The organism is Kitasatospora sp. NPDC096077 (assembly GCF_040303245.1).
In the GTDB taxonomy this organism is placed as follows: Bacteria; Actinomycetota; Actinomycetes; order Streptomycetales; family Streptomycetaceae; genus Kitasatospora.
Window position 1 is genome coordinate 8,995 of sequence record NZ_JBEOSV010000057.1, and the last position, 46,838, is coordinate 55,832.

Here is a 46,838-nt window from a genome sequence, read left to right on the forward strand (position 1 = left end):
AGTGGGAAGTCGGCCGGGCCGACTTCCCACTCCGAAGCTCCCGAGGACGAGCGGTGGCGGCCTCAGCCGCCCTTGCCGACGGTCTGGGTGAGCCAGGTGAACACGGACGGCACCAGCGGCTGCCAGGTGGAGGTCAGGTGCGGGCCGTTGACCTCCACCGGGGTGACGGTGGTCGGCGCCTTGGCGTTCTTCTGCAGCGCGAGCGCGTCCTCGTAGCCGTCGCCCTTCTTGCCGGTGGCGTACAGCGCGACGTTCGGCGGCGTCTGGGCGTGCTGGAGCAGGTAGACCGGGTTGGAGACCTCGCGCAGGTGCGGGTCCTTGGCGGTGAGCGAATCGGACTCGCCCATCGGGTCGTTGTACCCGGAGAGGCTGACCCCCGCGTGGTACCGGTTGGGGTGCCCCAGCGCCAGCCGCACCGCGCAGTGCGCGCCCGCCGAGTAGCCGGCCACCGCCCACCGCTCCGGACCGGGCTCGGCCCGGAAGTTGTCCAGCACCATCTGCGGCACGTCGCGGGCCAGCCAGGTCTCGGCGTTGACCTTGCCCGGCACGTCCGCGCAGCCGGTGTCGGTGTGCCCGCCGAGCAGCACGACCCGCGGCGAGACCAGGATGAACGGCGCGACCTGACCGGACTTCATCAGCGGCGCCAACTGCTTGGAGACGTTCATGCTGCCGAACCAGGCGCTGGACGAGCCGGGGAAGCCCGCGAGCAGCTCGACCACCGGGAACTTCTTGTCCTTGTAGGCCGGGTCGTCGTACTGCGGCGGCGTCCAGACCAGCACCTCGCCGTCCACGCCGGAGACCCGCCCCTTCAGCTGGGTCGTCTTCACGTCCTTCGGTACCGCGCTGTCGTCCACCGGCCCGAACTGCTGCGTCACCTTGGGCTGTTCGGGCCCGTTCGCGGCCGCCGTCGCATCCGCCGGGGGCGGGACGGGCACGGCACGGACGTGGCTGCCGGTGCCGAGCAGGTCGTCCCAACCGCTGTACAGCTGGTTGTCGTTGTTGACCACGACGAACACCAGCGTCACCGCCGTGACCTGCGCGAAGAGCACCATCAGGAGCCGGGAGCCGAAGCGCAGGGCCTGTGGCCCGCGCACCCGGTTCCAGAGGTACATCAGCAGGGCCACGGAGAGCGGGAGGAGGAGCAGCGAGAGGACGAAGAACGGGGTGCCGGTCAGCTTCACACCAGCTGAAACGGGTGTGCACGGGTGTTCGGTTGCACTCGGGGCGGGACGAGTGGGGCACAGGAAGTCGGACGGGCCGACTTCCCGCGTCGCGAGCCCGTCAATGCCCGGGGGACGCGCCCTCGGGCGGGCGACGCTCGGCGGTGCGTGGACGCACAGCCGGTATCTGTTGGCGCATGATCACCTCACGTGGGTGGCTCCGTGCCGCCACCGCCGCCCTGAGCGCCGCCGCCGTCCTCACCCCCGCCGCCGCACCCGCCGCCGCGGCGGGCCGGGCGCCCGCCGACTTCGGCAACTGCGGCATCGAGACCGGGTACGTCTGGGCCGACCACACCCCCGTCAACGGCCTGCTGGCCGAGGGCGGTTGCCTCGCTCCGGGCGGCCAGGTCCTCAACGAGGACGGCTGGACCGCCAACCTGAAGTACCAGTCGGACGGCAACCTGGTGCTCTACCGCTGGGACGGGCAGGCCCTGTGGGCCAGCAACACCGCCGGCCAGCCCGCCTTCCGCGCGAGCATGCAGAACGACGGCAACTTCGTGCTCTACCACCCGGACGGTTCGCCGTACTGGGCCACCGGTACGGACCGCTGCCGGGCGTCGTACGAGATCAACCAGCTGCACGTGCAGAGCGACTGGAACGTGGTGATCTACCGCTACGAGCGCGGCACGGACAACCACCAGGCCATCTGGGACATCCGGGGCTCCGCGCACTGCTAGGCGGCGCCTTCGGTCGTGATCAAGCGGTGAATACGCGTCCTAGCGGGTCGGGAAGGGCGTCGGGGTCCCGGTCGGACCGGACCCGCCGAACGTCATCGGGGTCGCCGTCGGGCCGGAGGTCGGAGCGGCGGCGGCCGTCGGGCCGGAGGTCGGGGCCGTCGTCGGGTCGTAGCCGGAAACCGACGTCGGCGCAGAGGTCGGGGCGGTCGTCGGGCCGGACGTCGCCGTCGGAGCGGACGTGCCGGACGGACCGGACGGACCGGACGTGCCGTTGTGCGTCGGCGTGGTCGGCGCGCCTGATCCGCCGGGGGTCCCCGAAGCCCCCGGAGTCCCCGGCGTCCCCGGCCAGGCCCCGGGGGTGCCGCCGGACGTCGGGACGTCCGTGGGGAAGTCCGTCGGTCCCCCCGTCGGACCGGACGTGGGACCGGAGCTGGGCGTGGACGTGGGGGTGGAGGCCGGGCGGTTGCCGTGGTGCTCCTGGGCGGCGAGGGCGACGGGCAGCCCCACGCAGACCCCCGCGAGCAGCAGGAGCGAGCCGCCGGCCATCAGCGCCGCCCGGGCCCGGCGCCGGGCCCGCAGCAGGGCCTGCAGGCGCTCGTGGTGGTGGGGGCCGAAGGGGACGTGTTCCTGGGTGTCGCGCATCATGCGGGCCAGCTCCTGTTCGAAATCATCCATGGGTTCCTCCCTCACCTCGCCGACTCGCTGGCCTCGGTCAGAGCCTCCCGCAGCTTCGCCACCCCGCGCGACGTCAGGGAGCGGGCGGTGCCCACCGGGCAGCCCATCACCTCGGCGACCTGCCCCTCCGGCAGGTCCTGGTAGTAGCGCAGGACGACCGCGGCCCGCTGGCGGGCCGGCAGGAGCGCGAGCGCGGCCTCCAGCCGGGTGCGTTCCTCCACGACGGCGGCCAGGTCCTGGCTGCCGGGCGTCTCGGGCAGCTCCTCGGTGGGACGCTCGCCCCACCAGCGCCGGCGGGCCGAGCGGGCCGCCGCACGGACCAGAATCTGCCGCAGGTAGGCCTCGGGGGCCTGGCCCGCGACCTTCGGCCAGGCGGACCACAGCTTGAGGAGCCCCTCCTGCAGCAAGTCCTCGGCCCGGTGCCGGTCCCCGCCGGTGAGCAGGCGCGCGAGGTGGAACAGCGCCGACCAGCGGGCCTCGACGAACTCATCGAAACCGTCCGCTCGCGACTGCCTCATCCAGCACCACCTTTCCGTCCTCCGAACGCCTGCACCTGTGGAAAGACGTTGGAGCCCGGCCCGCTATGCACCTCCGACCTGTGAACTGGGTCACGGCGCGGTCGCCGAGCGGTGGCGACGGGCCCGGCACGGACGGTCGGACGTGACGGGCGGGGTGCTCTTTCCGCGAGCCGGAGGTCGTTCTGCGGGCCCATGTCGATGCCTGGCTCGGCCGACTGAGCGGCCTGGACCTCGCGGACCACGACGGCTGGGCGGCCTACCTCTCGGCGGCGCTGTACTTCCTCGGCCATGCGGAGGCCCTCGCCGGCATGGGCCTGATGATCGACAGCCCGAGCGCCTGCTGCCGAGTGGCGCCCCGGCTCTCGCTGCCACCGCCGGCCGGTGGTGCCGGGCCCGGCACCACGAGGTCAGCCCGAGGAGCCGATCCGTTCGGCCAGGGCGACGATGATCCCCGCGGGGCCACGGAGGTTGCAGAGCCGGTAGGCGTCCCCGTACCGCGCCACCCCGCCGAGGAGTTCGGCCCCGTGGCGGCGCAGGCGGGCGATCGTGTCGTCGATGTCGTCGACGGCGAACATCACCCGGTGCAGGCCCAGGGTGTTGGGCGGCGGGTCGGCCGGGGCAGGGGTGATTGCCTCGGGGGCCTGGAACTCGCTCAGCTCCAGCTTGCCGTGGCCGTCCGGGGTGCGCAGCATCGCGATCGCGCTGCGGGCCCCGTCGAGGCCGATCATCTCGTCCACCCAGGGGCCCTCGACCTGCGTCTCGCCCTCCAGCTCCATGCCGAGCTCGGTGAAGAAGGCGACGGCGGCCGCCAGGTCGTCGACGACGATGCCTACGTTGTCCATCCGCTGGATCGCCATGGGGGGCTCCTTCTGCGTCGCGGTCCGATCCGGTTACTGCTACACCCGGGACGGAGCCGGCGCCGGGTTCTCGACGTCCGGGAGTGTCAGGGCCGCCGGTCAGTCGTAGAAGAACTGGCGGAGGTCCTCGACCGAGCCGGGGCCGAAGAGGAAGGCCTCCGCCTTGACGACCTCGGCGACCGGCGGCGGTCCGGCCGTGGGGAGGGCGTCGCGCCAGAGCTCGCCCTGCTCGCCGACCGCGTAGATGCCGGAGAGCAGAACCGCCATCCCGGCGGGCCGGGGCGGGGCCGCGCCGGTGACGGGCGTCAGCTCCCAGCCGCCGGCCCGGGCGGCGAGCCGCAGCACCGCGGCCCAGCGGACGATCCGGGCGAGCCGGGCCCGCCAGGGGAGTTCACCGGGCGAGGGCGGGCAGCCGACGGTCGCGGCGGCGATGTCGTCGATCGTCCGGCGCTCGGCGTCGGTGCGGATCCACCGGCCTTCCTGGGAATCCTCGATGGCCGCGTCCCACCACTCCCAGGCACTGTCGAGGCGGCGGGTGAACTCGTCCATGGGGCGAGGGTTTCACACCGGCGAGCGCAGGTGGAGGCGGGTGGCGGGCCAGGGGGCGTTGCGGCCGGCGGCCTCGCGGTAGGCGATGCGCTGGACGGAGAAGAGGAGGCGGTGGAGGTCGAGGGCGGCGTCGGAGCTGTCGGCGGCGAAGCCCAGGCGGAAGAGGAAGGCTTCGAGTTCGGGCCAGTCGAAGTCGTCGGGGACGGGCGGGGTGACGGGGGTGGGGGTGAGGGAGTTGAAGGCGGCGGCCACCGCGTACTGGGTGGCCGCGAGGGCGTTCTTGAGGGCGGGGTCGAGCATCTCAGGGCTCCTTGTCGTCGGCCTTTGCAACGTTGAGCGCGGTGATGACGCCCAGGGCGACGGTGGCGAACGCCAGGGCGAGGAGGACGAGGAAGGCGACGGCGATCAGGAACCGCACGGGTGCTCGCGGTCTCGGTCGGCGTCAAGGAGGAGGGTCAGGAGGTTCAACAAGGTCGAGGCCGGAGCCGTGTTGAAGCGGACCAGGACGCGGCCGTCGAGGGTCTTGTCGGTGGTGGCGGAGGGGAAGATCAGGCCGAACTTGCGTCCGCGCTCGTGGAGTTCGGCGAGGAGGGTGCGGATGTGCTCGTCGGTGTAGGCCCGGACCCGGGGGTCGGTGGGCTGCATGGGCTGGCGGTGGGGACGGTTCACGCGTGGGGCTCCATCTCGAACCAGACGACCTTGCCGTGCTTGCGGGGGTCGACGCCGAAGCGGTGGGTCAGGGCGCGGACGAGGTGGAGGCCCCGGCCGGAGGTGGCGAACGGGTCGGCGGGGAGGCGGGGTTCTGGCGGGAACACGGGACTGTCGTCGCAGACCAGGACGCGGAGGCGGGCTGGGGAGAGGGAGAAGGTGCAGAGCGGCGCCGGGCTGGCGGCGTGCTCCCAGGCGTTGACGACGAGTTCGTGGAGGGCGAAGTCGGCGTCGGAGATGAGGGAGGGCGGCCACCCGGCGGAGGCAAGGAGGTCGGAGAGCTCGGAACGAGCGGGGGACCAGTCGGGAGGGGTGAAGGCACACATGAGAAACCCCAGTTGGGAGAAGAGGAGGGGATTCGGCGAAGGCGCAGACACTGACGCCCCGTCGTGTGATCGGTGCAACACTGAGAGTAAGGCAGGCAGTTTCAAACCTGCAACACTCTCGCCGAGCATCACCCATGTGGGTGGCTCCTCGCGGTCTCGGGGAGAGAGACTGCGCACAACACGGAGGGAAGAGGATCCTTGGCACTCAGGACCGAAATCAGCGAGCGGCAGCGCCGCTTCGGCGTCGAGCTGAGGCGCCTGCGCGAGGCTGCCGGCTTCGCCCTCAAGGATGCCGGCGCTCTCATCGACATGGGAGCGCCGCAGCTGAGCCACATCGAGGCCAGCCGAACAGGCTTGGATCCTGCGCGCCTCACCAGCCTGCTGACTCACTACGGCTGTACGGATGAGACCTACATGGCCGAACTGCACGAGCTCGGCGCCAGCGACGGCAAAGGCTGGTGGACCACCTTCAAGGGTCAGATCACGCCCAGGGCCCTCGATCTGGCCGAAACCGAAGCGCGAGCAGCCGCTCTGGACAACTATGAAACCTTCTACATCCCCGGCTATCTGCAGCTGCCTGCCTACACCGAGGCGATGTTTGAGGACGCATATCAGGAGCGGAGCCAAGCGACAGAGGCTGCGGTTCAGTTCCGCGCCGAGCGTCAGAGAATCCTGACCGACGAGTGCCAGAGGCAGTTCCGGTTCGTCATCCATGAGGCTGCCCTACTCATGCACTTTCCTGGCAAGGCAGTGATGCGAGCCCAACTGAAGCACCTGCTTGCCGCTTCGGAGCTTCCCAACGTCACTATCCAGGTACTGCCGTTCACGGTGCCGAAGAAGCCACCTCGCGCGAACTCATTTCTGGTCTGCGCTCCTGGCTCAGCTGCGCTCTCGACGGTCATCCTGGATGGACCAACTCACGCCGAGTACCTCGTTGATCAGCCGTCGATCGCCAGCTACCGCGATCGCTTCGAGCAGTTGAGTGAGATTGCTCTACCCGCCATCACCGGCGATAGGTCGATGCAGGATGATTCACGGGACTCATGGGGGTTGATCCAACACCTTCTGTACCTACTGCAGGATTGAAAGGCGCACGATGTCCGAACTCCGCTGGCATAAGTCGTCGTTCAGCGACACGGACGATGGCAGCCACTGTGTAGAACTGGCTCTCGGTGCAGGCGATCTCCGCCACATCCGCGAATCCGACGACCCAACCCTCATCATCACCACCTCAGCCACTAAACTCCGCGGCTTCCTCCTCGGCGCCAAGGCCGGCGAGTTCGACCACCTCGCCTGAACCAGCCTTCCCCTCCCGCCCGCTCGTTGGCCCCCAACGAGCGGGCGGGGTCACTTCACCTACCCCCGCGACGCCCCCCTTGCGCCCATCAGCCGCCAGCGCGATAGTCGTGCAACTGAGAGCAATCAGCCCGGCACAGGGAGAGGTCATGAGGCTTCGTTTCCTGGGGATCATCCCGAACACTCCCGTTGACGACTCGCCGACGATCTGGCTGGACGAGGACAGCGGGGATCTGCTGATCCAGTCCTACACAGCCACAGAGGAGGAAGTGAAGGCGTGCCAGGCGCTCGGGTCGATCCCCGGCCACAGCACGGACGTCCCCGATCACGAGACGATCATCCGGCTCCCCGCCGTGATGCGGCGGTTCCTTCCCCAACTGGAGGACGAAACCGGTGAAGTACCCCGTACGTGAGGGCCTGGCCAACGCTCGCCACTCCGCTGTGCACCTGGAGATGCGCGACAGCTACACGCCGGACGATCCGGAGTTCGCCCGCTGGTGCGCCGGCCACCGGTACGCCGGCGACCCGGCCAAACTGCCCGACTGGTGGGGCACCTGGGCCGACCTGGTCGCCGAGACCACCGGGCGCGGCGTGGTCATGCGACGGGCCCGGATCGTCTCGGAGCCGGTGACGGACTACATCCGGTACGAGCACGACCTCACTTTCGCCAACGTCGCCGCAGGCGAACTGGTCCGATGGCTGCCCCGGCGGCGCGCTGCCGACATCGCGCTGCCGGGAACGGATCTCTGGATGTTCGACGGATCGGCCGTGCTGTTCACGTACTTCTCCGGCGTGGGCGAGGTCGTGGACAGGGAGTTGCGCACCGACCAGGCCGCCGTGGACCTGGTCGGCTCCGCTTTCGAGACCGTCTGGGAACGGGCCACGCCGCACGAGGACTACAAGCTGACCTGACCCCTGATGTCCGTCTCGGGATCGTCCCACGTCCAGGCCGCCCGGCGCGTCCTCGCAGATCGCCTTCGGGAGATGTGCAAGGACGCCGGGCTGGACGGCAAGCAGCTTGCGGCGTTGTGCGGCTGGCATCCGTCCAAGGTGTCCCGGATCGCCGGAGCCAAGACCTCGCCGTCCACCGACGACCTGCGCGCATGGTGCCGCGCGTGCGGCAGAGAAGACCAGGAAGCCGACCTGGTGGCCTCCCTTCGAGCTGTGGAAGGCATGTGGGTCGAGTGGCGCCGCATGGAACGCGCGGGGCTGCGAAGGGCGCAGGAAGCCGTACTGCCCCTGTTCGAGCGGACGCGCTGGTTCCGGGCCTACTCGTCGTGGCTCGTTCCCGGGCTCCTCCAGACTCACGGCTACACCGAGGACGTGCTGCGCGCCGTCCAGCTCCGGCGAGTACCGGTCGATGACGTGGCCGATGCCGTGGCCGTCCGGATGGAACGGCAACGCGTGCTCCGCGAGGGGCACCGGCGCTTCGCGTTCCTCCTGGAGGAGTCGGTCCTTCGCAACGGGCTCGGCGACGCCGACACCCAGACCGAGCAGCTCGAGCGGCTGATCACGGCGAGCGCTCTGCCGAACGTCAGCGTCGGGATCGTCCCCACCCGGCTGCACCGCGCACGGATGCCCGTGGAAGGGTTCTGGATCTTCGACACGACCCAGGTGAACGTGGAGCTGGTCTCCGGGCACCTCACCCTGACACAGCCGACCGAAGTGGCGATGTACGCCGACACGTTCGCCGTACTGGCCGACCTGGCGGTGTACGGCTCCAAGGCTCGCGGGTTGATCGCGGCCGCGATTGCTTCGATCGGGTGATGCCGTGCAATCCCGCAGAATCGCCTGGATCCCAACTCACTTTCCTCCCTAGCGTGTTGCCATCGATTCCAGCGACTCCGAGGGAGTGGCCGACCATGGGCAAGCACGGTGATGGCAAGAGCGGCGAATCCGGGGACAAGAAGCAGTCCCCGAAGGAGTCGGACGGCCAGTGGACCAAGCCCGTTACCAACCCGCCCAAGAAGTGAGCCCGAACTGATGGACCAGTACCCGCAGTTGCTCGCGACTCTCACCGAGTCCGGCGCGCTGGGCACGGAGTGGCGGGGCGCCTTCGAGCGCGCCCCGCGCTCTGCCTTCGTGCCGGACGACATCTGGGTCGAAGACAGCGAGGCCCCCAACGGGTACCGCTTGCTCAGCAAGAACACTGACCCGGTCGGCTGGTGGGCGGAGGTCGACTCCGGCCGACAGGTCGTCACCCAGCTCGACGACGGCCGGACGGACGGGCCCGGCATCGCCACCTCGTCCGGGTCCATGCCGTCCCTGGTCGCGTCCATGCTCCGCCACCTGACCGTCGCGGACGGCAACACAGTGCTCGACATCGGCACCGGTACCGGCTGGACAAGTGCCCTGCTGTGCAGCCGACTCGGCGACGACGCCGTGACCACGATCGAGGTCGACCCGACAGTGGCCGCCGCTGCCGGGGAGCGCCTCGCAGAACTCGGCCTGGCACCCCGCCGGGTCGTCGGAGACGGCCTGCTCGGCCATCCGGCCGGTGGGCCCTACGACCGCATCCACTCGACGGCGGCCGTTCAGCGGGTGCCGCTCGCGTGGGTCGAACAGACCCGCCCGGGCGGCATCATCGTGACCCCCTGGGGCACCCCGTACGCCAACGCCGGGCTGCTGCGGCTGGAGGTCGGCGAGCCGGGGCAGGAATCACACGGGCGATTCGTGGGCGACGTCTCGTTCATGTGGATGCGGGCCCAGCGCCCCCATCCGGTCGCGACTCCGGACCAACCGCCGGACCACCGGGGCCCGTCCGCGCTCGACCCCGACCTGGCGGAGGAGAACGTCCACGCGGCGTTCGCCATCGGCCTGCGGGTGCCGGGCGTCCGGACCCTGCACAGCTGGCAGGCGGCCGACCCGCCCGGCACCCACCGCTTCCACCTCTCGGACGACGCAGGCTCCTGGGCCTCCGCACGCTTCCATGACTGGGACGGCGCCGACGCCGTCCACCAGACCGGCCCGCGCCGCCTGTGGGACGAGGTGGTGGCCGCGCACCGGACCTGGCTGGAGGACGGCAGGCCGGAACTGACCCGCTTCGGGCTGACCGTCACGGCCTCCGGCGATCAGCTCGTCTGGCTCGACGAACCCGGACACCGCGGCTTCCCCCTCGGGGCCAAGGCCGGCGAGTTCGACCACCTCGCCTGAAACCCCGTCCGGGTCGTTGGCCCGCCGACGACCCGGACGGCCTCGAATCCGCTGGCAGGCCCCCGACACCTCCGCTTGGCTGGCGCTTCCAACAGACCGTCACACCAGGGGGATTCACCATGCGCAAGATGCTGATCGCCGCCGCCGGCGGCCTCGCGCTCGCCGCGACGCTGCTTTTCGCCACCGCGCCGGGCAACGCCGCCCCGGCGCCCACCACCGTGCCGCACACCCAGATCGCCGGGGGCACCGGCGGCGGCTGCTGCTGACGCACCACCCCGAAGCCCAGCCCGCTCGTCAACCTCCGACGAGCGGGCCCGGCTGTCGCCTCAACGTCTTGTTTATCGCTCTCCGCCAGGATCATCCCCGTCACCGGGCGCCCGACCACACTCACGGGCGCCCCCACTTGCGAGAGAGGCAGCACGGGGAACATGAAGACGACGAAGACGATGCGGCACATGGCCATGACGGCGACAGCCGGCATCCTGGCGCTGACCGGGACGATGACGGCGGCGGGGACGGCACAGGCCGACTCGCTCGACCCCGAGCAGCAGCCCCGGATCACCGTGAACGACCCGTTCGTGCTCTACCAGGGCCAGTCCCTCGACACCGGCAAGACCCGGCTGATCCTGCAGAGCGACGGCGACCTCGTCCTCTACCGGACCGACAACCGGTACGAGTGGAAGTGGTCGATGGACACCAAGGGCTGCGGCAACCGGGCGATCCTGCAGGGCGACGGCAACTTCGTCGTCTACGGCAACTACAACAACAACGTCTGCAAGGCCACCAACACCTACAAGGACTCCCCCAACGACCGGGCCACCCTGGAGGTCTGGGGCTACGGCGGCCTCCGGATCAAGTACACCTCCCGGTTCGAGAGCAGCGGGGGCACGGTCGAGCTCAAGAGCACCGACCCGTACTAAACCGCCTCGACCGCCGACGACTCGGGCGGACCGGAATCCATTGACAGTCCTCCGCCACCTCCGCTTAGGTGAGCCCCGAACCGACCACTCACCAGGGGGACTTCACCATGCGCAAGATGCTGATCGCCGCCGTCGGCGGCCTCGCGCTCACCGCCACGCTCCTGTTCGCCACCACGTCCGGCAACGCCACCCCGGCGCCCGCCCCCGTGCCGCACACCCAGATCGCCGGGGGCACCGGCGGCGGCTGCTGCTGACGCGCGACCCGCTCGAACCCGCGACCCCGCCCGCTCGTCGGTCTCCGACGAGCGGGCGGGGTTCGTCGGTTGTGGCGGCCCCACCTGGCGCCTCAACGTCACGTTTATCGCCTGCCTACCACCCTCCGCGATGGTCATCCCCGCCACAGGGCGCCCGAGCACCCGCACGGGCGCGAACGCATGCAAGAAAGGCAGTACGGGGACATGAAGGCGAAGAGGACCATGCGGCACATGGCCATGACGGCAGCGGCCGGACTCCTGGCGCTGACCGGGACGGTGGCGGCGGCGGGGACCGCACAGGCCGACGACGTCCACTCCGGCGACGGCTGGCCCAGGATCAGCCTCGGCGAGGGCGGGTCGCTCTACCGAGGACAGCACCTGGACACCGGCTACACCACGCTGATCCTCCAGACCGACGGCAACCTTGTCGTCTACCGGACCGACCGGAACCCCTCGGAGGTGAAGTTCGCCCAGGGCTTGGGCTGCGGCTACCGGGCGACCATGCAGAGCGATGGGAACTTCGTCCTCTACGGCAGCGACAACCGCATCTGCTGGGCCAGCAACACCTTCAAGTCCTCGGCCTTCCAGCAGGCCACCCTGGTGGTCTACGGCCGGGGCGGAATGGCCGTCAGCTTCACCGGCGGCTTCGAGAGCAGCCAGACCGGCTGGAACACGATCCAGAGCACCGACCCGTACTAGACGCCGAAGAGGGCGGGACGGCCCCCACGGCCGTCTCGCCCGCACTCCCAGCTCGCCGGGGTCACCGGCGGCGGCTGCTGCTGACGTACCACCCGCCGACGCAGAGCCTCCGCCCGGAACGGCGGGGGCGCGCGCTCGATGCACGAGCTTCGTCCGGACCTCACCCGCAGGGGGACATCGGGTATGCGGCCCGAGGCTGCGGGTAGAGCCGCTTCGTCCAGCCGCTTCACCGGAAGGAACAGCCGTGCGCCGTATCGCCGCACTCGCCCTCGGCACCTGCGCCCTGCTCGGGATGCTGACCGTGCCCGCCGCCGCCACTCCGTCCGCTCCGTCCGCCCGCGACGGGGGCGTGGGCTTCTGCACCTCGTGGCAGATCCTGACCGGAACGTGTCCTTACACGAACGGCTAGGACGTCCACCCGCCGACGCCCGGATGAGACCGGGCGTTCAGCAGGGCTCGGCGGTGCGCCCGTTCTTCGTCGACCAGACCGGCCTCCAGTTGTTGTCGCCGGCCGCGTGCCCCGTGTAGAGCACGAAGTCGCCGCCGGTCTGCAGGCGGCCCCCGCACCCCGCCGTCACGTCCATCGCCCGTCTACCGTCCTCCGCCACGATCGTCCCCACCACAGGGCGTCCGTCACTTCCACGGGCGCGAGCACGGGCGAGAGAGGCAGCACGGGGAACATGAAGACGAAGAAGACCCTCCGACACATGGCCATGACGGCGGCGGCCGGACTCCTGGCGCTGACCGGGACGGTGACGGCCGCGGGGACCGCGCACGCGGACATCACCCCGCCCGACCAGGCTCCGCAGATGTCCGTGGACGCCCCCTTCACCCTCCTCCAGAACCAGTACATCGAGACCGGCTCCACCCGGCTGATCCTCCAGAGCGACGGCAACTTCGTCACCTACAAGACCAACAACGGCCAGTACACGGCGGTCTGGGCCGCGCCGAAGACCTGGGGCTGCGGCGTCAAGGCGATCCTGCAGCCCGACGGCAACCTCGTCGTCTACGGCAACAACGCCTACGTCTGCTGGTCCAGCGAGACCAAGCAGTTCAACAACGGGGTCTCCATGAAGCTCTGGGGCTACGGCGGACTCACCCTCTACTTCAGCTCGCCGGCGCGCGGCCTGTCCTGGGCGAAGATCGCCAGCACCGACCCGTACTAACCGACCCGTACGGGACCGCCCCGTACGAAACAGCCCCGTACGAGACCGCTCCACCGCCCGGCCCCGGTCGTCCACCGACCAGGGCCGGGCGGCGGCCGTCCGGCCGGCCCGCGCCTCAATGCGGTGTTTATCGTTTGTCTACAGCCTCGCGCCATGATCATCCCCATCACAGGGCGCCCGTCACTTTCACGGGCGCGAGCACGGGCGAGAGAGGCAGCACGGGGACATGAAGGCGAAGAAGACGATGCGACGCACGGCCATGGCGGCGGCGGCCGGCGCACTGGCGCTGGCCGGAACGGTGGTCTCCGCGGGGACGGCCCAGGCCGACAGCGCGGTGAGCATGAGGGAGCCCGGGATCCTCTACCAGGGCAGCAGCCTCAACACCGACGACACCCGGCTGATCCTGCAGCTCGACGGCAACCTGGTCATCTACCGGAACTACCAGACGCCGAACCCCGTCGCGGTGTGGTCCGCCGCGGGCACCTGGAGCTGCGGCTACAAGGCGATCATGCAGGGCGACGGGAACTTCGTCGTCTACAACGCCTCCAACAAGGTCTGCTGGGCCAGCAACACCTTCAAGTCCGACCCCAACAGCACGGCCTCCCTCGTCGTCTCCGACCACGGCGGCCTCACGGTCCAGTTCTCCTACCCGCCCCGCGCCAGCACCGCGGCCATCACCGTACGCAGCACGGACCTGTACTGACGCCGACGCCGCCGCCGACGCCGCCGCCGGTGCCCGCCTCAGCCGCGCTCCGCGAACCAGCGGACCAGGTCGGCCACCGACCACTGCGGCCGGGCCGCGAGGCGGGTCGCCGCCGTCCGCAGCAGGACCGGCAGGTACCCGCAGAGCGCGGCCAGCTCCGCCACCGCGTCCGGCTCCCGGCGGATGCGCTCCGCGCCCACGATCCGGGCCAGCAACTCGTAGGCGTCGTGCGACTCCAGCGGTCCCACCGCCAGTCGCACGACGCCGCCGGGCAGCACCCCCGGCTCCGCACCGGCCACCACCGCGGCGCAGCCCGGCACCCCCGGGAGCAGCGGAGCCGGGTCGGCCACCCCGTCCAGCACCACCAGGACCCGCCGCCCGGCGAGCAGCTCGCGGAAGCGCCCACCCAGCCGGTCCGCGCCGGCGTCCGGGGCCGGCCGCTCCCCCAGCGCGCGCAGGAACCCGGCCAGCACCGGCCCGGCCTCACCGCCGGCCGCGTACAACTGGCCGTCCGGGAAGGCGTCCTGCACCGCGTGCGCCACGTGCACGGCGAGCGCCGAGGCCCCGCTGCCGGACGGCCCCGACAGGCCCACCACCGGCGCGGCGCCGGAGCGCAGCACCCGCTCCGCCTCCTGCGCCAGCTCCGCCCGGCCGACCAGGTCCCGGATGTCCGGCGGCAGCTGGCAGGGCCGGGGCAGCGCCCGGACCGGCGCCGCCACCGGCTCCCCGGACCGGATCCGCTCCGCCAACTCGGCGACCGCGGCGCCCGGTTCGAGGCCGAGTTCGCGGTCCAGCCGCTCCCGCAGCTCCTCGTACGCCGCCAGCGCCTGCGCCGTCCGGCCGCAGCGGTGCAGGGCCAGCAGGTGCAGCCGGTGCACCTCCTCGTCCTGCGGATGCCCGGCCGCCAGCACCGCCAGCGGCTCCACCGCCTCCGCGTGCCGCCCCAGCGTCACGTCCAGGTCCAGCAGTGCCTTCACCGCCGCGAAGCGGCCGGCCGCCAACCGTTCCCGGGCCCGCTCGGCGAACGCCCCCGGCACACCGTCCAGCGCCCGGTCGCCCGTCCAGGCGTCCAGCGCGCGCCCCAGCAACTCGCGCGCCCGCGACGGCTCCCGGTGACGCAGCGCGACGGCCTCCGCCACCGCGGCCTCGTAGCAGAAGAGGTCCACCGTGTCCCGAGGCACCGCCAGCCGGTACCCGCCCGCCGCCGCCACCAGCAGCTCGGGGGCGCCCAACGCCCGCCGCAGGCGGTGCACATGGGTGCCGATCTGCCCGACCGGATCCTTCGGCCAGCGGTTGTCGTCCTCCCCCCACAGGCCCTCGACCAGCCGGTCCGTCGGCACCAACTGCCCGGGGGCGAGCAGCAACGCGGCCAGCACCGCCCGCTGCTGCGGACGACCGAGCTCGATCTCACCACCGTCGCACCGGGCGCTCAACGGCCCCAGCACGCGGAATTCGAGCCGCACAGCCCACCCCTCGAACACTCGGAATCCGGTCCCCCCGGTGCACAATCTGTGACAGAGCATATGTCGCCGGAAGACAGGGGCGCCGCTGCCGGGACGGAAGTGGCGGGATACCGGCGCAAGGACGACTTTCAGGACGGGACATGACTGACACGGGGGGCGCCGGGCTGCGCTTCGGACTGCTGGGCCCGCTGCGGGCCTGGTACCGCGAACAGGAACTGGAACTGGGCCGGCCGCAGCAGCGCGCCGTGCTCGCCGTACTGCTGGACGCCGCCGGCCGCACCGCCGCCGTCCCGGTGCTGGTCGAGGGGGTGTGGGGCGGAGCCGCGCCCGCCGACCCCCGCAAGGCCGTCCAACTCGCCGTCTCCCGGCTGCGCACCGCGTTCCGCCCCTACGCCGGGGACGACCCGGAGCGGATGCCGCTGGTCCGGGTCGGCGACGGCTACGCGCTGCGGGTGCCCGGGGCCGAGGTCGACGCCCACGCCTGGCAGGCCCTGCTCACCGAGGCCGAGGAACTGCGCCGGACGGACACGCCCGCGCAGGACGTCCGGGAGGTGCTGCTCCGCGCCCAGCGGCTGTGGACCGGCGAACCCCTCGCCGGACTCCCCGGCCCGCACGCCGAGGCCCTCCGCGCCCGGCTCGCCGAACAGCGGATATCGGCCAAGGAAACCCAGCTCGAACTGGACGCCGAACTCGGCGACCGCACCGACCTGACCGCCGAGGCCGCCGCCCTCGCCCTGGAGCACCCCGGCCGCCCCCGGCTCACCGCCGTCCTGATGCACGCCCTCTACCAGGCCGGCCGCAAGGCCGAGGCGCTCGCCGTCTACGAGGACGCCCGCCCCACCCTGCCCGCCGACCAGCCCGGACCCGCCCGGCTCCAGCTGCGCATCCTGCGCGAGGACGCCACCCTGCTGCCGCCCAGGGCCGAACCCGAACCCGCCGCCGACACCTGGCAGGCCCCCGACCAGCTGCCCGGCGGACTGCCCGACTTCACCGGCCGCACCGAGGAACTCGGCGCCCTCGCCGACCAGCTCGGCGGCGCCGGCGGCCGCGCCGTGGTGGTCTCCGCCCTGGACGGCATGGGCGGCGTCGGCAAGACCACCCTCGCCGTGCACCTCGCCCGGCAGGTCCGCGACCGCTTCCCCGACGGACAGCTCTTCGCCGACCTGCGCGGCGCCGACCGCACCCCGACCGACCCCGGCGCCGTGCTGTCCGGCTTCCTGCGCGCCCTCGGCATCGCCCCCGACGAGATCCCGCCGGACACCGGCGAACGCAGCGCCCTCTACCGCTCCGCCCTCGCCGGACGCCGCGTCCTGGTCGTCCTCGACAACGCCGCCACCCCCGAACACGTCGAACCGCTGCTGCCCGGCGCGGCCGGCTGCGCCGTCCTGATCACCAGCCGGCTGCGGCTCACCGGCCTCTCCGGCGCCCACCACCTGCGACTGGACACCCTGCCGCCCGCCGAGGCCCTGGAACTGCTCACCCGGATCGTCGGCGCCGAACGCGTCGCCGCCGAACCGGAGGCCGCCGACGAGGTCGTCCGGGCCTGCGGACTGCTGCCGCTCGCCGTCCGGATCGCCGCCTCCCGGCTCGCCGCCGACCCCGCGCTCACCCTGGCCGGGCTCGCCGAAGGACTCCGCCACGAACACCGCCTCGCCGAACTCAGCGACGGCGAACGGACCGTGGAGGCCACCTTCGCCCTCTCCTACCACCGCCTCGACCCGGAACTCGCCCGCGCCTTCCGGCTGCTCTCCCTCCCCGAGGCCCCCGACCTGCCACTGCCCTGCGCCGCCGCGCTGCTCGGCCGCACCGAGGACGAGGCCGACCGGCTCCTCGAAACCCTCGTCGACCTCAACCTGGTGCACTCCCCCCGGTTCGGCCGCTACGGCTTCCACGACCTCGTCCGCGACTACGCCCGCGGCCGGCTCGCCGCCGAGGAGCACCCCGCCGAACGCACCGCCGCCGCCGACCGGTTCATCGACTTCTGCCTCGCCACCGCCCGCAACGCCGACCGGGCCGCCCGCAAGGCCGAGGACGCCGAGATCAGCCTGCTCGACGCACCCGTCACCGCCACCGGCCGGCGGATCCCGGACGGCGCCGCGGCGGTCCGCTGGATGCGCGACCAGGCCGAGGCCCACGCCGCCGCCATCGCCCTCAGCTGCGCCGACCCGGACCTGCCGCTCGACCGCGCCGCCGAACTCGCCGACCGGATGGGCGCCGTGCTCGCCGAACGCGACCTGACCGGCGTCATCGTCGACCTGGCCGGCCGGCTCGCCGAGGAGGCCGAGGCCCGCGGCGAACGCGGCCCGCTCGCCCTCGCCCGCTACCTGCGCGGCACCATGCTCTGGCACATCAACCGCTACACCGAGTCCGAGGCGGAGATCCGCCGGGCCGTCGACCTGTGCACCGACCCGCGCACCGAACGGGTGCTCGCCAAGGCCCTGATCAACCTCGGCGGCAACGCCCGGATCAACGGCCGCTACGCCGAGGCCGCCGAACACGCCAGCCGCGCCGCCGAGCTGTTCCACCGCCTCGGCGCCCGACGCGCCGAGGGCAGCGCGCTCGGCGAGTTCGCGTTCAGCGCTGCCCAGACCGGACGGCTCACCGAGGCCCGGGACGCCGCCGAACGCAGCGCCGAGCTGATGACCGACTCCGGACCGGTCTCCGCCGCGATCGGCCGCTACTACCTCGCCCGGGTGCTGCGGCTGTGCGGCGACCCGGAGACCGCCCTCGCCCACGCGCTCGGCGCCCGGGAGGAGTTCGCCACCCTCCAGGTCACCGTGTTCGAGGCCGCCGCCGGGGACCTCGCCGCCCGGATCCACGCCGAGGCACGCCGCTGGCTGCTCGCCGCCGACCTCGCCGAGGCCGTCCTGCCGCAGGCCCGGCGCACCAGCGCCGCCCTGGAGGCCGCCCTGCTGCGCACCCTCGGCACCGCGCTCACCGGCCTCGGCCGCCCGCGCCGGGCCCGGGCGCTGCTCACCGAGGCGCTGGAGGTGTACCGGCGGCTCGGGCTCACCGAGGACGCGACCCAGGTCGAGGGGCAGCTCGCCGAACTCGGCTGACCACCGGCTACGCGCGTCAACCGGCGCCTCGGCCGCACGCGTCAACCGGCGCCTCGGTCGCGCGCGTCAACCGGCGCCTCGGTCGCGCGCGTTGACCGGAGGTCCGGCCGCACGCGTTGACCGGCCGTCTACCGCGCTGCGGCAGCGTTCCTCCCGTCCGGCCCCGGACCGCAGCCCCCGCGGCCCGGGGCCGTCCCCGGACGATCCGGGGCCCGAGAGGAGAAGCGCACCCCATGACCACGCTCATCAGCACCGGCCGGGGGCCGGACGCCCCCGCCACCACCGGCGGTCCGGCCACCGACGTCGACCTCCGCACCGAGATGCTGATCTCCGCCAACTTCCGGCGGGTCCACGCCGGCGCCCGGCCGCTGCACCCGGACGCCCGACTGGACCGGGCCGCCCAACGGCACGCCGCCGACCTCGCCGTCCACGACCTCCTCCAGCAGGACGGCACCGACGGCAGCAGCCCGTGGCGCCGGGTCCGCGCGGCCGGCTTCGCCTTCCGCTTCGCCGCCGAACTCGTCGCCCCGGCCGACAGCGTGCCGCAGGCCATGCAGCAGTGGATGCACAGCGACGCGCACCGCGCCGTCCTGCTCGACGGACGCTTCACCCACCTCGGCCTCGGCTACGCGCCCGCCGGCGGCGGCGCCCCGGGGCGCTGCGTGCTGACCCTCGGCCAGGTCTGACCCGGCGGCCCCCCGCACTCCCGGTCGGCGGCTCGGCACGGAGCCGCCGCCCGGGCCTATCCTCACAACCGTGCCCCTGATCAGCCTGCACGACCGCGCCGCACTCGCCGAACGGTTCCGCACCGACCCGGCCCTGCACCTGTTCGAACTCGGCGACCTCGACGACACCCTGTGGCCCAACACCGCCTGGTACACGGCGGATCCCGACCACGGCCCGGTCGCCCTGCTCTACAGCGGCGGCGACACCCCCGTCCTGCTCGCCTTCGTCCGGGAGGCCGGCCGGGCCGCGCTGGCGGAACTGCTGGACGCGATGCGCCCCTTCCTGCCGCGCCGCTTCACCGCCGGCCTCCCGGACGGCGCCGAGCGGGCCCTCGCCCCCGACTACGCCGTCGAGCGCCGCACCCCGCTGCTGCGGATGATCCTGCCGGACACCGGGCGCCTGCCGACCGAACTCCCGCACCAGGTCGGACCCTTGGACCTCTCCGACCTGGACGCCCTGCGGGCCCTGCTGGCCGCGGGCTACCCCGAGTCCTGGTTCGACCGGCGGCTGCTCGCGGCCGGCGGCTACGTCGGCGTCCGGGAGGCGGGCCGGCTGGTGGCCGTCGCCGGGGTGCACGTGCACTCCCCCGCCCACCGGGTCACGGTGCTCGGCAACGTGGTCACCCACCCCGACGCCCGCGGCCGGGGCCTGGCCCGCAGCTGCGTCACCGCGCTGTGCCGCCGGCTCGGCCCGACCACCGACCACCTGGGCCTGCACGTCCGCACCGACAACGCCCCGGCGATCCGGCTCTACGAGCGGCTCGGCTTCAGCACCGTCCTGACGTACAACGAGCTGGTGCTCCGGGCCGTCTGAGGCCGCCCGGGGCCGTCGGAGCACGGCGCCGCACCGCCCCGGTCCCGGCGAACAGAATCGCACGGCGGCCATCGACCCAGGTGGGAGGCGGTTCGGGTACGTGTGATCACGACTCGGCATCCCTTGTCACGGAGTCGCGTGGGACTCGTCACGGCCCGGTCAAGACGGCATCAAAAATCTGGCGTCCCGGTTTCCCACTGCGCTATGAACGTCCCTCAGGAGGACCGCCGCCACGGTGGTCCCAGCAGACACACCTGACGGGGGACGTCACTTGAAGACCATCCGCACCAGCCGCAGCACCATGGCCGTGGCCGGGCTGGCCGTGATCAGCGCGCTCACCATGACCGCCTGCAACGACGACGCCGCGTCGTCGGACACCGCGAAGACCCCGCCGGCCACCCAGCCGCCGGCCGTGTCCTCGGCCGCGCCGAGCACCCCGGCCTCCTCCATCACGGCGGCCGCGCCGACCTCCGCGGCCGACGGCGGGGCGACGGGCGGGGCGACGGGCGGCACCACCGGCGGGGCCCCGGCCCAGTCCGGTCCGACCGCGGCCCCCGGCAGCACGGTGAAGATCGGCACCGCCGCCACCATCCCGTTCAGCTCGGGCAGCACCAAGGGCACCGTCTCGCTCGCGGTCACCTCGATCGACAAGGGCGACCCGGCCGACCTCACCCCGCTGAAGCTGGGCGACAAGGCCGCGGGCATGGTCCCGTACTACGTCAACTTCAAGGTCACCAACACCGGCGGCACCGACCTGTCCTTCGCCAGCCTGACCCAGGTGAAGGGCCTCCTGCCGGACGGCTCGGAGGCCAGCGAGGTGATGCTGATCGGCACCTTCGACAAGTGCCCGCACCCGTCCTTCCCGAAGGGCTTCACCAACGGCCAGTCGATCACCTCCTGCGTGCTGGCCCTGGCCCCGCAGGCGACCAAGGTGACCGGCGCCGAGTACTGGGGCGAGCCGTACACCCTGGGCAAGGGCGTCAACTGGAAGTGACCCGCGCCGGTCGGCGGGCGGGGCGGCCCGGTGCCGTCCCGCCCGTCCGGCCGCCCCGGTCAGCCCGCGGCGGGCGGGCCGTAGATCTTCAGGAAGGCCTCCACGCCCTCCGCCGCGATCCGCCGGACCTCCTCGCCGGCCACCGGCAGGGCGCCCCAGAAGGAGCGTTCGGCCACGCCGTGGAAGGTCAGCAGGGTGAACTGCTCGGCGGCGAGCTCCGGGTCGGCCGCGGCCAGCCGCCCGCTGCCGGTGAGCGCCGCGAAGCGCTCCGCGAGGTCGCGTTGGGAGGCCACCGGACCGGCCTCCAGCCAGGCCTCCAGGACGTCCGCCGGGATGTTGGCCACCTCGGCGCGGATGGCCCGGCCGAGTGCCCCGTGCTCGCCCGCGGAGAGCACCGCCTCGGCCCGCTCGACCGCGAACCCGGCCAGGTCGCGCCGCAGGTCCACCACCCGGTCCAGGTGCTCGGCCATCAACTCACGGATGCGTTCGGTGAGTTCGGCGGAGTTCTGGAGTGCCACCGACAGGAAGAGGGTCTCCTTGTCGGCGAAGTGGTTGTAGACCGTGCGCTTGGACACCCCGGCCTCGGCCGCGATCGCGTCCATGCTGGCCCGGACGTAGCCCTCCCGCCCGAACACCGTGGTCGCGGCCCGGGTGATCGCCTTGCGCTTCTCCGGCCGTCCCGCTCCGCCCGTGGTCGCCACGACCCTCCTCCTTCTCCGTCGGCGGACCCGCCGACCCTCTCAGAAACTGCCCGGTGTAGTGTATGCAGGCCCCGTTCACAAGCGGACTTGCCACCGAACAGGCGTGCTCTATGCTGCGTACGATCTCTACACCTCTGTAGAGCAAATCCGAAAACGTGCCTGCCCCCGAGCAGTAGCGGGAAACCGAGAACGGGAACCGGCCGGCCGAACACCAGCGTCCCGTACTGGCAGCGCCGTCTCCGCTTTCCCACAGCAGGCCGGCGCAGCGCCGAGGTGGCGCGCCTAGCACGGGAACACCCGGGGGTGAGTGAGTGGCGGGGCAGCGAGGTCGGTCGTCCGACCAGGGTTCACGACGGCGGGCGGCGAGCCGGCCCACCGGCCCCGAACGTCCCTTCTCCGGCGGTCCGGCCCTGCCGGCGGTGGTGGCCGTGGGCCTGCCGCTGGTCGGCGCGGTGATCGACGAGCTCTCCGGGCCGGGCATGGGCCTGGCCTTCGCGCTCTGCGCGGCGCTCGGCACCGGCCTGGCGGCCGCGCTCTGCACCCGCCGCGGCTGGTGGTGGGTGGTCGCCGCCTCGCCGCTGGTGGTGCTCGGTGCGACGGCCGTCGTCGAATTCTCGGCGAACACTGAGAAGTACCAGGGCAGCAAACTGGCGACGGGCTCCGCGAAGTGGGTCGTCCAGGGCTTCCCGGTGATGGCGCAGGCCGCCGCGGCGGCGCTGGTGGTGATCGTGGTCCGGGTGATCCGGGACCGGAGGAGGCAGCAGCATGGCTGACGAGCGTGAGCGGCAGGAGGGTGGCCGGGCTTCCGCCCGCAAGGCCGCGGAGGCCCCGGCGGGCCGCCGCAGCTCCCCGCTGCTGATCGCCGGCCGGGTGGTCGCCACCACGGTCGGCTTCGCGGTGTTCGTCTCCAGTGGTGTGGTCTGGTACGAGTACACCTCGCTCACGGACGGGATGACCACGTCCAACGCGATCGCGGAGACCAAGAAGGACGCCCCCAAGCACCTGGACAACTCGGTCAACCTGCTGCTGATCGGCCTGGACAGCCGCAAGAACATGGACGGCTCCGACCTGCCGCCCGAGTTCGTCCAGGACGAACTGCACGCCGGCCACAGCTCGGACATCGGCGGTTACAACACCAACTCCCTGATCCTGCTGCACATACCGGCCAACGGCGGCAAGGTGCAGGCGGTCTCCATCCCCCGCGACGACTACGTCATGACCTACAACGGGGACGGCTCCCAGCAGGGCATGCACAAGATCAAGGAGGCCTACGGCAACGCCAAGGACGCCTTCAACCGCAGTGCCAAGGCCAAGGGCCTCAAGGGCGCGGACCTGGAGAAGGCCGGCCGCGACGCGGGCCGCGCGGCCACCATCCGCACCGTCCAGACCTTCGTGAACCAGCCGGTCGACCACGTGGCCGAGGTCAACCTGATGGGCTTCTACGACATCGCCAAGGCCGTCGAGCCGATCCAGGTCTGCCTGACCCACGACACCAAGGACCCGGCCATGGAGGGCCAGGGCTCCGGCGCCGACTTCAAGAAGGGCATCAACACCCTCAACGCCTCCCAGGCCCTCGCCTTCGTCCGCCAGCGCCACAACCTGGACGGTCCCGACGGGAACAGCGGCGACTTCGCCCGCACCCACCGCCAGCAGGCCTTCATCTCCTCCGTCACGCACAAGCTCAAGCAGGACGGCATGATCAGCGACCTGGGCAAGCTCAAGGACCTGTTCGGGGTCGTCCAGAAGGACCTGGTGATCGACAACGAGTGGAACGTGCTGGACTTCGCCCAGCAGGCCCCCGCGCTCACCGGCGGCAACGTGGAGTTCAACACCCTCCCCGTCGCCGACCTCAGGAAGGTCAACGGCCAGGACGTCAACATCGTCGACACGGGCCAGGTCCAGAAGATCGTCAAGCAGGTCTTCGGCGGCGCCGACGCGGCCCCCGCCCCCGCCGACCCGGGAAGCAGCGCTCAGCCCTCCACGGCAGCCGAGTCGACCCCGGCCCAGGCGCCGACGACACCTCCCGCCAAGGCCGCCTCACCCGCCACCGTGGACGTCTACAACGCCTCCAAGGTCAACGGTGGCGCCGAGACCGAGGCCAAGGCCCTCGTAGCGATGGGCTTCAAGGAGGGCAAGGTCCTCCCCGCGGCCTCCAGGCCGAAGACCACCACCGTGACCTACGGCAGGGGCGCCAAGGACGCCGCCGACCAGATCGCCGCCCGCTACGGCGTCACCGCCACCGAGTCCGTCTCGGCCGGTGCCGACCACGTGGTGGTCACGCTCGGCACCTCCTTCACCGGCTCCACCGGCGACAAGCCCACCACCCCGGCGGCCGGCGCCTCGCAGGCCCCGACCGACCCGACCGCCAACATCGCCAAGCAGGGCCCGAGCGTCGACGCCACCTCCGACGGCGGCATCCCCTGCGTCTACTGACGAGACCCGCACCACACGTGAGGGAGGTCCCCACCGGGGGCCTCCCTCAAGTCTTTCCCAAACTTCCGTCCGCGGCCGACCCGTGCCGACCCCTGGCGAGTTTCTCCGTACTATGTATAGTGTACTTCGTACGGAATAACTGTCCGCAGTGCGCCCCCGCATGTCCGCAGCCGTGTCCGCCGTGCCGAGAGGACCCCTCCATGCAGATCACCAGCACCGCCGTCGCCCTGACCGTCGAGTCCACCGAGGCCTCCGCCGCCTTCCTCCAGCGGCACTTCGGCTACACCGAGCGGATGTCCGCCGACGGCTTCGTCTCGCTCGGCCACCCCGGCGGCGGGGTCGACGTCGTCTACCTGCGGCGCGGACTGGAGGTGCTGCCCGAGGAGCAGCGGGACCGCGTCGCGGACGGGGTGATCCTGGCCTTCACCGTCGAGGACGCGGCCGCCGAGCAGCAGCGGCTGCGCGCCGAGGGGGTCGCGATCACCCTGCCGCTGCGCGAGGAGCCGTGGGGCGAGCGGCTGTTCCAGGTCACCGACCCGAACGGGGTCCTGGTCGAGCTGGTCGAGTGGGTGCAGCAGTAGCTCCCGCGGACGCGGAGGCGCCCCCGTCCGGTGAGCGGACGGGGGCGCCTCGGCGCGCGGCCGGAACGGTCAGCCCACCGTCCAGGTGTCGTTGCCCGCCAGCAGCGTCGCCAGGTCGCCCGGCCCGCGGTGGGCGGCCGCGGTGGCCAACTGGCTCTCCATCAACTCGTCGTAGACCGCCCGCCGGACGTCGCGCAGCACCCCGATCGGGGTGTGGTGCAGGGTGTCCGCGTCGGCGATCCGGGTCAGCGCGAAGGCCGTGGCCGGGCTGTCCGCATGGGCGTCGTGGACCAGCAGCCGCGCCTCGTTCTCCGCGGTGACCGGGGCGGTGAACAGCTCGCCGGCCGGGCCGCGGAAGACCCCGCCGGCCGCGTCCGCGCCGAAGCGGATCGGCCTGCCGTGCTCCAGCCGGATCAGCGCCTCGTCCCGGGTGCCGGCGTCCTTGAGCACCTCGAAGGCGCCGTCGTTGAAGATGTTGCAGTTCTGGTAGATCTCCACCAGCGCGGTGCCCTCGTGCTCGGCCGCCGCCCGCAGCACCGACTGGAGGTGCTGGCGGTCCGAGTCGATGGTGCGGGCCACGAAGGAGGCCTCGGCGCCGATCGCCAGCGACAGCGGGTTGAACGGCGCGTCCAGCGAGCCCATCGGGGTGGACTTGGTGATCTTGCCGAGCTCGCTGGTCGGCGAGTACTGGCCCTTGGTGAGGCCGTAGATCCGGTTGTTGAACAGCAGGATCTTCAGATTGACGTTCCGCCGCAGCGCGTGGATCAGGTGGTTGCCGCCGATCGACAGCGCGTCGCCGTCCCCGGTCACCACCCAGACGCTCAGGTCCCGCCGGGAGGAGGCCAGCCCGGTCGCGATGGCCGGCGCCCGGCCGTGGATCGAGTGCACCCCGTAGGTGTTCATGTAGTACGGGAAGCGCGAGGAGCAGCCGATGCCGGAGACGAACACCGTGTTCTCGCGCCGGATGCCGAGCTCCGGCATGAAGGACTGCACCGCCGCCAGGATCGCGTAGTCCCCGCAGCCGGGGCACCAGCGCACCTCCTGGTCGGTCTTGAAGTCCCGGGCGCTCTGCGGCCCTTCGGCCTTCGGCACCAGCTTCAGGGACGGGAAGCCGCGCCCCGCGGAGTCGACGTCGCTCATCGGTGGTCCTCCTCGTCCAGGCTGCCGATCGCCGCCGACAGCACGTCCGCCAACTGCGCCGCCTTGAACGGCAGTCCGCGCACCTGGTTGTAGGACTCCGCGTCCACCAGGTACTTCGCCCGCAGCAGCAGCGCGAGCTGCCCCAGGTTCATCTCCGGCACGATGACCTTCTCGTAACTGCGCAGCACCGCGCCCAGGTTGGCCGGGAACGGGTTGAGGTTGCGCAGGTGCGCCTGGGCGACCTCGCCGCCGTCCGCGCGCACCCGGCGCACCGCCGCGGTGATCGGGCCGTAGGTCGAGCCCCAGCCGAGCACCAGCACCCGGGCGTCGCCGGTCGGGTCGTCCACCTCGACCGGCCGGACCGTGATGCCGTCCACCTTCGCCTGCCGGGTGCGCACCATCAGGTCGTGGTTGGCCGGGTCGTAGGAGATGTTCCCGGTGCCGTCCTGCTTCTCGATGCCGCCGATCCGGTGCTCCAGGCCCGCCGTGCCGGGCACCGCCCAGGGCCGGGCCAGGGTGTGCGGGTCCCGCAGGTACGGCCAGAAGGCACCGTCCTCCCAGTTCGGGCCGGTCGCGAACTTCGGGTCGATCAGCGGCAGTTCACCGACCTCCGGGATCCGCCAGGGCTCCGAGCCGTTCGCCAGGTAGCCGTCCGAGAGCAGGAACACCGGGGTGCGGTAGGTGACCGCGATCCGGGCCGCCTCCAGCGCGGCGTCGAAGCACTCGGCGGGCGTGGCCGGGGCCACGATCGGCACCGGGGCCTCGCCGTTGCGGCCGAACATCGCCTGCAGCAGGTCCGCCTGCTCGGTCTTGGTCGGCAGGCCGGTGGACGGGCCGCCGCGCTGGATGTCCACCACCAGCAGCGGCAGTTCCAGCGAGACCGCCAGGCCGATCGTCTCCGACTTCAGCGCCACGCCCGGACCGGAGGTGGTGGTCACCCCCAGCGCCCCGCCGAAGGCCGCACCGAGCGCCGCGCCGATGCCGGCGATCTCGTCCTCGGCCTGGAAGGTGCGCACCCCGAAGTTCTTGTGCCGGGACAGCTCGTGCAGGATGTCCGAGGCCGGGGTGATCGGGTACGAGCCCAGGTACAGCGGCAGTCCGGAGCGCTCGGCGGCGGCGATCAGCCCGTAGGACAGCGCCAGGTTGCCGGAGATGTTGCGGTAGCGGCCGGGCGGCAGCGCGGCCGGCGCCACCTCGTAGGAGACCGCGAAGGTCTCGGTGGTCTCGCCGAAGTTCCAGCCCGCCCGGAAGGCGCTGATGTTCGCCTCGGCGATCTGCGGCTTCTTGGCGAACTTGCTCCGCAGGAAGGCCTCGGTGCCCTGGGTCGGCCGGTGGTACATCCAGGACAGCAGCCCCAGCGCGAACATGTTCTTCGCCCGCTCGGCGTCCTTGCGGGCCAGCCCGCTCTCCTTGAGCGCCTCCAGGGTCAGCGTGGTCAGCGGCACCCGGTGCAGGTGGAAGCCGTCCAGCGAGCCGTCACCCAGCGGGTCCGCCGGGTAACCGACCTTGGCCAGCGCCCGCTTGGTGAACTCGTCGGTGTTGACGATGATCTCCGCGCCGCGCGGCAGGTCCGGCAGGTTCGCCTTCAGGGCGGCCGGGTTCATCGCCACCAGCACGTTCGGGGCGTCGCCCGGGGTGAGGATGTCGTGGTCGGCGAAGTGCAGTTGGAAGGACGACACCCCGGGCAGCGTGCCGGCGGGGGCCCGGATCTCGGCCGGGAAGTTCGGCAGGGTGGAGAGGTCGTTGCCGAACGCGGCCGTCTCCGAGGTGAACCGGTCACCGGTGAGCTGCATGCCGTCACCGGAGTCGCCCGCGAAGCGGATGATCACCCGGTCGAGTCTGCGAACGGGCTTGTCCCGCCGCTGCGGTGGGCCGCCCGGGGCGAGCGGACCGGCGGGGTCGGCCGCTCCGGGGCGTCCCGCACCGCTGCCGGTACGACCCTCGTCGTCGCCCGACCCGTCCACTGCCTCTGACTGATCGACCTGACTGGTCACTGCCGCGGACCTCCTCGTGGGCACACCACCGCGGGCGCGGCCCCGTGCCCCGTCCGCCTGGTGCACCGGTGGCATCCTATGCGCGCGAACTCGGGCCCGCCGGGAACTCCGACGGGAACCACGGCCGGAATTTCACCCGCCCACGCGGGTACCCCACACCATCACAACGCGCCCGCGCCGGAGATCATTCCGGCCCTCGCGGCGGTGGGACGGCTGTCAGGAGTTGAGGTAGGTGAGCACCGCGAGCACCCTGCGGTGGTCCTCCGGGCTCTGGGCCAGCCCGAGCTTGAGGAAGATGTTGCTGACGTGCTTCTCCACCGCGCCGTCGGAGACCACCAGCTGCTTGGCCACCGCCGCGTTGGTGCGCCCCTCCGCCATCAGCCCGAGCACCTCGCGCTCGCGCGGCGTGAGATTGGCCAGAACGTCGCCCTTGCGGCTGCGGCTGAGCAACTGCTGCACCACCTCCGGGTCCAGCGCGGTGCCGCCCTCGGCGACCCGCACCACCGCGTCGGCGAACTCGCGCACCTCGGCGACCCGGTCCTTCAACAGGTAGCCGACGCCCCGGGTGGAGCCGGCCAGCAGCTCGGAGGCGTACCGCTCCTCGACGAACTGCGACAGCACCAGCACGCCCAGCTGCGGGTAGCGGGCGCGCAGCTCCACGCAGGCCCGCAGGCCCTCGTCGGTGTGGCTCGGGGGCATCCGCACGTCCGAGACCACCACGTCCGGCAGGGCGTCGGCGGCCGCCAGGTCGTGGATCGTCTTCACCAGGGCGTCGCCGTCCCCGACGCCCGCCACGACCTCCAGCCCGCGGTCGGTGAGCAGCCGGGTCAGACCCTCCCGCAGCAGTACGGAGTCCTCGGCGATGACGACGCGGCGCATGGCGACCTTCCGGGCAGGCGTGAGCTGACGGGAGTCAGTCTCCCCCATCCCGGCCGGGCGCCGCGGGCCGAACCCGGGATCACCACCGGACGGTGGCCGACCGGCTCTTCGCCGCCGCCGGACGGTGGCCGACCGGTTCCGCGCCGCCCGGCGGGCGCGGTCACATGGTGCGGATCGCCACCGCGTCGCACAGCCCGTCCAGGGCCGCCTTCGCCGCGCAGTCCGGCAGCGGGGCCAGCAGCGCCCGGGCCTCCTCGGCGTGCCGCAGGGTCTCCCGGCGGGCCCGCTCCAGGGCGGGGTGGGCGCGCAGCAGGCGCAGCGCCTCGGCGTGCAGGTCGTCGTCCGAGAGGTCCTGGGCGAGCAGTTCGCGCAGCCGGACGTCGTCCGGGTCGGACGGGTCGACCGGGGTCTGCTCCACCAGCAGGGTCGGCAGGGTCGGCACGCCCTCGCGCAGGTCGGTGCCGGGGGTCTTGCCGGACTCGTGGCCGTCGCTGGCCACGTCCAGCACGTCGTCGGCCAGCTGGAAGGCGATGCCGATCCGCTCGCCGAACTCGCCCAGGGTGTCCACCACCCACGGCTCGGCGCCGGCCACCAGCGCTCCTATCCGGCAGGAGACCGCGATCAGCGAGCCGGTCTTGCCCTCCAGCACGTCCAGGTAGTGCAGCAGCGGGTCGCCCTCCGGGCCCGGGCCGCGGGTCTCCAGGATCTGGCCGGTGACCAGCCGCTCGAAGGCCTCGGCCTGCATCCGCACCGCCTCCGGGCCGAGGTCGGCCAGCACCTGGGAGGCGCGGGAGAACAGGAAGTCGCCGGTGAGGATGGCCACCGAGTTGTCCCAGCGGGAGTTGGCGCTCTCCGCGCCGCGGCGGACCGGGGCCTCGTCCATCACGTCGTCGTGGTACAGCGTGGCCAGGTGGGTCAGCTCCACCACCACCGCGGCCGGCACCACCCCGGGCGCCCCCGGGTCGCCGAACTGGGCGGCCAGCAGCAGGAGCAGCGGACGGAAGCGCTTGCCGCCGGCCTCGATCAGGTGGCTGGCGGTGACGGTGATGAACGGGACGTCGCTCTTGACGGCCTCGGAGAGCGCCGCCTCCACCGCGTCCAGTCCGACCTGGACGTCCCGGGTCAGGTCGCGGTCCTGCACGGCGAGCCCGAAGGGTCCCACGACGGTCACGAAGACCACTCCTCTGTCCCTGGTCGATCTAGCGGCCTGGTCCCTGAGTGCCGCCGCTGGCCATACAGGCAGGGTATCCGGTCGGGAGTGGATCACTGCACGGGCGTGCGGATCCCGTCATGCCCGAGCCGGAAGCCCTGGTCAGCACGGGTTCGCGGGCGAAGCGGCGGTGGGGGCGAATTCATCCTGGAATAAAGGCCGGAGGCCGGTCCGGCGGATCCGGACCGGCCTCCGGCGAATCGGCCCGGGCCGATTCAGTACGCGAACAGCGAAGCCTTGGACGCGAGGTCCAGGAAGTACTGCGGCAGCAGGCCCAGGCCCAGCGTGACCAGCACCCCGACGCCGATCGCGGTCGCCGTGAAGGCGCTCGGGATCACCACCGTCGGCCCGCCCGGCTTCGGGTCGGAGAAGAACATCAGCACGATCACCCGGATGTAGAAGAACGCGGCCACCGCCGAACTCAGCACACCGACGATCACCAGCGGGGTCGCCCCGCCGGCCGCCGCCGCCTGGAACACCGCGAACTTCCCGGTGAACCCGGAGGTCAGCGGGATCCCGGCGAAGGCCAGCAGGAACAGCGCGAACACCGCCGCCACCAGCGGCGAGCGCCGCCCCAGCCCGGCCCAGCTGGACAGGTGGGTCGCCTCGCCCTTGGAGTCCCGCACCAGGGTGACCACGGCGAAGGCGCCGAGCGTCACGAAGGAGTACGCCGCCAGGTAGAACAGCACCGAGGACAGGCCCTGCTTGTTGACCGCGATCACCCCGGTCAGGATGAACCCGGCGTGCGCGATCGAGGAGTACGCCAGCAGCCGCTTGACGTCCTGCTGGGTCACCGCCAGCACCGCGCCGACCACCATGGTCAGGATCGCCACGCCCCACAGCACCGGCCGCCAGTCCAGCCGCAGGCCCGGGAAGGCCACGTAGAACAGCCGCAGGAACGCCCCGAACGCGGCGACCTTGGTGGCCGCCGCCATGAAGCCGGTCACCGGCGTCGGCGCGCCCTGGTAGACGTCCGGGGTCCAGGAGTGGAACGGCACCGCACCGACCTTGAACAGCAGGCCCACCGCCAGCATCGCCAGACCGGTCAGCAGCAGCGCGTCGGTCCGGGTGCTGGACAGCTGCGCCGGGGTGGTCATCGCCTTGCCGGCGATGACGTCCGCGATGTCGCCGAGCTTCACGCTGCCCGCGTAGCCGTACAGCAGCGCCGTGCCGAACAGGAAGAACGCCGAGGCGAACGCGCCCAGCAGGAAGTACTTGACCGCCGCCTCCTGGGAGAGCAGCCGGCGGCGCCGGGCCAGCGCGCAGAGCAGGTACAGCGGGAGCGAGAAGACCTCCAGCGCCACGAACATGGTCAGCAGGTCGTTGGCGGCCGGGAAGAGGAGCATCCCGCCGACCGCGAACAGGGTCAGCGGGAACACCTCGGTGGTGGTGAAGCCGGCCCGGACCGCGGCCCGCTCCTGCTCCCCGCCGGGGGTGGCGGACGCCTGGGCGGCGAAGGCGTCGGCGGGCACCCCGCCGGCCTTGGGCTCCAGCCTCCGCTCGGCGTAGGTGAGCACCGCGACGACGGCGACCAGCAGGATCACGCCCTGGAGGAACAGCGCCGGGCCGTCCAGCGCCACCGACTCCATCGCCAGCAGGTCGATCCGGGGCGCGCCGTGGCCCTGCGCGGCCAGCACCACCACCGCGACGAAGGCGCCGACCAGGGCGACCAGCGAGAGCGAGACCTGGGTCCAGTGCCGCAGCCGGCGCGGGACGAACGCCTCGACCAGGATGCCGGCCACGGCGGCGGCGAACACCACCAGCATCGGGGAGAGTTGGCCGTACTCGATGTGCGGGGCCGGGATGCCCGACGTGTTGCCGCCGGCGGCGGCGAGCACTGCGCTGGCACTCACTTCTGCTCACCTCCTGAGGTGGCGGCGACCGGGTGGGCCGGCGCCGGGTCGGTCCGGTGGACCTGCGACAGCGTCGCGTCCACCGAGGGGTTGACCAGGTCGGTGAGCGGCCTGGGGTAGACGCCGAGCAGGATCGTCAGCGCCACCAGCGGTGCCACCACGGCGAGTTCGCGGACCTTGAGGTCGGGCATCGACCGGACCCCGTCCTTCACCGGGCCGGTCATGGTGCGCTGGTACAGCAGCAGGGCGTACAGCGCGGCCAGCACGATGCCGAAGGTGGCGACGATCCCGATCGCCGGGTAGCGGGTGAAGGTGCCCACCAGCACCAGGAACTCGCTGACGAAGGGCGCCAGTCCGGGCAGCGACAGGGTCGCCAGGCTGCCGATCAGGAAGGTCCCGGCGAGCACCGGGGCGACCTTCTGCACACCGCCGTAGTCGGCGATCAGCCGGGAGCCGCGGCGGGAGATCAGGAAGCCGGCCACCAGCATCCACGCGGCGGTGGAGAGCCCGTGGTTGACCATGTAGAGGGTCGCGCCGCTCTGCCCCTGGCTGGTCAGGGCGAAGATGCCCATGATGATGAAGCCGAAGTGCGAGATCGAGGCGTAGGCGACCAGCCGCTTGATGTCCTTCTGGCCGACCGCCAGCAGCGCGCCGTAGACGATCCCGATCAGCGACAGCACCAGGATCGCCGGGGCGAAGGTCTTCGAGGCGTCCGGGAACAGCCCGAGGCAGAAGCGCAGCATCGCGAAGGTGCCGACCTTGTCCACCACGGCGGTGATCAGCACGGCGGTGCCGGCCGTCGCCTCGCCCATCGCGTTCGGCAGCCAGGTGTGCAGCGGCCACAGCGGGGCCTTCACCGCGAAGGCGAAGAAGAAGCCCAGGAACAGCGCGTCCTGGGCGGTGCCGGACAGCTTCAGGCTGCCGTCGGCGATCGCGTTGGTCAGCGTCGGCAGGTCGAAGGTGCCCAGGCCCTGCTCCTGGCCGATCACGTACAGGCCGATCACGGCGGCCAGCATCACCAGGCCGCCGAGCAGGTTGTACAGCAGGAACTTGACGGCCGCGTAGGAGCGCTGGCGCGCCGACTCCGGGCCGCCCGCCCGGTCCCCGAAGCCGCCGATCAGGAAGTACATCGGGATCAGCATGGCTTCGAAGAACACGTAGAACAGGAAGACGTCGGTGGCGTAGAAGGAGACCACCACCATCGCCTCGACCGCCAGGATCAGGGCGAAGAAGGCCTGGGTGCGGCGGCGCCCCTCGAAGGTGTCGGGGTCGGCACCGCCGGCCGGCGCGGCCGGGGCCACGGCGGGGGCCGGGTCGGCGTCGTGCCAGGAGGCCAGCATCACCACCGGCACCAGGACCGCCGTCAGCAGCGCGAGCACCGCGCCGATGCCGTCCACGCCCAGCGAGAAACTGATGCCGAAGGAGCGGATCCAGCTGTACGACTCGGTCAGCTGGTAGCGGGCGCCGTGCGGGTCGAAGCGCACCGCCACCAGGGCGGTCAGCGCCAGGGTGACGGCCGAGACGGCCAGCGCCACGGTCTTGGTGGTGCGGCGCCGGGCCTCGCTCGTCCCGGCGGGCAGGGCGGCGGTCAGCACCGCGCCGGCCGCCGGGACGGCGCAGGTGGCGGTCAACAGCGCACTCATGGCCGGCCTCCCCTTGCGGAATCTGCGCGAGTCATCAGACGGACCTCATCAGGAGAGTCGAGGCGACCAGCACCAGCGTGCCGCCGAACATGGAGAGCGCGTACGTGCGGACGAAGCCGTTCTGGACCCGCCGCAGCCGGCCCGACAGTCCCCCGATGAGGGCGGCCAGGCCGTTGACGAAGCCGTCCAGGCCGCGGCTGTCGAAGTAGACCAGGGTCGCGGTGAGCGCCGAGCCCGGCCGCACCAGCACGGCGTGGTTGAAGTCGTCCTGCAGCAGGTCGCGGCGGGCCGCCCGGGTCAGCGGGGAGCCGACCGGCGGCACCACCGGCACCGGCGAGCGCCCGTACATCGCGTACGACAGGCCGACCCCGACCAGCATGCAGACCGTGGTCAGCGCGGTGACGGTCCAGGAACCGAGCGGGGAGTCGCCCTCGCTGTGCCCGGTGACCGGCTCCAGCCAGTGCAGGAAGGAGGAGTTGAAGGCGAACAGCCCGCCCGCGAACACCGAGCCGAAGGACAGCAGGACCATCGGGACGGTCATGGTCTTCGGCGGATCGTGCGGGTGCGGCAGGTTGCCCGCCCCCGCGGCGGAGCCGCTGATGTCACCGGTCGCCTGCCAGCGCTTCTCGCCGAAGAAGGTCAGCAGCATCACCCGGGTCATGTAGAACGCGGTGACCGCCGCGCCGACCAGCGCGCACAGGCCGAGGATCCAGCCCTCGGTGCCGCCCTTGGCGAACGCCGCCTCGATGATCTTGTCCTTGGAGAAGAAGCCCGACAGGCCCGGGAAGCCGATGATCGCCAGGTAGCCGAGGCCGAAGGTGACGAAGGTGACCGGCATGTACTTCCGCAGGCCGCCGTAGTGACGCATGTTCACCTCGTCGTCCATGCCGTGCATCACCGACCCGGCGCCGAGGAACAGCCCGGCCTTGAAGAAGCCGTGGGTCACCAGGTGCATGATCGCGAAGGCGTAGCCGATCGGCCCCAGCCCGGCCGCCATCACCATGTAGCCGATCTGCGACATGGTCGAGCCGGCCAGCGCCTTCTTGATGTCGTCCTTGGCGCAACCGACGATCGCACCGAACAGCAGCGTCACCGCGCCGACCACCACCACGGCGGTCTGCGCGTCCGGCGCCAGGTCGAAGATCGCCGAGGAGCGGGTGATCAGGTAGACCCCCGCGGTCACCATGGTCGCCGCGTGGATCAGGGCCGAGACCGGGGTCGGGCCCTCCATCGCGTCCCCGAGCCAGGACTGCAGCGGCACCTGCGCCGACTTGCCGCAGGCCGCCAGCAGCAGCATCAGGCCGATCGCGGTCAGCTTGCCCTCGCTCGCCTGCTGCGCCCCGCCGAAGACCGGGGTGAAGGCGAAGGAGCCGAACTCCGCGAACATCAGCATGATCGCGATCGACAATCCCATGTCGCCGACCCGGTTGACGATGAAGGCCTTCTTCGCCGCCGTCGCCGCACTCGGCTTGTGCTGCCAGAAGCCGATCAGCAGGTAGGAGGCCAGCCCCACGCCCTCCCAACCGGCGTACAGCAGCAGGTAGTTGTCCGCCACCACGAGCAGCAGCATGGCGGCCAGGAACAGGTTCAGGTACGCGAAGAAGCGGCGCCGGCGCTCGTCGTGCGCCATGTAGCCCACCGAGTACAGGTGGATCAGCGTGCCCACCCCGGTGATCAGCAGCACGAAGGTCATCGACAACTGGTCGAGCCGGAACGAGACATCGGCCTGGAAGCCGTTCACCGGCACCCAGCTGAACAGGTGCTTCGTCACCGCCCGGTGCTCGGCGTCCCGGCCCAGCATGTCCGAGAACAGCGCCAGGCCGAAGCCGAACGAGAGCGCGGCGAGCGCGGTGGCCAGCCAGTGGCCGAACCGGTCCAGGGCCCGGCCGCCCAGCAGCAGCAGTGCGGCGCCGGCCAGCGGGGCCGCCACCAGCAGCGGAATGAGAGAGTTCACCGAAGGTCCTCCGCCTACAGCTTCATCAGGTTGCTGTCGTCGACCGAAGCGGAGTGCCTGGTCCGGAAGATGGAGACGATGATGGCGAGGCCCACCACGACCTCGGCCGCCGCGACCACCATCGTGAAGAACGCGATCACCTGGCCGTCCAGGGTCCCGTGCAACCGGGAGAACGTCACCAGCGCCAGGTTCGAGGCGTTCAGCATCAGCTCGACGCACATGAACAGCACGATCGCATTGCGCCGGATCAGCACCCCCGACGCGCCGATGGTGAACAACAGGGCTGACAGATACAGGTAGTTGACCGGGTTCACTCCGCGCCCTCCTCGTCGGCCGGGTGGTTCGGGACGGGCTCCAGGGGCTTGCGCGGAGCCGCCACCGCCGGCCGCTCCGACGACGGCCGGCCCAGCCAGTCCGCCGTGCTGTTCTCCAGCTCCGCCATCCGCCGCAGCATGGACTGACTGACGTCCCGGACCTGGCCGCGCTCGCGCAGCGTCGCCATCACCGAGTCCTCCGCGACCGTGCCGTCCGGCAGCAGCCCCGGCACGTCCACCGCGTTGTGCCGCGCGTACACGCCCGGCGCCGGCAGCGGCGGCACCTGGAGGTTGTCCCGCACCCGCTGCTCCGCCAGCTCGCGCTGGGTCTTCGGCGGCTTCACGTGCTCCCGGTGGGTCAGCACCATCGCCCCGACCGCCGCCGTGATCAGCAGCGCACCGGTGACCTCGAAGGCCCACACGTAACGGGTGAAGATCAGCCGGGCCAGACCCGGCACGTTGCCCTCGGCGTTCGCCTCGCCCAGCCCGGTGAAGTGGTCCAGCCTCGCGTTGGCGATCCCCGCGATCAGCAGCACCCCGAAGCCCAGCCCGCACAGCACCGCCGCGAACCGCTGCCCCTTCAACTGCTCCTTCAGAGAGTCCTCGCCGGTCACGCCGACCAGCATCACCACGAACAGGAACAGCATCATGATCGCGCCGGTGTAGACCACGATCTGCACCACGCCCAGGAACACCGCGCCCTGCGCCAGGTAGCAGAGCGCCAGCGCCATCATGGTGGCCGCCAGGCACAACGCGCTGTGCACGGCCTTGCGCATCAGCAGCATGCCCAGCGCGCCGCCCACCGCGATCACCGCGAGCACCCAGAACTGGACGGCCTCACCCGTGGAGGTCGTCCCGGCCGCCGCCGCCAGCTGTCCGATCACGGCCGCACCTCCTTCTCCCGGTCGGTCCGCTCCTGCTGGACCGTCCCCGGCGCCGCCGCGGTGATCTCGCCCCGGTAGTACGCGCCCTCGTCGGTGCCCGGGAAGATCGCGTGCGGGCTGTCCACCATGCCCTCGGACAGCCCCACCAGCAGCTGCTCCTTGGTGAAGATCAGGTCCTTGCGGGAGGAGTCCGCCAGCTCGTACTCGTTGGTCATGGTCAGCGCCCGGGTCGGACAGGCCTCGATGCACAGCCCGCACAGGATGCAGCGGGCGTAGTTGATCTGGTACACCGCGCCGTAGCGCTCACCCGGCGAGTAGCGCTCCTCGTCCCGGTTGTCCGCGCCCTCCACGTAGATCGCGTCGGCCGGGCACGCCCACGCGCACAACTCGCAGCCGACGCACTTCTCCAGACCGTCCGGATGCCGGTTCAGCTGGTGCCGGCCGTGGAAACGCGGCGCGGTCGGCTTCTTCTGCTCCGGGTACTGCTCGGTCAGCCGCTTCTTGAACATGGCCTTGAAGGTCACGCCGAAGCCTGCGGCCGGGCCCAGGACCGACGGCCGGTCGGCCCGCTCGGGCCGGCCCGTCTGCTCGGACTCCATCGCGGATCAGCTCCCTTCGGAATGGTCGGCCCCGTTGAGGGCGTCCTGGAGTTGCTTCGGCGCCCGGCTCGGCCGACGCGGCACCGGCGGCAGCACCTGCCCGGGCAGCGGCGGCACCGGGTACCCGCCCGCCATCGGGTCGAACTCGCCCTTCGGAGGCTGCGGCTCCTCCTCCGGCTGCTTGCGCAGGAAGTCCCGGACCAGCGCCAGCAGCAGGATCGCGCCGACCGGCGCACCCACGTACAGCACCACCTCGCCGAAGCCGTACCCCTCGTTGCGCAGCGCCCGCACGCTCGCGATCAGCACCAGCCACACCAGCGAGACCGGGATCAGCACCTTCCAGCCCAGCTTCATGAACTGGTCGTAGCGCAGCCGGGGCAGCGTGCCGCGCAGCCAGATGAAGAAGAACAGCAGCAGCTGGATCTTCAGCGTGATCCAGAGCATCGGCCACCAGCCGTGGTTGGCGCCCGCCCAGAACTCCGACACCGGCCACGGCGCCCGCCAGCCGCCCAGGAACAGGGTCGAGGCCACCGCCGAGACCGTCACCATGTTGACGTACTCGGCCAGCATGAACATCGCGAACTTCAGCGAGGAGTACTCGGTGTTGAAGCCGCCCACCAGCTCGCCCTCGGCCTCCGGCAGGTCGAACGGCGCCCGGTTGGTCTCCCCGACCATCGCGATGATGTACACGATGAACGACACCGGCAGCAGCACCGCGAACCACTTCGGCTGCTGGTGCGCCACGATCTCCGACGTCGACATCGAACCCGAGTAGATGAACACCGCCGCGAAGGACAGACCCATCGCGATCTCGTAGCTGATCATCTGCGCGGCCGAACGCAACCCGCCCAGCAGCGGGTACGTCGAACCCGAGGACCAGCCCGCCAGCACGATCCCGTAGATCCCGATCGAGGCCGTCGCCAGGACGTACAGCAGCGCGATCGGCAGATCGGTCAACTGCAGCGGCGTCCGGGTGCCGAAGATCGACACCTCGTTCCCGGGCGGACCGAACGGGATCACCGCGAAGGCCATGAACGCCGGGATCGCGCAGACGATCGGCGCGAGGATGTAGACCACCTTGTCCGCGCCCTTGACCACCAGGTCTTCCTTCAGCGCCAGCTTCACACCGTCCGCCAGCGACTGCAGCAGCCCCCACGGCCCGTGCCGGTTCGGCCCGATGCGCAACTGCATCCAGGCCACCACCTTGCGCTCCCAGACGATCGCGATCAGCACCGTCAGCACCAGGAACGCGAAGCAGAACACCCCCTTCAACAGCACCAGCCACCACGGGTCCTGGCCGAAGAAGTGCAGCGTCTCGTACGGCTGCGGAGTCGTCATCGGACCTCCCCTTCGCCCTCGGCCCGCGCCGCCGCCGCGGGCTCCGGCCCGGCCGCGGCGATGGTGACCAGATGGCCCACGGTGGTGCCGAGCGCGCGATGGGCGCCACCCGGTGTGGAGTTGAGCGGGACCCAGACCGTGCGGTCCGGGATCGAATCGGTGACCTCCAACGGCAGGGTCAGCGAACCCGCCGGACCGGTCAGCCGCAGCGACCCCGCCGGATCGGCGCCGATCTCCTGCGCCGTCACCGGCGAGACCCGGGCCACCGCCCGGTGCCGGGTGCCCGCCAGATGCGGATCGCCGTCCTGCAGCGACCCCTCGTCCAGCAACAACCGCCAACCCGCCAGCACCGCCTGCCCGGTGGCCGGCCGCGGCAGCACCCCCGGGTGCGCCGCCGGAACCACCCCGCGGTCACCCCGCCACGGCCCGAACCGGTCCAGCTCCAGCCGGGCCGCCCGCACGTCCGGCAGACCCAACCGGGCGCCCAGCGCGTCCGCCAGCATCGCCAGCACCCGCAGGTCCGACTGGAGATGACGGCCCATCTGCTGATCCGGCTTGAGCGCGACCTCGAACATCCGCACCCGGCCCTCCCAGTCCAGGAAGGTGCCCGCCTTCTCCGCCACCGCCGCCACCGGCAGCACCACGTCCGCGCGCTCCGTCACCGCCGACGGCCGCAGCTCCAGCGACACCACGAACGGCACCGCCGCCAGGGCCTCCGCGGCCAGCGCCGGGTCCGGCAGGTCGTCCGGATCCACCCCGCCCACCAGCAGCGCGTCCAGGTCGCCCCGGGCCGCCGCGGTCAGGATCTGACCGGTGTCCCGGCCCGGACGCGAGGGCAGCTCCGCCACCCCCCACACCGCGGCCGCCTCCGCCCGCGCCGCCTCCGCCGCCACCGGACGGCCGCCCGGCAGCAGGCCCGGCAGCGCGCCCGCCTCCACCGCCCCGCGCTCCCCCGCCCGGCGCGGCACCCAGGCCAGCGCCGCACCCGTCGCGTGCGCCAGCCGCAGCACCGCCGTCAACGCCCCCGGCACCGACGCCAGCCGCTCACCCGCCAGGATCACCGCACCCGGCCGGCGCAGCAGCTCCGCCGCCCGCCCGGCCTCGTCGTTCAACGGCTCGTCCGCCGCCAGCGCCGCGAACCACTCCGGCTCCGTCCCCGGCGCCGCCGGCAGCAGCGCACCGCGCAGCTTCGCCAGCCCCCGGGAGGCGAACGCCGCCACCGAGAACACCTTCAGGTCGCCCGCCCTGGACGCCTTGCGCAGCCGCAGGAAGACGATCGGCGACTCCTCCTCCGGTTCGAGACCCGCCAGCAGCACCGCCGGAGCCTGCTCCAGCCGCTCGTAGGTGGGACCGCCACCGTCCAGGTCGACCCCGCGCCCGGCGACCGCCGCGGCCAGGAAGTCCGCCTCCTCACCGCTGTGCGGACGCGCCCGGAAGTCCACGTCGTTGGTGCCCAGCACCACCCGGGCGAACTTCGCGTACCCGTACGCGTCCTCCACCGTCACCCGGCCGCCCGCCAGCACGCCCGTCCGCGCCCCGCGCAGCCCCTCGGCCGCCCGGGCCAGCGCCTCCGGCCAGGAGACCGGCACCAGCTCGCCGTCCTCCCGCACCAGCGGGGAGGTCAGCCGGTCCCGCTGCTGGGCGTACCGGAACGCGAACCGGCCCTTGTCGCAGTTCCACTCCTCGTTCACCGCCGGGTCCTCGCCCGCCAGCCGGCGCAGCACCTTGCCCCGCCGGTGGTCGGTGCGCTGGGCGCAGCCCGACGCGCAGTGCTCGCACACGCTCGGCGAGGACACCAGGTCGAACGGGCGCGAGCGGAAACGATAAGCCGCCGAGGTCAAGGCGCCCACCGGGCAGATCTGGATGGTGTTCCCGGAGAAGTACGACTCGAAGTCGTCCCCCTCCCCGGTGCCCACCTGCTGCAGCGCCCCGCGCTCCACCAGGTCGATGAACGGGTCCCCGGCGATCTGCTGGGAGAACCGGGTGCAGCGCGCGCACAGCACGCAGCGCTCCCGGTCCAGCAGCACCTGGCTGCTGATCGGCAGCGGCTTGGCGTAGGTGCGCTTCATGCCCTCGAAGCGGGAGTCCGCCGCGCCGTTGGACATCGCCTGGTTCTGCAGCGGGCACTCACCGCCCTTGTCGCAGACCGGGCAGTCCAGCGGGTGGTTGATCAGCAGCAGCTCCATCACCCCGCGCTGGGCCTTCTCGGCCACCGGCGAACTCAGCTGGGTGCGCACCACCATGCCCTCGGCCACCGGGATGGTGCAGGAGGCCACCGGCTTGCGCTGGCCCTCCACCTCCACGATGCACTGCCGGCAGGCGCCGGCCGGGTCCAGCAGAGGATGGTCGCAGAAGCGCGGGATCTGGGTGCCGATCGTCTCGGCGGCCCGGATCACCAAGGTCCCCTTGGGGACCCGCACTTCGACGCCGTCGATGGTGAGCGTGACCAGTTCGACCGCGGGCTTCTCGCCCATGGATTCCTCGCCCATGGATTCTCCCGTGGAGGCGGATGGCTCTGTGATCGTCACGCGTGCACCTCCCTTTCGGTGGCGGACTGGTGGCCGGGGCGGGGGCCGTCGGCCCAGACGGTGGAGGCGGCCGGGTCGAACGGGCAGCGGCGCTCGGCCAGGTGCTGCTCGTACTCGGCCCGGAAGTACTGGAGCGAGGAGACGATCGGGCTGGCCGCGCCGTCGCCCAGCGCGCAGAAGGACTTGCCGTTGATGTTGTCGGCGATGTCGAGGAGCTTCTCCAGGTCCCCGTCGACGCCCTCGCCCGCCTCGATCCGCTTCAGCAACTGGACCAGCCAGTAGGTGCCCTCCCGGCAGGGGGTGCACTTGCCGCAGGACTCGTGGGCGTAGAACTCCGTCCAGCGGGTCACCGCCCGCACCACGCAGGTGGTCTCGTCGAAAACCTGCAGCGCCTTGGTGCCGAGCATCGAGCCGGCCGCGCCGACGCCCTCGTAGTCCAGCGGGACGTCGAGGTGCTGGTCGGTGAACATCGGGGTGGAGGAGCCCCCCGGGGTCCAGAACTTCAGCCGGTGCCCGGCCCGGACGCCGCCGCTGAGGTCCAGCAGCTGGCGCAGGGTGACGCCGAGCGGGGCCTCGTACTGGCCCGGGTTGGTGACGTGGCCGGACAGCGAGTACAGCGTGAAGCCCGGGGACTTCTCGGTGCCCAGGCCCTTGAACCACTCCTTGCCCCGGGCCAGGATCGGCGGCACCGAGGCGATCGACTCGACGTTGTTCACCACCGTCGGGCAGGCGTACAGGCCGGCCACCGCCGGGAACGGCGGCCGCAGCCGGGGCTGGCCGCGGCGGCCCTCCAGCGAGTCCAGCAGCGCCGTCTCCTCGCCGCAGATGTAGGCACCGGCGCCGGCGTGCACGGTGATGTCCAGATTCATCCCGGAACCCAGGACGTCCCGGCCCAGCAGTCCGGCCGCGTACGCCTCGGCGACCGCCGCGTGCAGCCGGCGCAGCACCGGGACGACCTCGCCGCGCAGGTAGATGAAGGCGTGCTCGCAGCGGATCGCGTAGGAGGCGATCACCATGCCCTCGATCAGCGCGTGCGGGTTGGCGAACAGCAGCGGGATGTCCTTGCAGGTGCCCGGCTCGGACTCGTCCGCGTTCACCACCAGGTAGTGCGGCTTGCCGTCGTTCTGCGGGATGAACTGCCACTTCATCCCGGTGGGGAATCCGGCGCCGCCGCGGCCGCGCAGGCCGGAGTCCTTGACCAGGGCGATCACGTCGTCCGGGGGCATCGCGAGGGCCGCCTTGAGGCCCTCGTAGCCGTGGTGGCGGCGGTAGGTGGCGAGCGTCCAGGGGCGGCTGTCGTCCCAGGGGTCGGAGAGGACGGGGGTGAGCAGCTTCTCGGCCGGCTCGGCGGAGGTCATCACGCTTCGGTCCCTTCCTGGCCCGTTTCGTCCTGGCCCGTTTCGTCCTGGCCCGTTTCTTCCTGCCGGGGCTCGTCGTGGCGGGGCTCGTCGTGCCGGGGGGCCTCGTGGCGGGGGGCGACGACCTTGGTGCCGCCGGTGCCGGGCAGGGCCTCGCCGCGGGCCAGCCGCAGGCCGGCCAGCGAGGGGGCGCCGCCGGCGCCGGACTCGTCGTTGGCGCCCGGGCGCTCATCGGGGAAGCCGGCCAGGATCCGGGCGGTCTCCTTGAAGCCGCACAGCCGGGCGCCGCGGGTGGGCCGCACCTCCCGGCCGGCCCGCAGGTCGTCGACCAGCTTCCGGGCGCTGTCCGGGGTCTGGTCGTCGAAGAACTCCCAGTTGACCATCACCACGGGGGCGTAGTCGCAGGCGGCGTTGCACTCGATGTGCTCGATCGAGATCGCGCCGTCCTCAGTGGTCCCGTTGTTGCCGATGCCCAGGTGCTGCTGCAGCTCGGCGAAGATCTGGTCGCCGCCGAGCACCGCGCACAGGGTGTTGGTGCAGACCCCTACGTGGTACTTCCCGGCCGGGCGCCGCCGGTACATCGTGTAGAAGGTGGCGACGGCGGTGACCTCGGCGGTGGTCAGGTCCAACCGCTCGGCGCAGAACCGGATCCCGGTCGGGCTGACGAAGCCCTCCTCGGCCTGCACCAGGTGCAGCAGCGGCAGCAGCGCCGAACGGGCCTGCGGGTAGCGGCCGATCAGCTCGGCCGCGTCCGCGGCCAGCCGGGCCCGCACCTCCTCGGGGTACGGCGGGGCCGGCAGCGCCGGCAGTCCCAGGTCGACTTCGGTCACCGGTCCACGCCTCCCATCACCGGGTCGATCCCGGCCACCGCGACGATCACGTCGGCCACCTGGCCGCCCTCGCACATCGCCGCCATCGTCTGCAGATTGGTGAAGGACGGATCGCGGAAGTGCACCCGGTAGGGGCGCGTCCCGCCGTCGCTCACCACGTGCACGCCCAGCTCGCCCTTGGGCGACTCGACCGCCACGTACGCCTGGCCGACCGGGACCCGGAAGCCCTCGGTGACCAGCTTGAAGTGGTGGATCAGGGCCTCCATCGAGGTGCCCATGATCTTGCGGATGTGGTCGAGCGAGTTGCCCATCCCGTCCGGCCCGACCGCCAGTTGGGCCGGCCAGGCGATCTTCTTGTCGGCCACCATCACCGGGCCCGGGCGCAGCCGGTCCAGGCACTGCTCGACGATGCCCAGCGACTGCCGCATCTCCTCCAGCCGGATCAGGAAGCGACCGTAGGAGTCAGCGGTGTCGGCGGTGGCGACCTCGAAGTCGTAGTCCTGGTAGCCGCAGTACGGGTCGGACTTGCGCAGGTCGTGCGGCAGACCGGCGGCGCGCAGGATCGGGCCGGTGGCGCCCAGGGCCAGGCAGCCGGCCAGGTCCAGGAAGCCGACGTCGACCAGGCGGGCCTTGAACACCGGGTTGCCGGTGGCGAGTTTGTCGTACTCGTGCATCCGGGAGCGGAAGGTGCGGACCGCCTCGCGGATCTGGTCGACCGCGCCGGGCGGCAGGTCCTGGGCCAGGCCGCCGGGGCGCACGTAGGCGTGGTTCATCCGCAGGCCGGTGACCAGCTCGAAGACGTCCAGGATCAGCTCGCGGTCCCGGAAGCCGTAGATCATCAGGGTGGTGGAGCCGATCTCCATGCCGCCGGTGGCCAGGCAGACCAGGTGCGAGGCGATCCGGTTCAGCTCCATCATCATCACCCGGATGACGCTGGCCCGGTCCGGGATCTCCGCGGTGATGCCGAGCAGCTTCTCGACCGCCAGGCAGTAGGCGGTCTCGTTGAACAGCGGCGTCAGGTAGTCCATGCGGGTCACGAAGGTGGTGCCCTGGACCCAGTTGCGGAACTCCATGTTCTTCTCGATGCCGGTGTGGAGGTAGCCGATGCCGCAGCGGGCCTCCTTCACCGTCTCGCCGTCGATCTCCAGGATCAGCCGCAGCACGCCGTGGGTGGACGGGTGCTGGGGGCCCATGTTGACGATGATGCGCTCGTCGTCGGCCCGGCCGACCGCCTCCACCACCTCGCCCCAGTCGCCGCCGGTGACGGTGAAGACCCGGCCCTCGGTGGTGTCCCGGGCCTGCGCCTCCTCGGCCGCACCGGGGGCCGCCGTGCGGGCCTCCTGATCGGCGCCTTCGAAGTGCTGAGTGCTCATCAGCTGTACGACCTCCGCTGGTCGGGTGCCGGGATCTGGGCGCCCTTGTACTCGACGGGGATGCCGCCGAGCGGGTAGTCCTTGCGCTGCGGGTGGCCCAACCAGTCGTCCGGCATCATGATCCGGGTGAGCGCCGGGTGGCCGTCGAATACCAGGCCGAAGAAGTCGTAGGCCTCGCGCTCGTGCCAGTCGTTGGTCGGGTAGACGCTCACCACGGAGGGGATCCGCGGGTCGGCGTCCGGCGCGGTGACCTCCAGCCGGATCAGCCGGCCGTGGGTGATCGAGCGCAGGTGGTAGACCGCGTGCAGCTCGCGGCCCTGGTCGCCCGGGTAGTGCACGCCGCTGACGCCCAGGCACAGTTCGAAGCGCAGCGCCGGGTCGTCGCGCAGGATGCGCACCGCCTTCAGGAGGTGGGCGCGCTCGACGTGGAAGGTCAGCTCGCCGCGGTCGACCACGGTCTTCCCGATCACCTCGACCGGGTCCAGGCCCTGCTCCTCCAAGGCGCCCTCGAACTCGTCGGCCACCTCGTCGAACCAGCCGCCGTACGGGCGTTCGCTCGGGCCGGGCAGCACGATCGGGGCGGCCAGGCCGCCGAAGCCGGAGGTGTCTCCGGTACCCTGGGCGCCGAACATGCCCTGGCGGCGGCCGACCACCTCGACCGGGATCTCGCGGACCGGATGCTCGCGGCGGGTCTCGGGTACCTGCTCGTTCATCGCAGCTGCCCCCGCATCTCGCTGATCGGGGTGGCCTTGAGGGCCAGGGCCTCGCCGAGCTCCTCGGCACGGCGCCGGTTCACGCCCAACGGCTCGTGCTGGATCTTGTCGTGCAGCTTCAGGATGGCGTCCATCAGCATCTCCGGACGGGGCGGGCAACCGGGCAGGTAGATGTCCACCGGGACGATGTGGTCGACGCCCTGGACGATCGCGTAGTTGTTGAACATCCCGCCGGAGGAGGCGCAGACGCCCATCGAGATGACCCACTTCGGGTTGGCCATCTGGTCGTACACCTGGCGCAGCACCGGGGCCATCTTCTGGCTCACCCGGCCCGCCACGATCATCAGATCGGCCTGCCGGGGGGAGCCCCGGAAGACCTCCATGCCGAACCGGGCCAGGTCGTAGCGACCGGCGCCGGTGGTCATCATCTCGATCGCGCAGCAGGCCAGACCGAAGGTGGCGGGGAAGAGTGACGCCTTGCGCACCCAACCGGCGGCCGTCTCCACGGTCGTGAGCAGGAAGCCGCTCGGCAGCTTCTCCTCGATTCCCATCAGATCCCTCTCAATGCCCTCAAGTCCTCTGGTACGTCAGTCCTCTGGTGCGTCAGCCCTCTGGTGTGCGGTGCCCTGGTGCGTCGGCGTCCCGGTGCTCCGGCGGGTCGGCGCTCCGGTGGTGCCGGTGCTCCGGCGTCTCCGGCGGTGCGCCCCGCCGGCGTCCGGGGGGACGTCCGGGGGAACGTCCGGCCCGTTCGCGCTTGTCCACCGGTTCACAAGGCGCGGCCGCGAGGTGCGGCGGCCCCGTCGACGGCACCGCGGGGCACGGCGTTCCGACGTCGGCGTCGCACCCGGCCGGCTCAGTCCCACTCCAGGCCGCCGCGGCGCCAGACGTAGGCGTACGCGACGAAGACGGTGGCGATGAACAGGAGCATCTCGACCAAACCGAAGATCCCCAGGGCGTCGAAGGTCACCGCCCAGGGGTAGAGGAAGACGATCTCGATGTCGAAGACGATGAAGAGCATCGCCGTCAGGTAGTACTTGATCGGGAACCGACCGCCGCCCACGGGCTGCGGGGTCGGCTCGATGCCGCACTCGTACGCCTCCAACTTGGCCCGGTTGTAGCGCTTGGGGCCGGTGAGTGAGGCCATCACGACGGAACCGACCGCGAACGCCGCCGCGATGGCACCGAGTACGAGGATCGGTGCGTAGGCATTCATAGCCCCCGCTCCCTCCGTCCAGTCGTCCTTGACTGCAGATCGGAACCGGCGGGTCACGCTGAGGTGAACCCGCGTTCCAGTTCCCGAGATCCACCTCATGTGAGGCAGTTCACAAAGCCTGGAACGAGCGCATCCTATGCCCGGTGGCTTGTGATCTGCGACACGCAGTTCATCGTCATCTTTGTGATCTACGCCACCATGTGAATGGTGGCGAATGTGAACATGCCCAGAGTTGTCAACGCAAAGGAGTCAAATGATCACAAGCAGTCGCAATTATCTTTGAAGCGGCTGGTCAGGGGTGTGTTCCTATATCAACTATGCTCCGGGACTGGCAAATCTCGGGGCTTCATGTTGACGTGTTATAGCGGCTCACTCGGAGGGGTGGTGGAGGGAGGAACGCTTGCTTGACCCTTCGTTCACAAGGGGTCGAAGTTCTCGTGGGGTTCCCCTCCCCCTCCCCCTCCCCCACCCGCCCGCCGCCCGCCGCCCGCCGCCCGCCGCCCGCCGCCCGCCGCCCGCCGCCC

The 46,838-nt window shown here is 71.8% G+C and carries 51 protein-coding genes; 21 read left to right on the plus strand and 30 right to left on the minus strand.

All coding sequences use genetic code 11. The features are described 5' to 3' along the window. Positions 1–62: 62 nt before the first annotated feature. Positions 63–1,181, minus strand: coding sequence for an alpha/beta hydrolase (locus ABTZ03_RS33285; RefSeq protein WP_350516877.1), 1,119 nt, complete (start codon positions 1,179–1,181; stop codon positions 63–65). Between the two features lie 176 nt (positions 1,182–1,357). Between ABTZ03_RS33285 and ABTZ03_RS33290 the strand changes: the two genes are divergently transcribed. Beyond that, positions 1,358–1,897 (plus strand): hypothetical protein, encoded by a 540-nt coding sequence (locus tag ABTZ03_RS33290; protein ID WP_350516878.1) that lies wholly within the window; start codon positions 1,358–1,360, stop codon positions 1,895–1,897. A gap of 39 nt (positions 1,898–1,936) precedes the next feature. Here ABTZ03_RS33290 and ABTZ03_RS33295 read toward each other — a convergent pair whose 3' ends face one another. The 7 genes from ABTZ03_RS33295 to ABTZ03_RS33325 all read right to left on the minus strand — a co-directional run bounded on the left by ABTZ03_RS33295 (position 1,937) and on the right by ABTZ03_RS33325 (position 5,530). After that, entirely contained in the window at positions 1,937–2,572 is a 636-nt protein-coding gene (locus ABTZ03_RS33295) for a hypothetical protein (protein WP_350516879.1), read from the minus strand. A gap of 11 nt (positions 2,573–2,583) precedes the next feature. Continuing rightward, on the minus strand, positions 2,584–3,090 hold the full coding sequence (locus ABTZ03_RS33300) for a SigE family RNA polymerase sigma factor (RefSeq protein ID WP_350516880.1): 507 nt from the start codon (positions 3,088–3,090) through the stop codon (positions 2,584–2,586). A 407-nt stretch (positions 3,091–3,497) separates the two neighbouring features. Further along, positions 3,498–3,947, minus strand: coding sequence for a VOC family protein (locus ABTZ03_RS33305; protein ID WP_350516881.1), 450 nt, complete (start codon positions 3,945–3,947; stop codon positions 3,498–3,500). Between the two features lie 99 nt (positions 3,948–4,046). Beyond that, positions 4,047–4,496: a hypothetical protein gene (locus tag ABTZ03_RS33310; RefSeq protein WP_350516882.1), complete on the minus strand. Its 450-nt coding sequence runs from the start codon at positions 4,494–4,496 to the stop codon at positions 4,047–4,049. A gap of 12 nt (positions 4,497–4,508) precedes the next feature. Then, on the minus strand, positions 4,509–4,796 hold the full coding sequence (locus ABTZ03_RS33315) for a hypothetical protein (protein ID WP_350516883.1): 288 nt from the start codon (positions 4,794–4,796) through the stop codon (positions 4,509–4,511). A gap of 105 nt (positions 4,797–4,901) precedes the next feature. Next, positions 4,902–5,165, minus strand: coding sequence for a hypothetical protein (locus ABTZ03_RS33320; protein ID WP_350516884.1), 264 nt, complete (start codon positions 5,163–5,165; stop codon positions 4,902–4,904). Then, positions 5,162–5,530, minus strand: coding sequence for an ATP-binding protein (locus ABTZ03_RS33325; RefSeq protein ID WP_350516885.1), 369 nt, complete (start codon positions 5,528–5,530; stop codon positions 5,162–5,164). Before ABTZ03_RS33325 ends, ABTZ03_RS33320 begins: the two co-directional genes overlap by 4 nt. Before the next feature lie 198 nt (positions 5,531–5,728). On the opposite strand from ABTZ03_RS33325, the gene ABTZ03_RS33330 reads away from it, so the two are divergent. The 11 genes from ABTZ03_RS33330 (at position 5,729) to ABTZ03_RS33380 (ending at position 12,261) form a co-directional block, all read left to right on the plus strand. After that, positions 5,729–6,616 carry a helix-turn-helix domain-containing protein gene (locus tag ABTZ03_RS33330; RefSeq protein WP_350516886.1) on the plus strand — a complete coding sequence of 296 codons (888 nt, stop codon included), beginning with the start codon at positions 5,729–5,731 and terminating at the stop codon, positions 6,614–6,616. 10 nt (positions 6,617–6,626) lie between these two features. Continuing rightward, a complete protein-coding gene (locus ABTZ03_RS33335) occupies positions 6,627–6,827 on the plus strand; it encodes a DUF397 domain-containing protein (protein ID WP_350516887.1) in 201 nt (66 codons plus the stop codon). Positions 6,828–6,975: 148 nt separating this feature from the next. Further along, a complete protein-coding gene (locus tag ABTZ03_RS33340; protein WP_350516888.1) occupies positions 6,976–7,239 on the plus strand; it encodes a hypothetical protein in 264 nt (87 codons plus the stop codon). Then, positions 7,220–7,738: a DUF6879 family protein gene (locus ABTZ03_RS33345; RefSeq protein ID WP_350516889.1), complete on the plus strand. Its 519-nt coding sequence runs from the start codon at positions 7,220–7,222 to the stop codon at positions 7,736–7,738. Before ABTZ03_RS33340 ends, ABTZ03_RS33345 begins: the two co-directional genes overlap by 20 nt. Positions 7,739–7,744: 6 nt before the next feature. Next, the gene (locus tag ABTZ03_RS33350) at positions 7,745–8,593 is read left to right on the plus strand and encodes a helix-turn-helix domain-containing protein (protein ID WP_350516890.1); all 849 of its coding nucleotides are present in this window, start codon (positions 7,745–7,747) and stop codon (positions 8,591–8,593) included. A 216-nt stretch (positions 8,594–8,809) separates the two neighbouring features. Beyond that, positions 8,810–9,979 (plus strand): methyltransferase domain-containing protein, encoded by a 1,170-nt coding sequence (locus ABTZ03_RS33355; protein WP_350516891.1) that lies wholly within the window; start codon positions 8,810–8,812, stop codon positions 9,977–9,979. 119 nt (positions 9,980–10,098) lie between these two features. After that, positions 10,099–10,245, plus strand: coding sequence for a hypothetical protein (locus tag ABTZ03_RS33360; protein ID WP_350516892.1), 147 nt, complete (start codon positions 10,099–10,101; stop codon positions 10,243–10,245). A 162-nt stretch (positions 10,246–10,407) separates the two neighbouring features. Then, a complete protein-coding gene (locus ABTZ03_RS33365; RefSeq protein WP_350516893.1) occupies positions 10,408–10,899 on the plus strand; it encodes a hypothetical protein in 492 nt (163 codons plus the stop codon). Positions 10,900–11,006: 107 nt separating this feature from the next. Further along, on the plus strand, positions 11,007–11,153 hold the full coding sequence (locus ABTZ03_RS33370) for a hypothetical protein (RefSeq protein ID WP_350516894.1): 147 nt from the start codon (positions 11,007–11,009) through the stop codon (positions 11,151–11,153). 231 nt (positions 11,154–11,384) lie between these two features. Then, the gene (locus tag ABTZ03_RS33375) at positions 11,385–11,852 is read left to right on the plus strand and encodes a hypothetical protein (RefSeq protein WP_350516895.1); all 468 of its coding nucleotides are present in this window, start codon (positions 11,385–11,387) and stop codon (positions 11,850–11,852) included. Positions 11,853–12,096: 244 nt separating this feature from the next. Next, positions 12,097–12,261 (plus strand): hypothetical protein, encoded by a 165-nt coding sequence (locus tag ABTZ03_RS33380; protein ID WP_350516896.1) that lies wholly within the window; start codon positions 12,097–12,099, stop codon positions 12,259–12,261. Between the two features lie 37 nt (positions 12,262–12,298). Here the strand turns inward: ABTZ03_RS33380 and ABTZ03_RS33385 are convergent, their stop codons facing one another. Beyond that, a complete protein-coding gene (locus tag ABTZ03_RS33385) occupies positions 12,299–12,436 on the minus strand; it encodes a hypothetical protein (protein WP_350516897.1) in 138 nt (45 codons plus the stop codon). A gap of 96 nt (positions 12,437–12,532) precedes the next feature. On the opposite strand from ABTZ03_RS33385, the gene ABTZ03_RS33390 reads away from it, so the two are divergent. Together ABTZ03_RS33390 and ABTZ03_RS33395 are read left to right on the plus strand one after the other, a co-directional pair. Continuing rightward, positions 12,533–13,018 (plus strand): hypothetical protein, encoded by a 486-nt coding sequence (locus tag ABTZ03_RS33390; protein ID WP_350516898.1) that lies wholly within the window; start codon positions 12,533–12,535, stop codon positions 13,016–13,018. Positions 13,019–13,244: 226 nt separating this feature from the next. Further along, entirely contained in the window at positions 13,245–13,721 is a 477-nt protein-coding gene (locus ABTZ03_RS33395) for a hypothetical protein (protein ID WP_350516899.1), read from the plus strand. 38 nt (positions 13,722–13,759) lie between these two features. Here ABTZ03_RS33395 and ABTZ03_RS33400 read toward each other — a convergent pair whose 3' ends face one another. Continuing rightward, entirely contained in the window at positions 13,760–15,184 is a 1,425-nt protein-coding gene (locus ABTZ03_RS33400; RefSeq protein WP_350516900.1) for an AfsR/SARP family transcriptional regulator, read from the minus strand. Between the two features lie 140 nt (positions 15,185–15,324). On the opposite strand from ABTZ03_RS33400, the gene ABTZ03_RS33405 reads away from it, so the two are divergent. The 3 genes from ABTZ03_RS33405 to ABTZ03_RS33415 all read left to right on the plus strand — a co-directional run bounded on the left by ABTZ03_RS33405 (position 15,325) and on the right by ABTZ03_RS33415 (position 19,782). Continuing rightward, complete coding sequence (locus tag ABTZ03_RS33405) at positions 15,325–18,243, plus strand: AfsR/SARP family transcriptional regulator (RefSeq protein WP_350516901.1); 2,919 nt, start codon at positions 15,325–15,327, stop codon at positions 18,241–18,243. Positions 18,244–18,476: 233 nt separating this feature from the next. After that, the gene (locus tag ABTZ03_RS33410) at positions 18,477–18,929 is read left to right on the plus strand and encodes a CAP domain-containing protein (protein WP_350516902.1); all 453 of its coding nucleotides are present in this window, start codon (positions 18,477–18,479) and stop codon (positions 18,927–18,929) included. Positions 18,930–18,999: 70 nt separating this feature from the next. Further along, positions 19,000–19,782, plus strand: coding sequence for a GNAT family N-acetyltransferase (locus ABTZ03_RS33415; protein ID WP_350516903.1), 783 nt, complete (start codon positions 19,000–19,002; stop codon positions 19,780–19,782). 267 nt (positions 19,783–20,049) lie between these two features. Here ABTZ03_RS33415 and ABTZ03_RS33420 read toward each other — a convergent pair whose 3' ends face one another. Beyond that, a complete protein-coding gene (locus ABTZ03_RS33420) occupies positions 20,050–20,361 on the minus strand; it encodes a hypothetical protein (RefSeq protein ID WP_350516904.1) in 312 nt (103 codons plus the stop codon). On the opposite strand from ABTZ03_RS33420, the gene ABTZ03_RS33425 reads away from it, so the two are divergent. After that, positions 20,348–20,776, plus strand: a complete 429-nt coding sequence (locus tag ABTZ03_RS33425; protein ID WP_350516905.1) for a hypothetical protein — start codon at positions 20,348–20,350, stop codon at positions 20,774–20,776. The genes ABTZ03_RS33420 and ABTZ03_RS33425 overlap by 14 nt on opposite strands. A 59-nt stretch (positions 20,777–20,835) precedes the next feature. On the opposite strand, the gene ABTZ03_RS33430 is transcribed toward ABTZ03_RS33425, so the two are convergent. Then, positions 20,836–21,477, minus strand: a complete 642-nt coding sequence (locus ABTZ03_RS33430) for a TetR/AcrR family transcriptional regulator (protein ID WP_350516906.1) — start codon at positions 21,475–21,477, stop codon at positions 20,836–20,838. 419 nt (positions 21,478–21,896) lie between these two features. Here ABTZ03_RS33430 and ABTZ03_RS33435 point away from each other — a divergent pair, with 419 nt between their 5' ends. The 3 genes from ABTZ03_RS33435 to ABTZ03_RS33445 all read left to right on the plus strand — a co-directional run bounded on the left by ABTZ03_RS33435 (position 21,897) and on the right by ABTZ03_RS33445 (position 24,491). Beyond that, positions 21,897–22,250 carry a DUF6542 domain-containing protein gene (locus tag ABTZ03_RS33435; protein WP_350516907.1) on the plus strand — a complete coding sequence of 118 codons (354 nt, stop codon included), beginning with the start codon at positions 21,897–21,899 and terminating at the stop codon, positions 22,248–22,250. Continuing rightward, positions 22,243–23,910, plus strand: coding sequence for an LCP family protein (locus tag ABTZ03_RS33440; RefSeq protein ID WP_350516908.1), 1,668 nt, complete (start codon positions 22,243–22,245; stop codon positions 23,908–23,910). The genes ABTZ03_RS33435 and ABTZ03_RS33440 overlap by 8 nt, the downstream gene beginning before the upstream one ends. A gap of 200 nt (positions 23,911–24,110) precedes the next feature. Next, the gene (locus tag ABTZ03_RS33445) at positions 24,111–24,491 is read left to right on the plus strand and encodes a VOC family protein (RefSeq protein WP_350516909.1); all 381 of its coding nucleotides are present in this window, start codon (positions 24,111–24,113) and stop codon (positions 24,489–24,491) included. A gap of 69 nt (positions 24,492–24,560) precedes the next feature. Here ABTZ03_RS33445 and ABTZ03_RS33450 read toward each other — a convergent pair whose 3' ends face one another. The 18 genes from ABTZ03_RS33450 to ABTZ03_RS33535 form a co-directional block, all read right to left on the minus strand. Then, the gene (locus ABTZ03_RS33450; protein WP_350516910.1) at positions 24,561–25,631 is read right to left on the minus strand and encodes a 2-oxoacid:ferredoxin oxidoreductase subunit beta; all 1,071 of its coding nucleotides are present in this window, start codon (positions 25,629–25,631) and stop codon (positions 24,561–24,563) included. Then, the gene (locus ABTZ03_RS33455; RefSeq protein WP_502894664.1) at positions 25,628–27,625 is read right to left on the minus strand and encodes a 2-oxoacid:acceptor oxidoreductase subunit alpha; all 1,998 of its coding nucleotides are present in this window, start codon (positions 27,623–27,625) and stop codon (positions 25,628–25,630) included. The genes ABTZ03_RS33450 and ABTZ03_RS33455 overlap by 4 nt, the downstream gene beginning before the upstream one ends. Before the next feature lie 216 nt (positions 27,626–27,841). Beyond that, positions 27,842–28,504, minus strand: coding sequence for a response regulator (locus ABTZ03_RS33460; protein WP_350516912.1), 663 nt, complete (start codon positions 28,502–28,504; stop codon positions 27,842–27,844). A gap of 160 nt (positions 28,505–28,664) precedes the next feature. After that, complete coding sequence (locus ABTZ03_RS33465) at positions 28,665–29,675, minus strand: polyprenyl synthetase family protein (RefSeq protein ID WP_350516913.1); 1,011 nt, start codon at positions 29,673–29,675, stop codon at positions 28,665–28,667. 254 nt (positions 29,676–29,929) lie between these two features. Then, positions 29,930–31,567, minus strand: a complete 1,638-nt coding sequence (gene nuoN / locus ABTZ03_RS33470; RefSeq protein ID WP_350516914.1) for an NADH-quinone oxidoreductase subunit NuoN — start codon at positions 31,565–31,567, stop codon at positions 29,930–29,932. Next, entirely contained in the window at positions 31,564–33,210 is a 1,647-nt protein-coding gene (locus tag ABTZ03_RS33475; RefSeq protein WP_350516915.1) for an NADH-quinone oxidoreductase subunit M, read from the minus strand. Before ABTZ03_RS33475 ends, nuoN begins: the two co-directional genes overlap by 4 nt. Before the next feature lie 34 nt (positions 33,211–33,244). Further along, complete coding sequence (gene nuoL, locus ABTZ03_RS33480) at positions 33,245–35,164, minus strand: NADH-quinone oxidoreductase subunit L (RefSeq protein WP_350516916.1); 1,920 nt, start codon at positions 35,162–35,164, stop codon at positions 33,245–33,247. Between the two features lie 14 nt (positions 35,165–35,178). Further along, the gene (nuoK, locus tag ABTZ03_RS33485) at positions 35,179–35,478 is read right to left on the minus strand and encodes an NADH-quinone oxidoreductase subunit NuoK (RefSeq protein WP_350516917.1); all 300 of its coding nucleotides are present in this window, start codon (positions 35,476–35,478) and stop codon (positions 35,179–35,181) included. After that, positions 35,475–36,359, minus strand: coding sequence for an NADH-quinone oxidoreductase subunit J (locus ABTZ03_RS33490; protein WP_350516926.1), 885 nt, complete (start codon positions 36,357–36,359; stop codon positions 35,475–35,477). The genes nuoK and ABTZ03_RS33490 overlap by 4 nt, the downstream gene beginning before the upstream one ends. Further along, positions 36,359–36,961: an NADH-quinone oxidoreductase subunit NuoI gene (gene nuoI / locus ABTZ03_RS33495; RefSeq protein WP_350516918.1), complete on the minus strand. Its 603-nt coding sequence runs from the start codon at positions 36,959–36,961 to the stop codon at positions 36,359–36,361. The genes ABTZ03_RS33490 and nuoI overlap by 1 nt, the downstream gene beginning before the upstream one ends. Positions 36,962–36,967: 6 nt before the next feature. Continuing rightward, a complete protein-coding gene (gene nuoH / locus ABTZ03_RS33500) occupies positions 36,968–38,299 on the minus strand; it encodes an NADH-quinone oxidoreductase subunit NuoH (protein ID WP_350516919.1) in 1,332 nt (443 codons plus the stop codon). Next, positions 38,296–40,788: an NADH-quinone oxidoreductase subunit G gene (locus ABTZ03_RS33505; RefSeq protein WP_350516920.1), complete on the minus strand. Its 2,493-nt coding sequence runs from the start codon at positions 40,786–40,788 to the stop codon at positions 38,296–38,298. Before ABTZ03_RS33505 ends, nuoH begins: the two co-directional genes overlap by 4 nt. A 35-nt stretch (positions 40,789–40,823) precedes the next feature. Continuing rightward, positions 40,824–42,185, minus strand: a complete 1,362-nt coding sequence (nuoF, locus tag ABTZ03_RS33510) for an NADH-quinone oxidoreductase subunit NuoF (protein ID WP_350516921.1) — start codon at positions 42,183–42,185, stop codon at positions 40,824–40,826. Further along, entirely contained in the window at positions 42,185–43,015 is an 831-nt protein-coding gene (gene nuoE / locus ABTZ03_RS33515) for an NADH-quinone oxidoreductase subunit NuoE (protein ID WP_350516922.1), read from the minus strand. Before nuoE ends, nuoF begins: the two co-directional genes overlap by 1 nt. Next, on the minus strand, positions 43,012–44,388 hold the full coding sequence (locus tag ABTZ03_RS33520; RefSeq protein ID WP_350516923.1) for an NADH-quinone oxidoreductase subunit D: 1,377 nt from the start codon (positions 44,386–44,388) through the stop codon (positions 43,012–43,014). Before ABTZ03_RS33520 ends, nuoE begins: the two co-directional genes overlap by 4 nt. After that, the gene (locus ABTZ03_RS33525) at positions 44,388–45,101 is read right to left on the minus strand and encodes an NADH-quinone oxidoreductase subunit C (protein ID WP_350516924.1); all 714 of its coding nucleotides are present in this window, start codon (positions 45,099–45,101) and stop codon (positions 44,388–44,390) included. The genes ABTZ03_RS33520 and ABTZ03_RS33525 overlap by 1 nt, the downstream gene beginning before the upstream one ends. Beyond that, positions 45,098–45,652 (minus strand): NuoB/complex I 20 kDa subunit family protein, encoded by a 555-nt coding sequence (locus tag ABTZ03_RS33530; RefSeq protein ID WP_031079294.1) that lies wholly within the window; start codon positions 45,650–45,652, stop codon positions 45,098–45,100. Before ABTZ03_RS33530 ends, ABTZ03_RS33525 begins: the two co-directional genes overlap by 4 nt. Positions 45,653–45,954: 302 nt before the next feature. Beyond that, positions 45,955–46,314 (minus strand): NADH-quinone oxidoreductase subunit A, encoded by a 360-nt coding sequence (locus tag ABTZ03_RS33535; RefSeq protein ID WP_030060100.1) that lies wholly within the window; start codon positions 46,312–46,314, stop codon positions 45,955–45,957. Between the last annotated feature and the right edge of the window lie 524 nt (positions 46,315–46,838).

Excerpts from the sequence above, each read along its gene's own strand:
- ABTZ03_RS33335 (WP_350516887.1), top strand. The coding sequence starts at position 6,627 with ATGTCCGAACTCCGCTGGCATAAGTCGTCGTTCAGCGACACGGACGAT.
- ABTZ03_RS33370 (WP_350516894.1), top strand. The coding sequence starts at position 11,007 with ATGCGCAAGATGCTGATCGCCGCCGTCGGCGGCCTCGCGCTCACCGCC.
- ABTZ03_RS33385 (WP_350516897.1), bottom strand. The coding sequence starts at position 12,436 with ATGGACGTGACGGCGGGGTGCGGGGGCCGCCTGCAGACCGGCGGCGAC.
- ABTZ03_RS33390 (WP_350516898.1), top strand. The coding sequence starts at position 12,533 with ATGAAGACGAAGAAGACCCTCCGACACATGGCCATGACGGCGGCGGCC.
- ABTZ03_RS33440 (WP_350516908.1), top strand. The coding sequence starts at position 22,243 with ATGGCTGACGAGCGTGAGCGGCAGGAGGGTGGCCGGGCTTCCGCCCGC.
- ABTZ03_RS33460 (WP_350516912.1), bottom strand. The coding sequence starts at position 28,504 with ATGCGCCGCGTCGTCATCGCCGAGGACTCCGTACTGCTGCGGGAGGGT.
- ABTZ03_RS33365 (WP_350516893.1), top strand. The coding sequence starts at position 10,408 with ATGAAGACGACGAAGACGATGCGGCACATGGCCATGACGGCGACAGCC.
- ABTZ03_RS33445 (WP_350516909.1), top strand. The coding sequence starts at position 24,111 with ATGCAGATCACCAGCACCGCCGTCGCCCTGACCGTCGAGTCCACCGAG.
- ABTZ03_RS33315 (WP_350516883.1), bottom strand. The coding sequence starts at position 4,796 with ATGCTCGACCCCGCCCTCAAGAACGCCCTCGCGGCCACCCAGTACGCG.
- ABTZ03_RS33525 (WP_350516924.1), bottom strand. The coding sequence starts at position 45,101 with ATGAACGAGCAGGTACCCGAGACCCGCCGCGAGCATCCGGTCCGCGAG.
- ABTZ03_RS33450 (WP_350516910.1), bottom strand. The coding sequence starts at position 25,631 with ATGAGCGACGTCGACTCCGCGGGGCGCGGCTTCCCGTCCCTGAAGCTG.
- ABTZ03_RS33535 (WP_030060100.1), bottom strand. The coding sequence starts at position 46,314 with ATGAATGCCTACGCACCGATCCTCGTACTCGGTGCCATCGCGGCGGCG.
- nuoI (WP_350516918.1), bottom strand. The coding sequence starts at position 36,961 with ATGGAGTCCGAGCAGACGGGCCGGCCCGAGCGGGCCGACCGGCCGTCG.
- ABTZ03_RS33505 (WP_350516920.1), bottom strand. The coding sequence starts at position 40,788 with ATGGGCGAGGAATCCATGGGCGAGAAGCCCGCGGTCGAACTGGTCACG.
- ABTZ03_RS33350 (WP_350516890.1), top strand. The coding sequence starts at position 7,745 with ATGTCCGTCTCGGGATCGTCCCACGTCCAGGCCGCCCGGCGCGTCCTC.
- ABTZ03_RS33520 (WP_350516923.1), bottom strand. The coding sequence starts at position 44,388 with ATGAGCACTCAGCACTTCGAAGGCGCCGATCAGGAGGCCCGCACGGCG.
- ABTZ03_RS33290 (WP_350516878.1), top strand. The coding sequence starts at position 1,358 with ATGATCACCTCACGTGGGTGGCTCCGTGCCGCCACCGCCGCCCTGAGC.
- ABTZ03_RS33375 (WP_350516895.1), top strand. The coding sequence starts at position 11,385 with ATGGCCATGACGGCAGCGGCCGGACTCCTGGCGCTGACCGGGACGGTG.
- ABTZ03_RS33530 (WP_031079294.1), bottom strand. The coding sequence starts at position 45,652 with ATGGGAATCGAGGAGAAGCTGCCGAGCGGCTTCCTGCTCACGACCGTG.
- ABTZ03_RS33305 (WP_350516881.1), bottom strand. The coding sequence starts at position 3,947 with ATGGCGATCCAGCGGATGGACAACGTAGGCATCGTCGTCGACGACCTG.
- ABTZ03_RS33410 (WP_350516902.1), top strand. The coding sequence starts at position 18,477 with ATGACCACGCTCATCAGCACCGGCCGGGGGCCGGACGCCCCCGCCACC.
- ABTZ03_RS33405 (WP_350516901.1), top strand. The coding sequence starts at position 15,325 with ATGACTGACACGGGGGGCGCCGGGCTGCGCTTCGGACTGCTGGGCCCG.
- ABTZ03_RS33360 (WP_350516892.1), top strand. The coding sequence starts at position 10,099 with ATGCGCAAGATGCTGATCGCCGCCGCCGGCGGCCTCGCGCTCGCCGCG.
- ABTZ03_RS33295 (WP_350516879.1), bottom strand. The coding sequence starts at position 2,572 with ATGGATGATTTCGAACAGGAGCTGGCCCGCATGATGCGCGACACCCAG.
- ABTZ03_RS33325 (WP_350516885.1), bottom strand. The coding sequence starts at position 5,530 with ATGTGTGCCTTCACCCCTCCCGACTGGTCCCCCGCTCGTTCCGAGCTC.
- ABTZ03_RS33395 (WP_350516899.1), top strand. The coding sequence starts at position 13,245 with ATGAAGGCGAAGAAGACGATGCGACGCACGGCCATGGCGGCGGCGGCC.
- nuoH (WP_350516919.1), bottom strand. The coding sequence starts at position 38,299 with ATGACGACTCCGCAGCCGTACGAGACGCTGCACTTCTTCGGCCAGGAC.
- ABTZ03_RS33310 (WP_350516882.1), bottom strand. The coding sequence starts at position 4,496 with ATGGACGAGTTCACCCGCCGCCTCGACAGTGCCTGGGAGTGGTGGGAC.
- ABTZ03_RS33300 (WP_350516880.1), bottom strand. The coding sequence starts at position 3,090 with ATGAGGCAGTCGCGAGCGGACGGTTTCGATGAGTTCGTCGAGGCCCGC.
- ABTZ03_RS33340 (WP_350516888.1), top strand. The coding sequence starts at position 6,976 with ATGAGGCTTCGTTTCCTGGGGATCATCCCGAACACTCCCGTTGACGAC.
- ABTZ03_RS33475 (WP_350516915.1), bottom strand. The coding sequence starts at position 33,210 with ATGAGTGCGCTGTTGACCGCCACCTGCGCCGTCCCGGCGGCCGGCGCG.
- nuoF (WP_350516921.1), bottom strand. The coding sequence starts at position 42,185 with ATGACCTCCGCCGAGCCGGCCGAGAAGCTGCTCACCCCCGTCCTCTCC.
- ABTZ03_RS33355 (WP_350516891.1), top strand. The coding sequence starts at position 8,810 with ATGGACCAGTACCCGCAGTTGCTCGCGACTCTCACCGAGTCCGGCGCG.